Origin of the sequence: Paenibacillus sp. FSL R5-0378 (genome assembly GCF_038009285.1) — a bacterium.
GTDB classification, from domain to species: Bacteria; Bacillota; Bacilli; order Paenibacillales; family Paenibacillaceae; genus Paenibacillus_AQ; species Paenibacillus_AQ favisporus.
In genome coordinates this window covers 3,701,695-3,759,365 of sequence record NZ_JBBPAY010000001.1, presented here as the reverse complement: position 1 = coordinate 3,759,365, position 57,671 = coordinate 3,701,695, and the positions used below count along the sequence as shown (strand labels likewise).

Genomic DNA, 57,671 nt, shown 5'->3' with positions numbered 1-57,671 from the left:
GACTCGTCCGATGCCAGGAATACCACCAGATTCGCTACTTCCTCCACCGTGCCGAAACGGCCCATCGGCGCTACCTTTTTACCCAGTTCGGCTTCGGACATTTGGCTCACCTCGGACGCGTAAGCGCCCATGGCGGTGTTGATGTAGGCCGGATGGATCGAGTTCACCCGAACGCCTGCGGCTGCGTATTCGATCGCGGCGTCCTTGGTCATCGTCCGGACCGCACCTTTCGAAGCTCCGTAAGCGATATGGCCGGATGCGCCCGTCAGTCCCGCAATGGAGGATGCATTAATAACGGAACCACCCTTTTGTTTGGCCATGAGCGGCATCACGTGTTTCATCCCAAGGAAAACGCCGGTCACGTTGATCGCCATCATCCGGTTCCATTCTGCCAGTTCGATGTCGGCCAGCGGCTTGATGAAATAAATGCCGGCATTGTTGAACAAAATATCGATGCGGCCAAACTGCTGAACCGCGGCATTCGCAATTTCTTTCCATTCGTCCTCATTGCTGACATCATGACGGAATGCTGCAGCTTCGCCGCCGGCTTGCGTGATTTCACCAGCCGTCTGCTTGGCGCTGTCGAGATTAATATCGGTAACGACGACTTTGGCGCCTTCTTCCGCAAAGCGGAGAGCCGTCGTTTTGCCGATCCCGGCGCCGGCGCCTGTAATCAGTGCAGCTTTTCCTTCGAGTCTCATCATGAATCCCTTCCTTTCGTATCTCACATCATTATGTTAACATGTCTTGAGATTCAGCAAAATTTAAACCTATTGAATTTTGCTTAAGAAAAACTTAAAGATCAAAGGACGATGCTTCATGAATACGGAAAAGCTGGAGTACTTGGTGGAGGTGGCCCGGGCCGGTTCGATTTCCAAAGCGGCCGAGCAGCTTCATGTGACGATTTCAGCGGTCAGCCAAGCCATCACCAGTCTGGAATCGGAGTGGGGGATCAGCATTTTTACCAGGTCCAAATCCGGAGTCACCCTGACTCCCGAAGGCAAAATCATTATCAAAAAAGCATATGAAACGCTGGAGAAATATGAAGATCTGCTGGAGGCCGCCCGCGGATTATCGGGTACGGTCAAGGGCCGGCTGCGGGTGGCGACCATACCAAGCCCTATGTCTCTTCTTGAGCGTGTCGTGATCGAATTTAAAAAGAAGTTTCCGGACGTGAAGCTGGAGATCGTGGAAAAAGGCTCGCAGGACATCATTGACGATGTGAACCAGGACAAAAGCGATCTCGGACTCATCATATTGTTCAAAAACCGGTTGATCGAACGCACCGGCCTGGCCTTCGAACGGCTGCTCCCCGTGCACATGGTCGCCGGCATCAGCAGCGCGTCGCCGCTCGCCCTGAAGCCCACGGTCGGTCCTGAAGAATTAAGGCAGCAGACCGTCGTCCTCTATAACGACGATTATGTGAAGTGGTATATGGACGACTTTCAGTCACTTTATGGCCCGGTAGACGTGCTCTTCACCACCAATAACCGGGATCTGATCTTCAGGGCGTGCATGAATCACGGCGCCGTGACCATCGGGCTCAACTTCTCGTTCATGAACGAGCCGGCCTTCCGCAAGGACAATATCGCGATCCTTGACTTCGATCTGCCGGATCACGGCCCTGTCTACCTCGGCGTCATCCAGCGCAAGGAAAAGACCCATTCGCAGGTCTCCCGCCGTTTTATGGAGTGGTTAAAACATGACTTGGAAGAATTAGGGGCATCCATGCAGTCTTAAAAGGGGTTCAACTTGAAGCAAAAGAAAAAACATCACGGCATCGCGATGTTTTTTTGCAGTTCATATGAGGGATTCATATCGCTCATTCCGATGAATCTCGCCCCTGGATATCCCGCAGGTATTCATCCAGGCGGTCCAAACGGTCATCCCACATCGATCGGAAAGACTCAAGCCAGTGGTCCAGCTCTTGAAATGGTTCGGTACGCAGCTTAATGATTCGCCGGTTGGCTGCAGGCTGCACTTCAACGAGGCCGGCCTCGTGAAGAACGCGGACGTGCTTGGATGTCTGGGGCTGGTTGAGTTCAAGCCGATTCGCGATATCTCCAATGGTCAGGGGGCCACGGTCGCGAATGAGCTCGATAATATGCAGCCGGTTAGGCTCGGCAAGCGCAGTCAAAGTTGTCGTGTTCATCTTCATGCCTCCTGACCAAATACTACCACAAAGAAATATTTAGAGAAAACGAAAATAAAAACAGCCACAGCAAAGAAATTCCTGCTATGACTGTTTGGATTCCAAACAATCTATACAATGGTAAGGGATTGTCTCACCTTATTTCAGCGGCGTTTAGCGAGACCGATTCTCCGGCTTCATAAGTGCTTCCTCCGGGGAGGACGCTGCGAACCGGTCCACCCATTCGAAAGGAAGGTGATCGGTAATCAGCTTTCCGTAATATGCGGTCCTTATGATCCCCTCTTCATCGATCAGAAACTCTGCCGGAATGCGGTGGAAATTGGCCCCATCTTCAGGCGTAAGCGGAAAACCGGCCGCCGCCGCTTCATCTGCCAGTTCATGAACATTCGGCAGCGCTAATGTAGCTTCCGTCTTGGATTCCGACGATTCGACTCCGTACAGGCTATAGATGTCGGCATTCGGATCGGCAATGAGCGAGAAAGGCGCCTGCTGCGCGCCTACATACTTGTGCAGGTTCGCATCCGGCGATTCAAAAAATGCGATGACTTGAAGCCCCTGGCGACGCCAGTCGGGGTACCTCTGGATCATTTGATGAACGCGTAAATTGCACATAGCGCATGCCGCATTACGAAAGAACGACAGCAGCACCTTGCCGCCGCGGAATTGGTCCAGCGAAACCGGATCGCCGTGCTGGTCGATCGATTGGAAGAGCGGAGCTTTGTCCCCGGTTATCAGCAGGTTGGTCATGGATATTCCTCCTCATGGATCTTCTATGCATGAGATGCATGAACCCACTTTAGCAGGAAGCTCCGGATTCCTCTGTGACCAGGTCACCAAACTCCTCTTCCAGCAGCTTTCGCTGCAAAATGCGGACCGTTCCCCGGCTGGTCTCGATCCACCCTTTCCGCTGAAACCGGGCAAGAGCCCTTGTCACGACTTCGCGAACCGACCCGACCTCTTCGGCCAGCTCCTGATGGGTGATCCGCACCGTCGGCGCTTCCCCGGCCGTCATTCGCAGCAGCGCTCCGGCAAGGCGGTTGTCAAGCGGGAGGGTCTGGCGCTGCTGCGTCCGTTCCACCATGCGAAGCATGCCGTCAAGCAGCCCGCCGAACACCGTGGCGCGAATAGACTCGTACTCCTGTACCCAACGCATAAAGCTGCTTTTCCGCACAAACAGTACTTCTACTTCGGTCTCGGCAGTCAGTTCACCGGGATACTCGCGCCCGCTTAGACCGCTCAGCACCAAAAGTGAGCAAATTTCTCCCGCCGTCAGCAGGTTGATGACGGATTCGGAGCCATTTTCGCCGATCACCGTGATCCTCGCGGTTCCACTGAGAAGGAACATACCGTATGCCGCTGCATCATCCCGGTGGAATATTCGCGATTTAGCGCTAAATCGACGGATAAACGGCCCGGACTCCCGCCACTCTTCAGACGAAACCGCCGTCAGACACGGAAATACCTGGACGGGCTTGTCACTCGATTCATGTGATATGCTCATGCGCTTTGTTCCTCCCAAATAGGTCAACCCGTGATGACTATAGTATAGAAGATATTCGTCAGCAGCAAAAGCATAACTCAGCAGCATTCGCAGGGTTAGCGTGGCTCAGCGTCGGCTGGTGGTCTAAATATAAAAAAACAGCCAAAGCTGAAATGCGATGGCTGGTTGAATAGATAAAACATGTAGGTTGCGTGTTTATAGATCACATCGGCCTGTTGGCCAATTTTTTTCCTTTAAGCATCGATCTGAAGATCAGCCTGAGCAGCGGCGGTACGGCGAAAAAGATAAACAGGGTTCGGAACAGCTGGTAGCAGGTGACGACCGACAGGTCCCCGTTCACTTCCTTGGCGATCAGCGCCATCTGATCCATACCGCCTGGCGAAAGGCTGAGAAATGACGTAACTTCCGTAATCGCGTGAAACTTGGTCAGCAGCACGCTGAGCCCGAGGGAGCATGCGATCAGCACGACACCGCTCAATATGGCGAGCAAAATGATTTTCACTTTGTGCTTCAAATTTTCCGGTTTAAGCAGCAATCCGATATACCCGCCCATCATCAGCTGCGACAGGCTCAGGACCACCGGCGGGAGCGAATGTCCCTCATATCCCGATAAATTGAGCAGGATGGTGCCGATCATCGGCCCCAGCAGAAAGGCTGTCGGAAATTTGATCCGTTTGCCCACCAAGGCAAATACGACGCATACCACCGCGAAAAGCCAAATATGCGGAAACAAGGCGGACCAATTGGTAGATAGCGCCGCTGATGCGGCTCCTGATGCATGCGATCCCGAGGGATGGAACAGCGGGCTGAAGATCAAAAGAGGCACACAGAAAATAATCATGATCAGCCGTGACACCTGAAGGAAGGTCACGACCGTCAAATCGATTCCCTCCACTTCCTCCGCCAGCGTGATCATTTGGCTCAGCCCCCCGGGAATGCTGCCCATCAGCACCGTAGGAAATGGGATTCCCGACAGAAAAGCGATCATAAAGGCGATCGCCGCAGCAACGACCAGCAGCAGCGCCGTAAACAGGACCATCGTCGGCAGCTGATGCCCGATCTGCTTCAGCGTGGACAAGGTGAAAGACAATCCCATCGTATAACCGATGATGATCATCCCCGTATTGCGCACCTGCCCCGGCCAAAAGAAAGAAACGCCTTTAAACAGCTTGGAGCCGATCATGACAAAAACCATGGAGCCCAGCAGCCATGGTATCGGCATATGGATCCATTGGAAGATGAATCCGCCGATGACGGCAAACACGCAGGTCACCAAAAACCGCAGCCATTTGTTGTTCCTCAAACTGCTGTTGTTCAAGCTTGCGGTGTCTGTCATTACAGGCTCTCAGTCAGTTCAGCGATTCGCGCCCCGGCATCCCCTTGGTACAGACCGCCATGATAGCAGATGACGTTTTCGATCGGATAGGCTTTGAATTTGGTGATCGACTGCATCGCTTCGTCCATATTCGGCGTCACCGGCGGATTCGGTCCCTGCAGCTCGCCGTTGTTAACGACCATAGCGTCACCGGTAATCAATGTTTTGCTCGGCTCATGATACAAGCTGATATGCCCTGGAGTATGGCCCGGTGTATAAATGACGGTCAGTCCCCCGCCGAAAGGCAGCTTCTCTCCGTCGGCAAGAAGGCGGGTCACATTGGTCACCTTTCCGGAAAAGGTCGCCTCAAAGGCTTCAGCTAATTGGGTCGGCAGCGACTCCAGCAGCCCCTTTTTACGGTCAGCACTAAATTTAATCATTGGTTTGAGTCCGTCGATGTAAGGCTGGTCTTCCGCATGTGCATATACCTCCACGCCCTCGCCCTTAAATTGAGGCAGGCTGCCCACATGGTCGATATCCTGGTGGGTAAGAATAATGGAATGAGGGGCGGCAGGGTCGATCCCAGCCTGAGACATGAGCTCCACGATTTTTCCGTAGCAGCCCGGCATCCCCGTGTCTACCAATACATAGGAATCCTTATCACGGATGACCACAGGATGAATCACCATCTCCCGATCGCCCATGGAAAGGGACAGTTCCAGCATTTCGATCTGATCCGAAATTTTCATACTTCACGCCAAAGCATCTCGCTTTGGCTCACCTCCTGTCAACTTCAATATCCGCATAAAACTCGCTAGTTCATTATATGACTTCTGAGTTTTTTGTGTCAATTCCTTTGTTGACCCTTAGCGGACATCATGTCAAAATGTGTAGGGGTGGTAAGGATGGAGCAAATCAAAAAGCAGCAGATCATCAATACGGCAATGCGTATTTTTAAAGAAAAAGGATATTTCGCCGCCTCCATGCAGGACATTGCGGAAGCATGCGGCATGGCCAAGGGCAGCATTTATAAAGTGTTTCCTTCGAAAGAGGACCTGTTTACCGGCGTTTTCACCTTCGTACACCGGACGATGTTCGAGCAAGCCCGGGAGCTGGATCGCTCGCTGCGGCTGGCGGGGGACCCGCCGAAGGAAATTTTGCGGCGCAAGATCGAGTTTCAGCTTCAATACATGCTGGAAAACCACTTTTTTACGAGCGAGTTCAAAGAGCTGCCAATCACCGCTAACGAAAACTTCCAGGTGGAATGGAAAAAAAAGCGCGCCGCGTTTCTGACGTGGCACCGCGACTGCTTCTACGAAGCATACGGCGATTCCATCTCCCCTTATCTTGGGGATATCGTGGCGATCTACCGCGGCATGTCGCGGGAATATTTATCCCATGCCGTCCAAACGGCCATCGCCTGCCCGATGGCGGAACTGGCCCGGTTTTGCGTAGACCGGATGGACGCGGTCATCCGCGACATGATCGATAAGGAGCCGGTCCCGATTCTCAAGGTGTCGAGCGCCTATTTTAACGACATCAATCCGGTGGACCTTCCGACCCGTCGGGCGAACCTGGGTGAGTTTCTGCAGTATTTTGCCCAAAAGGTCCAAGAGCTGCCCCAGCCGGAGCGGATTCAGAAAGAGCTGCTGGAAGTGATCGACCTGCTTCGACGGGAGCTGCAACAGGATAAACCGAACCCGACTTTGGTCCGGGTGTATACGAACTTTCTGGATTCCGTCGACGAGCTGAGACCTTACGTGAGGCAGCTGGGCCTCATGCTGAATCATGCGGCGGAACCGCAAAAAGACAGTCCGGATCAGGCATAAAGGCCTGACGGACTGTCTTTTTTGGTTGTATTGATGACAGGGTCATACTCCTGCAGGCTTGACTCCAATGCCTTCCGCTTCCAGGCGTACCCGAAGCTCCCTGGCAAAGGTGATGGCATGCTCGCCGTCACCATGAAGGCAGACCGTGTCGGCCTGAATGGTCACCTCCGCTCCGTCCGCGGAAGTTACCGTGCCTTCCTTCACCATGCGGATCACCTGCCGAACCGCCTGATCGGTGTCCGTGATGAGCGCGTGGGGCAGCCTGCGGGGCGTCAGCGTGCCGTCGGGCTGATACGTACGGTCGGCGAATACTTCGCTGGCCGTTGTGAGCCCGTACCTTGCCCCCGCAGCCAGCAGCTCGCTGCCTGCCAGGCCGTAGAGAATCAGGGACTCGTCCGTACGGCAGACAGCTTCGGCGATTGCATCCGCCAGAGGAGCGGAGACCGCAGCCATGTTGTACAGGGCGCCGTGCGGTTTGACATGATGAAGGCGCCCGCCTTCCTGTTTGGCAATCGCCTGCAGTGCGCCGATTTGGTACGTCACCAAATCCATGGCCTCCTCCGGCGAAATATCCATGTTTCTTCTCCCGAAGCCGGCCAGATCCGGCAAACCGGGATGCGCGCCGATGGCGACCCCGCTGCTTAAAGCCAGCTTCACCGTTTTCCGCATGACCGAAGGATCGCCGGCGTGGTATCCGCAGGCGATGTTGGCGGACGTAATTTCCCCCATCAGCTCTTCGTCGGCCCCGAGCCGGTATACGCCGAATCCTTCCCCCATATCGCAGTTCAAGTCAATCCAACCCATTAAGCCATCCGTCCTCCTTTAATTTAAGGGCAATCATCCGGGCAAGCCGCCTTAACCGTATGCCCTGATCCATCCATAATTGTTCCGCTTCCGTCTGACTGATCTCCCTAAAGCGGAGGGTTGAACCGGGCGGTGTCTGCGCAACCACCGGCAGGTCCGCACCGGCAACCTGGGCGATCTTCGGATAGCCGCCGAGCGTCTGGCGGTCAGCCATCAGAATGATCGGCTGCCCATCGGACGGTACCTGCACGGTCCCCATCGTCACGCCTTCCGATATGTATTCCTGCGGGCGGTGAAGCTGCAGCCGCGGACCTTCCAGCCGGTACCCCATCCGGTCCGATTGGGGCGTAACCCGGAAATCATGATCAAGCAGCGCGCGCCGGCTCATATCGTCGAAATCGCCGAATTGCGGTCCGCGGACGATCCGGACGTAAGGATGCTCGCTGTAAGCGGGCCTTTCCGAGGCCGGAACCGCCCACCTCACCGCATCAAAAGGCTGCGTTCCCTTTGTGGATGGATGCCGTAACCGGCCTTTGCCGGTCCCGACTGGAATGATGTCCCCTGCCTTCAGCACCCTTCCCTTCATGCCGCCGATCCCGGCACGGATATACGTGCTGCGGCTGCCAAGAACCTCAGGCACATCGATGCCTCCTGCAACAGCCAAATACGTCCGGCAGCCTGCCCTCGGCCCAGTGAACGTGAGTGTACTGCCCTTTCGGACAAAGACGGGTCTCCACATCGGAACCGGGACACCGTCCATCTGAGGCGAAAAATCCCCTCCGGTCAGGGCTACCCACATCTCCCGCTCCATGCGGACGGACATCCCCGACCAGGTCACCTCGATGAGGGCGTCGCTCTCATCGTTGCCCACCAGCCAATTGGCCGTCCGGTGCGCAAATCGGTCCATAGAGCCGGAGACGATGACCCCATACTTGCCGTAGCCTGATCTTCCCAAGTCCTGGATCGTCGCCATCAGACCGGGTTTTATGACCGTTATGCTCATCACTGTGCCCCCTTGATCCGCTCGTATTCCGCCGCGTCAATCTGACGGAACCGGATATATTCCCCTCCCCGCAGCAGCGCGGGCGGATCTTGATCCGGCCTGAACAGGGGAAGCGGCGTACGTCCGATGATCTGCCAGCCGCCCGGGGTTTCCACCGGGTAGATTCCCGTCTGTGTCCCCGCGATTCCGACCGACCCGGCCGGAATGGCAAGCCGTGGCGACGGTTTACGCGGCGCGGCGATCCGTTCGTCGAGCCCGCCCAAATAAGGGAACCCGGGAGCAAACCCCACCGCATAGACCAAATAGGTCTGAGCTGTATGGATGCGGACCACATCCTGAGTGGTCAGGTTGTTGATGGAGGCGACTTCTTCTAAGTCCGGGCCAAACCCGCCTCCATAGCATACCGGGATGTCGATCACCACCGGCTCCGCTTCGGGCGTTCCCTGGATGTCCGCCATATAAGTTTCCAGAAGGGACTGCACATAATCCATCCGGCCGGTCTCGTGCAGCGGTAAATCTAGCTCGAACGGATCATAAAACACGGTCACGCTCGTAAACGCCGGAACACATTCGACAAACCCCGGAAAGGGATTTGCCTCAATGCGGCGGGTCAGCGCCTGAACCTCACGGTGCAAATCTTCGCTGACCGTGTCGCCAAGGTGCACCACAACCGCCGATTCCCCTAAGGGTACGACCCTGCACGCTTCGTTTCGGTTCAAGGAATCCCCTCCTTCTGTATGTATACATCCTCATCATTTATATGATAGCAGAGTCCGTGCGGTATGCATTCGATTTTTTCTACACGCTGGCACTTCTAACTGAAGACTGAAGACCGACCCTTCAATGCAAAAAAGGCGCCTCAGGATCCCTGAGGCGACCTTGTTGTATCTGAATGCAGGACTGCATCTTGCAATAACCGTCTTGACCGGGCTACTCAGCTACAACTTCGCCCAGCTTATCCAGCATAATCCTGGTCCCGTGCTCGCGCATCGAGACTGTATCCAACCCGTCGAGAAACGCACCGTGCTCGGTATAAATCAATCTTGTTCCCTGCCCCGACGCCTGGAACTGCACCGACACGACCGAAATGGACATGCGGCTGCCGCCCTGATCCAACGTATACGTATAGACGATCCGCTCGTTTTCAGCGATCTCCTGGTAGACGGCATCAAAGGTAAACACTGGCCCATCCGGAGGCCCGCCGGCATTGACTTCGCGCCCCCCCACCTTAAACTCGAAGCTGTCCGCTTTCGGAAACCAGGCTGACTTCAGTTCGGGATCGGACCAGGCCGAAAATACCTTCGCCGGCGCTGCTTGATACTTGCGTTCAATAACAAATGTTTCGTGAATGACAGATCGTTCGTTATTCATGGTCATGACCTCCCTGGATTGTTCCTATTCATTGGATCCGGCTCGTTTTCCCCAAGCGCCTCCCCGAGCCGGTCGAGGCTGCGCTCCATGCTTGTCCGTTTTTCCAAAAAGAACTTTTCCTTGCTCTTCTTCATCACTTCAAGCAGTGCGGTAAACTCGTTGACCGTCAACGTTTGGTCATGCTGCAGAAGAGCCGATACGTTTTCCAGCTCCTGCAGGAGCCGCTGCTGCAGCCGGATGGTACTTCTCAGGCGGTCCATCTGGATCCGGACAATGTCGAGCGGGCTGAATTCGTTCCCCTCTACGATTTCCTTGACCTCATCGAGAGATAATCCCAGCTCTTTCAGAGACAATATTTGCTGCAATTTGGCCAAATCATGCCCGTTATAGATCCGGTGACCGGATTCGGTATGCCCGGACGGAGAAAACAAACCGATTTGATCGTAGTACCTTAACGTTCGGATCGTCAGTCCCGTCATGGCTGCCAACTCCCCGACCTTCCACTGCGTGTTCATAATCATCCCCTTGCTTCGCGAAGACTTGTACCGGTAGCTCTAATATAAAACATTACGCAGCGTAAGGTTCAAGGGATTGCAAAAAAAAAAATCGAACGGCATCATGTCGTTCGATTTCAATATTCAGCAAACATGGAAAAGGATGAGTGGTATGACTAGGAATGCTAATATGGCTGGAAATATCATTTGCCGAAAGAGCCCGCAAAGTTCCGCAAATCCCCTTAGTATTGCTTATTTCCCGCAGTTTGTTGTTCCTTATCGTCCTGCCGCTATTAGGTGCTATTGTCTTTCTACTATTGTTACTTATGATCATTCGGCGGAGCTGAGTCAAGCTTTTGCTTCTTGACAATGATTTTGCTTTTATCCATGCAATTGCCGGGTCGGCTCTTCCTCTACCCTTTTGCTCATTCTAAAAGCTGGCTCTTGCTGATGAATTACTCGTGTATTGCTCGGTGAATTGCTCGTGTCTTGCTAGTGTATTGCTGTTAAAATTGCTGGTGAATTGATTGTCGCGCTATATGATACGAGATCTCGCTATTGTCTGCTATGTCCTGCGGTCGCAGATTGCACAATACCATGCCCACCCTGCCTTGCACAACTCGAGCTTCTCATACGGCTCCGGCTATTTTATTCGCTTTCGTCCGTTTCTGTCTTCTAACACAATCTAACCTTTTTCTTTCCTTGCCCGTTCATGACCATCCGCTTACCGGAGTGCGGCCCAAGGGTTTATCCGAGTGATAACAATTCTCCCGACTATTCGGGCTGCTCAAAATACTCTACCTTGACGGCATGAGCGATCAGCTTGCGGAAATAAGCCTCATCCGGCTGAGCACACTGGACCCCGGTCCCCTCGAGGTACTCGAGCGTCTGCGGGCATGCGTAGCGGTAATTGGAGTTTTTCGCGCCGTCCCCCTCCAGCTGCGCCATGGCCAGCTCCAGGCCCGCCTGGTCCTTGGCCTGCTTCGGATCGAGAAGCCACTGCTCGTATTCCTTCCAATTGGTCAAGTCGATCGTATAACCGTATGCCTGGAAGAACCGCACCATGTCTCGATAAGATACCGTGACCGGGTTGCAGATATGAAACATCCTTCCGACGGTCGCGTCCTGAAGCGCCAAGGCGGTAATCGCTTCTCCCGCATAATTAATCGGCGTCATATCGACTTCCCAGCGAACATCCGGCGCTTTTTTAAGCAGCAGCATCGCCTTAAGCATGCGGTAAAACGCATTGTTGTCGATGTTATTCTGGAATAAGCCGTTATCCGACCGGCAGGACAAATTGCCTACGCGATACACGGAAGCAGCAAGGCCTTCCCGGCCGGCTTGCACGACGAGTTTCTCGGCAGCCAGCTTGCTGTTGGTGTAGACGTTCTCGACGTAAGCTTCGTCATAACCGGAGCCGGCCATGATCGAAGCCCATTGGCCGTTCAGCGCCAAATCTTCCGGAATGCCGAGCGTCGAAATAAAATGGAACCGAACGCCCGGTTTGGACTTAGCCAATGCCAGCAGACGGTTCGTGCTGTCCACGTTGACCCTGGCAAAATAGTCCGCTTCCCCGAAATGCTTGACTTCCGCACCGCAATGGAGAATGGAGTCCAGACGATCTGCCAGCATGTCTCGAACTTCCCCGCTCAATCCTAAATGCTCCTGTTCGAGATCGCCCTGCACGGCGATGACCCGATTGTCCATCATACGTTTGACTTCATTTCCGAAGTATCCGACCATCGTCTGTTCCAGCCGGGCGTAAGGCTCCTGCACGCCGGATGGCCGAACGAGACAATAAATCGAAGCTTTCGATTGGCGAAGCAGCTCGTACAGCAGGTGAGAGCCAAGGTAGCCGGTCGCGCCGGTCAGCAAAATATTCTCCTGCGTGTATACCCGCCCTTCGGCAGAATCTTGAGGGTAAAAGCTCAGCGGAAACTCCGCCAAATCCTGCAGCGGAACGTCCTCACCGAATGCCTCCTCGGCTGTGGACGCTTCATGGGCCAGCACTTCGATCCGGCCGGCCAATGCGGCAATCGTCGGGTAGACGAAGAAATCGTTGATCTTCAACTGCGGATAATTCGGCTTGAGCAGCACCAGGATCTCCAATATTTTCAAAGAGTAGCCGCCGATTTCAAAGAAATCGTCGTGGATGCCGATTCTCGTCTGGCCAAGCGCTTTCTCCCAGGCAGCGGCCACTTCCTTTTGAATGGCCGTGACCGGGGCTTCATACGGCGAATCGTCCTCTTCCGGCACGATCTCGAAAGCCGCCAGCTTTTTACGGTCGATTTTCCCTGTCGGTGACAGCGGCATTTGATCCACGAAGCACATATATTTGGGAACCATATAGCCGGGCACCTTTTGGCCTAAAAATTGGGCGAGGTCCTTGGAAGCAACCGGCTGCCCGTCATTTGACGTATAAAAGGCAGCGAGCACTTTGGTTCCGTCCGCTTCGGTTCTTGGAATGACAGCGATATCCTTGACGGACTCATGCTTTGCCAGATTGTCCTCAATCTCTCCGATCTCGATCCGGAAGCCCCTGATTTTTACCTGGGCATCCTTTCTCCCCCGATACTCCACCAGTCCGCTCGGAAGAAGACGGACCATATCGCCCGAACGGTAAAATTTCTTGCCCGACTCCGGCGTAATCGGATCGGTGATGAAGGCTTCCTTCGTTTTTTCGGGCTGGTTCAAATACCCCTTGCCCACGCCGACGGAGCTGATCAGGAGCTCGCCGGTAACTCCGATCGGGCACAGCTCGTCGTGCTCGCTGACAATGTACAATTCATAATTGCTCAGCGGCTTTCCGATACATACTGTCGTCAAATCGTCCGGAACCGGATAATCGACGATATGGGAGGTTGCCACCGCCGTAATCTCGGTAGGACCGTAAAGATTGACGATCGGAACCTGCAGCTTTTTCTGCAGCATGCGTACGGCTTCTCCCGACAACGCCTCGCCACCGACGATGATGCTCTTGATGTTCGCGTATTTGGGCGCATCCTCTTCAGGCAAATGGGCGGCAAGCTGGTTGAAGAAAACGGTCGGCAGAATGGCGACGCGCGTCGCCTGCTGCTCCACCACCGCCGCGGTGAAGGCGTCGATGGAGAAACGCTCCTCATCGGTGAGCAGGTGCAGCCGGCTGCCGCAGGCCAGCGATCCGAAAATATCATAGACCGACGCGTCAAAGCTGAACGTGGAGTACTGAAGAATCACGTCCTCCTCGGTCAGATCCATCTCCCTGCGCGTGGACTCCGCCAAGTTGACGACGCCTTGATGAGCGATCAGGGCTCCTTTCGGCTTGCCTGTGGAACCGGACGTATAAATGATATAGGCCAGATCATCCGGCTCAATGGCAACCGGGGATGCTGCTTCCGGGTAGGAGTCCGCTTGTTCTCCCAATGGGAGAATTTCCGGCTTCCTGTCAAAACCGGCAAGCAGCGTTTCCAGACGGTCCACATATTCAGCATGTGTCAGGATCATCCCGGTTTGCGTGTCAGCAATAATGTAGGCGTTTCTTTCGTCCGGATGGGAAGGATCCAGCGGAATGTAAGCCCCGCCTGCCTTAATAACGCCAAGCATGCAAACAATCGTTTCGAGGCTCCGTTTCATGAAAATAGGCACGAACTGCCCTTTTTGCAGCCCTTTGGACAGCAGCATGTTCGCAATCCGGTTGGACTGCCGGTCAAGCTGCTTGTAGGTTAACTGCTGCCCATCTTGAGTGACGGCGATCCGGTCCGGATACTTCGCTACAGTGGAAGCCATCATCCGGACGATCGTCGGCTGTTCCGGAAGGTCCATCTGCGTATCATTCAAAGCAGTATAAGCGGCCCGATCCTCCTCCAGCAGAAAAGGCAGGCGGCTGATTTCCAGATCCGCGTTCCGCAGCGCACCGCGAACGATTTGAGCGTAATGCCTGCTGAACTTGCGCACGGTCTGTTCCCGGAACAGCTGGCGCGCATAGGCGATGCTCATCGTCCAACGACCGGATTTCGCCTGAACGTTCCAGCCCAGCCAAGCAGGGCGGCTTCCATGAACCTCGCCGTACACCGCTTGATAGCCGAGGGGCTGCCCTATCATTTCTTCAAGCTCCTGCAGACTCAAATCCGCAGCGTCCAGCTCTACCAGCTTGGCTTCGATCCGCGCATAGACCTGCCGGAACGTATCCTGTCCGCTGATCGCTGCGCGAAGCGGCAGCAGTTCTCCTTGCCGGCTCACCACGCCAAGCAGCAAATCCTGATCGGCGCTCATCCTGTACAGGAACACCGCGTAACCAGCCAGCCACCAGGCACGAGGGTTGCCCAGCCGGCTCAGTTCAGCAGCCTCTTCCGGTCCCAAGTCCAGTGTTTCCGTGATCCGCAGCAAATCGGGCTGAATTTCCCGCACCGGCTCATCCGTGTAGAGATTGAGTCCGGGCAGAGGAAGCTCGAGTTCCTGGGACCAGTATGCCTTGCTGCGCTCGCTTATCGATGTTGTGTTCAAAATGTTCAGCTCCTTCATGATTACACCCGCAATTTATCGACTAAGGTTTCCAATTGGTCAGCGACCTGGTTCATCTGATTGGCGGAATCATAAATTCTGTCAAAGGAAGCCTGCTGCTCCTGGGCGCTCGTCTTGATCTCGCTGGAAACGGCCGAGTTTTTCTCCGCCAGCTCTGCAAGCTGTTTGATGGAAGCCGTGATTTGCTCGGTTTCGGCAACCATCTGCTGCGTCGCTGCAGAAACCTCCTGAATTTGGCTCGTAACCGAATCGGTCGCGATCATCATGCCTTTAAACAGGGAGCCGGTTTCCTTAACGACCTCAATCCCTTTGGCGACGTTCTGCTCGCCTTCGCTGATGGCCTCGACGGCCAGTGCGGTCTCATCCTGAATGAAGCGGATCAGCTCGATAATTTGCGTGGCGGATCTTCTGGACTCTTCGGACAATTTTTTGACCTCATCGGCTACCACGGCAAATCCCCGGCCTTCCTCGCCGGCCCGCGCCGCTTCGATGCTTGCGTTCAGGGACAGCAGATTGGTCTGGGAAGCAATCTCCGTAATGACCTGGACAATTTGGCCGATTTCCTGGGAACGGACTTGCAGTTTCTCAATAATGTCCACGGAATTTTTAACCGAGTGGTTGATCGAATTCATCTGCTCGATAACCTGCTCAACGTTCTCGTTCCCTTTTTCCGATTGATCCTTCATCTGCATCGAAATGTCCGACAGCTCGGACGTATTGCCGGCAATCGTGTTGACGCCTGACGAAATTTCCTCCAGCGAAACGACGCTCTCCGTGATGGACGTGCTCTGCAGTGCAACCCGCTCAGACATTTGTTCAATATTTTTCGTAATGGCCAACGAGTTTTTGTTATTGTTCTCCACAGCCGAGAACAGGAACTTCGACTGCTCCGCCGACTGCTCCGATACTTTTTTAATCGTTCCTACCAGCTCGTTGATTTGGTTCACCATCGTGTTGAATTTGGCGTTAACCTGCCCAAGCTCATCGTCGCCAGCCTTCAGCTGTACGGTAAAATCGCCTTTACTGAGCTTGTCCAGCGCCGTCATTAGCGTTTTGATCGGGGCAAACGTCCGTCTGTTTGTGTAGTACTGCAGCGCCAGTACGATCACCAGCGTAATCAGCAGGGCGAACAGCGTGTTGCGCAGCAGATCATTCTGACCGGTAGAGACCAGGCTGGCATCCACGTCGATGCCCATGTAGGCGAAGATGTTGCCGCCTGCATCCTGGAACGGATACAGGACCGTGATCCATGTACCATAGTTATCTGTGTATGCTTTGGTAAACACCAGCTTTTTCGTTTTCAGCATTTCGCGGACGGCATCGGCATGAATTTTAGGCTGCTCGTACAGGTCGCCCAGATGCAAATTATCTTTGGCGAACATTTCCAGCACAGCCGACGGCATCGAAATAATCGAGGTTTGATTGCCTCCTTCGAGCTCCGGCCCGAAAATATACCCTTGGGCAATATTCGGATGCGTACGGGACAGCTCGTCAAAGATACCCGTCAGCTTTTGCTGGACAGCGGCGTTGGGATCCTTTACATTCTTGGCCTGCTCGACATCTTGTACCGATACGCTCTTCACCAGGGTATCCATCGTTTTACCGGAATCCGACTGCAGCTGCTTGGTCAGGACGGTGCCCTGAATATAAAAGCTTGCCCCAATGACGACAGCCCCGGTGATGAAAATATAAAGACTGGTCAGCAGCATACTTCTGCTTACAATACTTAAATTTCTAAACCGCCACTTCTTGAAAAATTGCTGAAACTTGCTCATTCTCGTTTCTCTCCTTTGGTCTATCTCTATTATGTAATCTTGCTGGCAACGATCCATCTGGCCATACTAGAAACGATCTTGGTTTTGTACGAATCACACCTCCCCGTGGCGAAAACAGCATGTTCAGGGCAAAAAAATAGCAACCTATGGGAATGTAAACCACAGCTCACCAATTCATTTGCAACTGGCTGACATATCCCGTTTCGGAAGTAGTCCCTATAGCTTTGCGTCACTGCTTTTCAGCAGTTTTGCCTATGGATTTTACATGTACATTTTTATAGAAACTAATGAATAATTAGTAACTATAAATTGTTCATTTAGCAAACCTAGTCTACCATAATTTTCATGGATATTTCCATTCATTTCAGAAATTAACCTGCAAACATCTTCATATCCAAGAGTTGATCCATTTCCGGCGTATAAATTTCGATCGGCCCCTTTGCTTTCGTACAGACCGCGAGCTTATATGGTCCTTCCATAGGGATCAGCATAAACTGATAATTGCGCGCTTCAATGTCGGGACCGCTGTAATCAATTTTTCCGTCGGGACGAACCGTGATCGTAAATGAGCCCAGCGGCTGACTTAATCCTCTGCCGATGCACTTGGTATAGCTTTCTTTGAGCGTCCAGATGTCATAAAACCGGTTCAGTCGCTCTTCTTCGGTCAAGTGTTGAAGCGGTTCGAGTTCAGCGGGTGAAAAACATGATTCAGCCATTCCCGGGTTCACAGGGAGCACCTGCTCGACATCCACTCCAAGTTCACACGGGCCGAGGGCGGCTACCACCCAATCTCCGGAATGGGAAAGATTAAAGTGAATATCCGGTTCGTCTGCAAAGGCCGGTTTGCCAAACTCGCTGCGTGTCCATGGCTTGGAAAAGGCAGCAGCAGGCTTTACTTGGTTCACCGCCCAGCGCACCATGACCTCGCCGAACAGGCTTCTTACAGCATCCCTCCTGTTTCTGATTCGTCGTACTTGTCTGATTCGTTCGGGAGAGACCCGTTTCATAAAATGATCGAAATGCGCCGCAGAAACGTTCTTGATCCCAAGCATATACAGTCTGATCATCAAACCCTCCTGAGCACGCAGCTCCATTCGTAATTACCAGGTCCGCTTACAGCAGCTTTTGCTACTAAAATGAAAGGTGCGAATTCTAGTACATTTTCCCCAATTCATCGATTTGTTTAGGATGAACCTCCTACGAAAAACGAACATCCATTATTACTATTCGGCCAATTTTTCCTATTTTTTAATAGCTTCTAGCATTTGTACACAAATTGATCAACAAATTAGGTACAAACGTCTACACGCGACGCCTCTGGGGACAAGCCTCGCATCCCCTTCAGGCATAAAAAAGCCGGATCCTCGGAAACCAAGAATCCCGCCTTTACCCATACATCACCGCTGACCTGGGGCAGCTGCATGGGAATAGCTCTCCTACGAACGAGCCTTTCAACGAAAAAACCGCCCGGCAGCAGCCGGACGGTTGTACTTGATTGTAGCGTATTGTTTTTGGCAGGGCTGAACTTATCCTTCAGCCGTGACAAGCTGATCGTCGAAATATACCGTTTTGCCGGTACGGGCCGACTCGTAAATGGCCTCCAGAACTTCCGTTACGACCAGCGCCTGTTCCGGTTTGACCATCGGCTCGGTATCGTTCAGAATGCTCTCGATCCAGAGACGGCATTCTCTGCCGGCTTGGCTCTCGGAATTGCCTGCGAAGTAGGCAACCCCGCCTGTCTTCAGCTCCGGCTTCTTCGTATACAGCACGCCGAGGTCCTCACCGTTGATGCGCAGGCCGTCCTTCATGTCCGCGCCGCCTTCCGTACCGGACAGGGAAGCCTGAGCTTCGCCCACGTCAAGCGTATTGAGCGCCCAGCTCGCTTCCAGAATGACGGTTGCGCCGTTCTCCATCGTAATAAAGCCAAACGCGGAGTCTTCCACATTAAATTCTTCCGGGTTCCATGGACCAAAAGCGTTGGCAGGGCTTTCCTTGTCGCCAAGCTTGTAGTACACGTTGCCTTTGACACTCTTTACTTTATAGTTGTTCATCAGCCAGAGCGTCAGGTCCAGTGCGTGCGTACCGATATCGATCAGCGGTCCGCCTCCCTGCTCATCCTCGTTCAGGAACACGCCCCATGTCGGCACGGCGCGTCTGCGGATCGCATGCGCTTTCGCAAAGTAAATGTCGCCGAGGTCGCCTCTTTCGCAAATTTGCTTGAGGGTCAGGGAATCCGGACGATAGCGGTTGTCATAGCCGATAGTGAGCTTCTTGCCGGTCCGCTTGGCGGTTTCGACCATCGCTCTTGCCTCTTTGGCTGTCTTGGCCATCGGCTTCTCACACATCACGTGTTTGCCTGCTTCGAGGGCGTCGATCGTAATAAAGGAGTGCGATTTGTTCGGTGTGCACACATGCACAACGTCAATGCTCTCATCCTTCAGCAGTTCTTTGTAGTCGGTGTAAATTTTGATCGTATCCTCTTTGCCGATTTTGCGGGCGGACTCGATGGCACGCTCTTCGATGATGTCACAAAACGCCACCAGCTCTACGTTTTTCTGGTTAACCAGGTTCGGGATGTGCTTGCCGTTGGCGATGCCTCCACAACCAACGATTGCTACCTTCAATACTCTATCGGTATTTTGCGCCATGACTCATTCTCCTTTTCATATATAAAATGGAATTGTACCCGAATTACAAAATTTCCCGTAAGTACTTCAGACTCTGACCGATGCTGTCCAGCTGCGGAATTTCATATTCCTCCTGCTCGACCGTAAACCAGTTGACGCCGTACTGCTTGCCTGCAGCCGTAATGGCACGGAAATCCATGATGCCGGAACCGATTTCCGTATTCCGCTTGTCCTCCAGGCTCTTCATATCCTTAATGTGCAGAATGGCGCAGCGCTCTTTGTATTTGTTGATAAAGTCCACCGAGCGCAGTCCGGCGTGCTCCGCCCAATATGTATCCAGCTCGATGAACAGATGCTCAGGATCCGTATTGTTCACCAGCAGGTCCAGCCCGTATTCGCCATCGAATTTCTCAAATTCAATGCCGTGATTGTGGTAACCGAAGCGGATACCGCTCTGCTTGCAGCGTTCGCCGATGCGGTTGAACAGCTCTGCAGTACGCTTGTAGCTGTCAGCGCTGTTTCTCATTTCCTCCGGAAGACCGGGACAGATGATGTAAGCGCTATTAATTTCCTGCGAATACTCGATCGTCCGATCCAGGTGATCCGTCAGCTCGGATACGCCGATATGGCTGCCGGCCGCCTGCAGGCCATACTCGTCCAGCGCTTTCTTCAGATCCGAGGCGGAAGTATTGAAATAACCGGCGAATTCAACGCCATCGTAGCCGATCTCCGCAACCTTCCGGAGCGTCCCGAGAAAATCGGTTCCTGTCAGTTCCTTGATTGAATATAACTGCAATGCCACCTTTTCCATCCTTTGCACCCCTTCCGTTGATACAAAGTAACGATACCAAAATCCCTCGATAAGTTATACAATGAACCTATTCTAATATATTAAATATTTGTCATTGTATAACGGGAGCGTGCGAAAATGACCGAGCCTTATTTTGAGTCGAACCGCCCATCCATCGGGACGATCCACTATCCGTACGAATGCATGATCCATCAAAGCGCCGGCAGCCGTTGGATCGTTCACGCCCACTGGCACATGTATATCGAGATTCTTTATTTTCTCACGGGAAAAGCCAAAGTGTTCCTGGGAGGAGAATCCCATACCCTGAGCAAGGGCGATCTGATCGTGATCCACTCGCATGAAACCCACTCCATCTATGCGCTGGATGGGGAGCCGGTCTCTTATATCGTCATTAAATTCGATCCTGAAATTTTGTACTCGACATCCAGAACCGTATTCGAATCGAAGTACGTGCTGCCGTTTACGATGGCGGAATCGAACAATCAGCGGATGTTCGCCGAGTCCGAAATCAAGGATACGGTCGTCCCGGGCCTGGTTCGCGAAATTTATGACGAATTCACGACCCGGTCTTACGGCTTCGAGCTCGCGGTCCGGACGCTGATCTGCAGGCTCTTCCTGTGGTTTTTGCGCGAATCGAAAAACCTCGGCCTCCATTGGGATGTTGCCCACTCCCTAAAGGAGATGGACATCCAGATGCTGCAGAAAGTGTTCGAATACATTGACGACAACTACCGCTTTGACATCAACGCCCAGGCCGCCGCGCGGATCTGCAACCTGAGCTACAGCTATTTTTCGCGCCGCTTCAAAGCGATCATGGGCAAAACGTTTACCAATTATTTGAACTATATTCGGATTACCGAGGCGGAGAAGCTGCTCCTGACCACCGAGATGACCATGACGGAAATCGCCCAGGAGACGGGATTTTCGAGCTCAAGCTACTTTATCCAGCAGTTCAAGCAGTACAAGAACATTTCGCCGAGCCAGTTCCGTAAAAAGGTCAGCAGTGAGAATGTTGAAATCCAAAACTCCCTCATCCGCAAAGATATGATATAATAGTCCGGCGCAGCACCCTGCGCTTAATTGAAGAAAATCCGCGCGTTACTGCGCGGGAGAGGTTCGCGAACTCCCTCTATAAAAAACTAAGACTGCCCTCTTTGGCCATAAAGACCGGGCTTGTTTTTTTACGGATCAGTTCAAGAATCCTCTCTCTTCTGCCGGAGTCAGGTGTTTTCCAGCCCTGCCTACCGGACCAAATCATGAAGGAGAGGTTTTTTTATGCTCAAAAACGAAAAAGCGGTCGTCGTGTTCAGCGGCGGCCAAGACAGTACGACCTGCCTGTTCTGGGCGCTCCGGCAGTTCAAGGAAGTCGAAACGGTTACGTTCGACTACGGTCAGCGCCACCGGCTTGAAATCGAATGCGCGCAGTCGATCGCCGCGGAGCTCGGCGTGAAGAACACCGTGCTGGACATGAGCCTGCTCAATCAGCTCGCCCCGAACGCACTGACGCGAAGCGACATTGAAATCACGCAGGAGGAAGGCGAGCTTCCCAGCACGTTCGTGGATGGCCGGAACCATCTGTTCCTGAGCTTCGCCGCCGTGCTGGGCAAGCAATCCGGCGCCAGACATCTGGTCACCGGCGTATGCGAAACGGACTTCAGCGGTTACCCCGACTGCCGGGATGCTTTCGTCAAGTCCCTGAACGTGACGCTGAACCTCGCCATGGACTACGACTTTGTCATCCATACGCCGCTGATGTGGCTCGACAAAGCGGAAACCTGGAAGCTTGCCGACGATCTGGGCGCCTTCCCGTTTGTACGCGAACGCACGCTGACCTGCTATAACGGCATCATCGGCGACGGGTGCGGCGAATGCCCTGCCTGCCGGCTGCGCAAGGCTGGTCTTGACAAGTACCTTCAATCCAAAGCGGAGGCGCTGCAGCCATGACCAAGACTCCCGGCGAATTCCGCATCGTGGACCGGCTGCAAAAGCTGGGGGAAGACATCCAGCCATCCGACCTGCGCTATCATCATAAGAGGGTGCTTGTCAGCAAAGAGTTTACCTTCGACGCCGCGCATCACCTGCATGCCTATGAGGGCAAATGCAAAAACTTGCACGGCCATACGTATAAAGCCGTTTTTGGTATCAGCGCCTTTCTGGACGAAGTCGGCATTACCGCCGATTTCGGTCTGATCAAGCAAATCTGGAAGGAGCGGATCGAACCCTCCTTGGACCACCGCTATTTAAACGAAACGCTGCCCCCGATGAACACGACTGCCGAGAATATAGTCGTTTGGCTGTTTGAGCGGATGGAAGAGGCGCTTAACTGCGGGGATTACCGAATCGAAGGCGGCCGGACCGAATTCGTCCGTCTGTACGAAACGCCGACGAGTTATGCCGAGGCGAGACGGGAGTGGATGTACGAATGAACATTCCCGTGCTTGAAATTTTCGGCCCGACGGTTCAGGGCGAAGGCATGGTCATCGGCCAGAAGACGATGTTCGTGCGCACGGCGGGCTGCGATTACCACTGCTCCTGGTGCGACTCCGCATTTACATGGGACGGCAGTGCCAAGGCGGACATCCGCCAAATGAGCGCCGGCGACATCTGGGAGGAGCTTCAGCGGATCGGCGGCGAGCGCTTCTCCCACGTCACCCTGTCCGGCGGTAATCCGGCTCTGCTGCCCCAGCTTGGCTCTCTTGTGAGCCTGCTGGAAAGCCACGGGATCCGGATAGCCGTCGAAACCCAGGGCTCCCGCTGGCAGGACTGGCTTGACGACATTCACGAAGTCACACTGTCGCCGAAGCCGCCGAGTTCCGGCATGGAGACTGACTGGGAGATGCTGGACAGCATCGTGACCCGGCTTGCGGCCAGACCGGCCGCTTACGCGTACAGCTTGAAAGTCGTCGTCTTTGACGATGCCGATCTGGCCTATGCGACCAAAGTCCATGCCCGGTATCCGCAGGCGCCGATGTATCTTCAGGTCGGCAACACCGACCTGAAACGGATGGATATCGCGGGCCATGCCGCCGACCTGCTCGCCCGCTATGAGCGGCTCATCGACGCGGTGGTCGCTTCCCCCGAGCTGAACGCGGTCCGCGTGCTGCCCCAGCTTCACGCGCTGGTGTGGGGAAATAAGCGCGGCGTTTGACCAAATCTGCAGCAGCCTCAAGCTCGCAGATTTGGGCGGATGCCGGCTGAAAACATTTTCCTATTGAACAAATTAGAAACGATCCAGGAGGAATTACGATATGTCTGGAAGACAGCCGCACGAAATGAAGGATTTGACGCTTCTCGGCAACCAGGGGACCAAGTATGTGTTCCAATATGACCCTGAGCTGCTCGAGAGCTTTGATAACAAGCATGCCTACCGCGATTATTTCGTTAAATTTAATTTTCCCGAGTTTACCAGCCTGTGCCCGATCACGGGACAACCCGATTTCGCCACGCTTCATATCAGCTACATTCCCGACCAGAAAATGGTCGAGAGCAAGTCGCTGAAGCTGTACCTGTTCAGCTTCCGGAACCATGGAGACTTCCATGAAGACTGCATGAACATTATTATGAACGATCTGATCAAGCTGATGGATCCGCGCTATATTGAGGTATGGGGGAAATTCACGCCGCGGGGCGGCATTTCCATCGATCCGTACTGCAATTACGGACGCCCGGGCACCAAGTATGAGCAGTGGGCGGAGCAGCGCATGATCAACCACGATCTGTATCCGGAGAAAATCGACAACCGTTAAGACGATAAGCCGACATACGCAGCAGCCGCGGGATTTCCTGCGGCTGCTTTGCGTACACCTGAGCGTTTTCTTTACGCCTCCTCCTTCGGCCAGGCAGCCTCCAGCTGGATCCCGTTGTTATCAAGAAAGATGAAATTGCGAATGAGGCCCTGATCATAAATGTCCGTCATGACAACCTCGAGCTCTTGCAGCCTTTTCCGCAGCTTCATCCCGTCGGTCTCCGAATGCAGGCTAAAGGCTACATGCTGCAGCGCTCCTGGAAGAAACCGGTTCAAGCTGGACGAATTTCGGTCGGCCGCGAGCTGCTTGATCTCTTCGGAGCTCTGGCTGATGACAGCCTCCTCGTATTCAAAGAAATGAATACCCCAAGACCGGGTATCCCCCGGCTTAATGAAGCAGTGACGTCCTCTTTTCCCGGCAGCAGAGAAAACAGGACCAGCCTCCATGCCAAGCGTGTGGACGTAAAATGCGATCGTTGCGTCAAGATCGGGTGTCACCAATGCCGTATGGTGAAATCCTTGCCAGCGGACATCAGGCGCCGACGATTGAGTTTGAATGTTACCCATCTGATCCATCTCCTTTAACACTTTAATTAGAATTCTAACTATATGAACAAAAAAAGAGGACTCGCTTCCTCTCTTCTATTAGCGGTCCATGCGCTGTACCACTCTGATCAGCAGACTCCTAAGGGATTCATACTCCTCCGTGGTGAACTCCTGTCTGACCGCATGATCGATCCGCTGCGTCAAATGCCGGGTCCGGGCGGCAAGCTCCTTGCCGGGCTCCGTCAGGTAGATTTGCTTGGAGCGCGCGTCTTCCGGATGGTCGCGGCGGTAGACCAGCCCCCGCTTTACCAGCCCGTTGATCAGACTTGTTACGCTGGGACGCTCGATCATCAGGATCGGCTCCATTTCGGACGGTGTAATACCGGGATAATGGTCGATAATTCCGAGGGCACTCCACTGCGTGTGTGTGATGCCGTATGGCTTCAACAGCCCTTCGAGCTCCCTTCTCATCGCGATATAAGCCGTCTTGACCAGGCGTCCTAGCGGGCCTGTGTCCCATTCCCAAACGTTCCCATTTCCTTGCTCGCCACTGACCATGACCAAACCTCCATTTAGTTAGAATTCTAACTACAACTCTAAATCACGCGCATGGATTTGTCAATTTCCCAGTGTCACTTGGGCCATTGTTACATACGCTATGTTAACGACGGATTTGGGAAAGGAGCCCGCCATGCTCGTCTTCATTCTGCCTTCCCTCCACCTGCGCCACGCACAATCAACCGCCTGTTCCGTTCAGCAGGAGCTCCCTGATTCGAATGTCGTCGTGCTGGAACATGGCAGCCTCGGTTCCCGGATGAACCAGGAGCTTGCCTCGTACCAGGAGCCCTACTTTCTGACGCTGCACGCGGGGGAGCGGCTGCTTCCGGGCATGGATGCCTTCCTGCGCACAGAGCTTTGCCATCTTCCCGAAGCGTCGGCCGGCTGCCTCTTCAGCCCCACAACCCCAGATGAGGGCGGACGCGAACGATTCCAGCCGCCCAGAGGCCCGCTGATCTGGCGAACGGACGCTGTCATGGCACCGCCTTCACCAGGTTTCACGGAAACAGCGCTGCTGCCTTTCGAATCCTACATCCTGTTAGACAAACAATACCAGCTCAACGCCGCTTTTACCTGGACTTCTACCCGCAATTGTCCGTTGGTTCCGGCTGTCTCCTCCCCGTTACCCTGGCAAAAAAAGCGTGAGGAGTGGGAGCTGCTGCGTCCGCTGCTCGCTGCACCGATCCAGGTTGAGCCGGGGACGGACGCGTCACATAAAGTGCCGCTGGTAACCGTCCTGTTATGTACTTATAATGATGCCGATTATATTCCTTGGGCTGTCCGTTCGGTCATGGCGCAAACGCTGCCCGATTGGGAACTCTTAATCATCGATGACGGGTCGACCGATCATACGGAGCATATCTTGGATTCGCTGTATCCGGACCACCGCATCCGAACCTACCGGCTGAAGCGCAATTCGGGCAAGGCCCATGCTCTGAATTCGGGATTGTCCATGGCAAAAGGCAGCTGGCTGCTAGAGCTCGATGCCGACGACTGGCTGTCCCCCGACTGCCTGGAACAGTTATACAGCAAAGCTAGCCTGCACAGGCAGGCAGGCGTTATATATGCCGATCACGTTCAATGGGAGGAACGGAAAAACAAGCAGCTGATCTATCAGGGCGTACGTACCGCGATTCATCCTTTCTCTACTGCCCGTGTAATCAAAGCCGGCATTCCCATTGCCCCGCGGATGTTCAATACAGCCAAGCTTGGATCGTTGTCCGGCTGGAACACGGATTCACCGTTCGGCGGCCGTCTGTACGAAGATATCGAAATCCTCGCCAGAATGTCGGGGTCCGCCGAATTTTTGTATGTCGATAGGGCGCTGTACCACCGGCGTATCCGGCTGCACAGCATTACGCACCGCCATGCAGATCATTACTCGGAATGGCTGAGCTGGATGAACGCCGGAGACAATGGGACGGCACCGGAAATATGAATGATTACAGAGGCAGGATGCGGACCAGCGCCACGCTGTTCGTGGATATATTTACGCGCTGCGCCGTCGGGATGTAATTGGTACTGACTGTATCCACGGCCAGGATCCCCCCAGAAGAAGATGCCAGGGTGCCCTGGATAAACTGGTTGGTCTGCTGCACTTCGACATGTCTGCCAACAAAAACGGCAAGTGCTTCCTCAAAATTCATATGCTTTCCCTCCTGAAGTCACAAAGGTTATGAAACGGCCAACAAGCTGCGGAACGGTATCAATACGTTGCTTCCATCCGGTTCAAGAACCTGGACATAGTCTTCGCCTATCAGAATCAAGGTGCCGAAAATGGTTCCTACTGGCGTTTCCAGTGTGATTCGCGTATTGATCCGCGGTGTGAGCAAGGCCACGATGCCTGATGGCCCATTACCCGGCGCTGGTTCTGGTCCTGGGGCTGGTCCTGGTCCTGGTGCAGGTCCGGGCCCTGGTGCTGGTCCTGGTGCTGGGCCTGGCGCTGGTCCTGGTGTCGGGCCTGGTGCCGGTCCTGGACCGATGCCCAAGCGGCTGTTCAGCGTGGCGACCTGCTGTTCCAGCTTGCTCACCCGGGCTGAAAGCTCCGCCACAGTACCTGCCACGCTCTCAAATTGCTGCTTCAGTTTTAACAGCCGGTGCTTGATATCATGGATCACTTTCAGAAGAGTACCCGTTTTTTTCTTATGATGATGCCGCTTCTTTTTGTGATGGACATGTGTTCCGTAATCCTTCGTGTGTTTATTCATGAATACCAATTTCACTTGACCTACCTCCTTTATAGTCATTGGTACAATATGTAGGTAGATAACGATAGGGACCAGGCCAAGTGGAAGTTGATCAAAATGCCCAGCGGTAAGCCTTTACCCGGGCAATTTCCCTAAAAATGATCCCCTAGTATGGTGTTATACCCAAACGTAAATCTGACCCGGTACATATTTTGTACATAGACAAATGTTTAGGGAGGAGTATAGCGCTTGAATAAACCGAGGAATCGATCCAGAAAGACACCCCGTCCATTGTCTGCTTCCATGGTCCATCGATCAAAAAGCATTCATTCCGCAAAGCCAAACCGTGCCCTCGACCTCAAATTAACTGCACTTGCTTCACCGCGCAATTCTCTGCCGATGGAGCCTTTTCCAGGGCAGCGCCCTGGGGCGTATTCGCCCCCTCGCTTTCCAAACACCGCTCCTCCTGCAATGGAGCCCATGCAGGATCTTCGAACAGCAAAACCCAGCCCGGATTCGGCGGTACCCTATGACATTATCCGGTTTCCCGTTATCGACTGGGACTTCCGCTGGCAGCGTCCGCAGCAGTTGTCCCGGCAGTTCGCCGCACGAGGTCACCGCGTTTTTTATATAACGACGGACGTCGTCTGCATCTCAAAGGAGCATGCCGCCAGGGATGAAATCTGTCGGTATGTCAAATTTAAAAAGGTAGACCGGAACGTATGGCTGGTGACCCTCTGTGCCCATAGACGTCTAAACTTGTATCAGGACCAAATGGACGATCTGGATATCCTCTACTTGAAATGGTCACTGGAGCATGTCCTTGCCAAATTTGCGGTCACCTCGTATGTATCCATCGTCGACCTTCCGTTTTGGACTCCGCTTGTCACGGCGATGAACCGGCACAACATCATGTATGACTGCATGGACGATCATGCCGGGTTTTCGACCAATCATGCCGATGTTATTCATCAGGAAGACCTGCTGATCCAAAAAGCAAATGTGGTAATCACTTCCTCACAAGTGCTTCATCAGCGCGTCCGCGAGCTGAATCCCTCATCGATTCTGGTGCGCAACGCTGCCGATGTCAGCCATTTCGCCGGCTGGGCGGGCAGCGCTCCCGCAGAACTCAGCAGCATTACCGGCCCGGTGATCGGTTATTACGGCGCGATCTCGGATTGGTTTGATATCGGTTTGATTGAAACGATGGCCCGGAGCAGGCCGGAATGGACCTTTGCCTTAATCGGCCATACGTTCGGCTGCAACACCTCCGGGGTGGAACAGCTGCCGAACGTCCTGCTGCTCGGGGAGAAGCCCTATGAGGAGCTTCCCGGCTATCTTCACCGTTTTGACTGCGCGATCATTCCGTTCGTCCAGAACAACTTGACCCAGGCGACAAACCCCGTCAAGCTCTATGAATATTTGGCGGCGGGCAAGCCGGTCGTTTCCACCCCTTTGCCCGAGCTGACCGAAATCGCCGCGGACATGGTGGAGATCGCGGATTCCCCTGCGGCGTTCGAGGCGGCGGTGGAGCGGGCGCTCAGCATCGAGGCTGCTCAGCCGGAAGCCGCGAGAATCCGGCGTAAATTTGCCATGTGCAATACGTGGGGGCATCGATACGAAACGCTGCATCGGGCCATTGTGCAGCATATTTTTCCGAAGGTCAGCATCGTCATCGTGACCCATAACAACTGGTCGTTCACCCGGCAGTGTCTGAACAGCCTGCTTCGGAAAGACGCCTATCCGAACATGGAGATCATTGTAGTCGATAACGGCTCCACCGATCAGACCCGTGTTCAGCTTGCGGCGTTGGCGCAGAAACCGGTGCAGACGGTCTTTTCACCCATCAATCTGGGGTTTGCCGAGGGGAACTCATTGGGAGCAAGCTGTGCCACCGGCGAATATCTGATTCTCCTTAATAACGATACGATCTTCCCCGACTCGACCTGGGTTCCCAAGCTGATCCGGCCGATGCAGGAACACAGCGATATCGCCATGACCGGACCGATGTCCAACCACGTAGGGAATGATCAGGCGCTTGACTTTTTTATCGGTGACCCCGTACAGGGAGCGGATCCCGGCTGGCTGCGGGAGTTTTATGAAAATTACCGCGGACACACCCGCGAAACCGGACTGCTCGGATTTTTCTGTGTGGCCATCCGGCGCAGCGCATTTGAAGAGATCGGGCCGCTGGACCGTCATTACGGCATCGGTATGTTTGAAGACGACGATTACTGTGAACGGGTCAAGCAAGCGGGTTACCGGATGGTGATCGTTGAAGACGCCTTTGTGTACCATCACGGCAGCGCAACGATCAAGAAGCTGAAAAGCCAGGAATATCAATCGCTGTGGGAACGAAACAAGCATTATTATGAAGCAAAGTGGACCAAGTCGTGGCAGCTGCCCAAAGGTCCGTTGAACCCTTTTAACTTGTCCGCAACCCCGGAAGAAGTCCGGGAACAGGCCGATGCTCTCCATCCTGGAGAAAAGCGGGTGCTGCTGCTTGGTGAATTGTCCTGGAGTGACGAACCTGCAAGATGGCAGCAGCTGGTAAAGGAGTTCGCCCAAAGGGACGACTGCACCGTGATTGTCTACACGCTGACATATCTTCAGCATCCTGTCGTCGGTATCCGCAAGGCCGGCCCCCGGTTGTACTTGACCAACCGGATCGATTTGTTCAGCCAGGTCAGCTTCGATTTAGCCGTTTATTGCGGGTCGCAGCAGGTGTTCGAAGAGATTCATGCCGATCGTTATGCGGTGGACAGAAAATGCTACCAGGCTAGTCAATTCGAGCCGCTGGCCGCCAAATTACCGGAAGTTCAGCTGTACGATGAGCCTGAAGCGTCCCGGATCGTTCAGCAGTCACTTGTATGATAGGCCTTTACGTCGATGGCTGAATCATTCGTTTTGAGGCAAAGAGATGTCACGATAAAGCCCTCACCCGAATCCCGGATTATTCCCGGTTCGGCAGTGAGGGCTTCAGTTCTTTTCATGCTTCAAAGGTTTGGAGTGCTCTTACCATTGCCATTCAGCTGCTCCAAATAGCGCCGAATGACGGCCGGATGCTCTCCTTGAAATGGGGCCGTGGCAATTTGGTACTCATTATGGCTGTAATTCCAATCCGGTTCCCCTACATTGTTCAGCAGATTGACATCTCCTCTGCGGTTGTCGTTATATTTGATCCGCTTGCCAATCGCATAGTGGTAATGGTATACGTTAACGTCGGCCCGTACGCGCGGAAGGCTCCAAATGCTGGCTCCGCCGGCCGCTTCCAAAGTGCAGTGATGCTTCTCGTCCCGGTAACGGATGCCTTTGCCGGCCCGCCACATCCGGGTGATGTCATTGGACCAGCGCTCATCCCCTGGACTGTTGACCCGAATCGTGTTCGGATCCCTCCAAAAGTTCACAAACGGAAATTGATAGACATCAACGGCGGTGTTTGCCATCAGCTCAGGCAGCAAATCCCGGAACCTGTCGTCCATCATTTCATCGATATCGAGGTTCATAATCCAGTCTCCGGTAGCCTGACCGATCAAAAAGTTCCGTACTTCCGATTCGTTCCAGTCCTCGGTATAGGGAAGACCTGTCTGCGGCATCGTAAACAGCTTGATCGGATACTTTGTCTCCAGCCGGGCAATATGCTCCAGGCTTCCGTCCGTGCTTCCCCCATCCACGATAATGATTTCATCGGCAAAGGCTGCCACGCTCTCCAGATACAAAGGAACAAAGGTCTCTTCGTTCAGGATCGGGACAATGACCGATAATGTCATAGATTCTGCTCCTTCCTTTCCTGTTCATCCCATGCTGCCCTTGTTACGAGGGAACGCCTCACAGTCAGGGCTTACCCGCCTGCTTTTTCCCGAATCAGCTCGTTCATCGACTCCCTGTCTCCGCGAGCAGCTCTGTATCGTTGAAAAAGCCTGTAATTATGCTCATAATTGGGGTTGCCCTGCGGGCCAACGAAAGGATGCCAGAAATGGTACATCAGTCCGTCAAGACGGATATGCTCGCCCACCAGTGTATCCATCGTATAAGCAAAAGCCTCGTCCTCCCCGCCCCAGCCGATGAAACGCTCATCGTAACCGCCAATCCGCTCAAATGCGCCCCGGCCGACAATATTTAAGCCCCCGACGAAAAAGGCGGCATGTTCCTCCCTGGTATCCGGTTCGGTTTCCAGGGGCCAGATAGCTTCTCCCTCTATGACCAACCTGGAGATGCGCTGCGTCAGCCGGTTGATCCGGCTGAACGGAATGACCCACCGCCCCTGCTCGATCCAGCGGACCGAATCAGCCACCAGCTGTGGGTCGTAAACGATATCGCCGTCGGCAATGATGAAGATGCTGCCGCTTGCCCGGGACGCCGCCCGGTTAATCGCCCTGGATCTGCTGAAAGGTTCATCCGCGCCGATCTCCCCGATGCAAATGTCCGCCTTGGGCAAAATGTGCTTGTAAAACCGAAGGACAAAGGACAGCGCCTCATCCCTCGGCCCGCCGTCGGGCTGGTATGGAATCAAAACGGACAAATCGTCATGCATCCACATTTCACCTCCGCCTCTGATAGATTAACTGGCTGCCGGTCTATGCTTTTCGAAAAACACCGAGCTCCCGGTATTTCCCCGTGCCGAACGTATCCGCCAGCTTTTCATAATGCTTAAAACCGGTATTCTCCATCAGCATCTTCTTCTCCGTTTCCATGGCATCTCCGGATTCCCAGAAGAGCAAACTGCAGACGCTCCGGTCCAGCTGGGCAAGAAACCGCCTGCAGGCTTCCGGATCTTTCATGATGTGATAAAAAACGGTCAGCAATAGTCCGATATCGTATTGCTGCACGGCATCAGATTCTTCAAATCGCTCCGTGATGACGGAAAATGCCGTCCGCTCCATCGCGTTCAGCTTGTGAAGGAGGGAATGGTGGTCCGGATCCGGTTCCACCCCGGTGACGTCCGCCCCTTCCCTGACAAAATGCCTGGAATAGTATCCAATGTTGCAGCCGATGTCCAGGACGCTCCGCCCTATCAGCTTCCCTGGCCCCAAAAACCGGGCAATGTAATCCAGCCTCGTTGGATACGTCTCGTCCCGCTCACTGTGCATACCATAAAACTGTGGATGCAGGATCGGCGTGTAAATCAGCCTTCGCTGCTGGTCCTTCATCGTTTGCTCGACGTCAGCCACTGCCGCGGAGTGAAGCCAGACCGTATAATCCTGCAGCGGGATTCGGACCGGAATCCTCCGAAAGCCAAGGCAGTACAAAAAACAAGCCCTGTGATGTCCGTCCAATACGTTGAAATATCCGGCCGGATTCCATTTCGCTTTGACCGGATGATCGAAAAAAAAGCCCGATCCGCTGCTGAGCTCAGACTGCATATTTTCGTATTCCATCCGTCTTTGAATCAACAGCCCTTTGCGGGACATTGGAGGGGTTATTCCCCGAGTTGCATGAATCTGCTCATACCAATCCAGGTAAGCATCCGGCGCAGCCCCCGGCTCCCCGGCAAAGTAACGGTACAATTCCCGGTGCGGAACGAGCCGCATGATGGAGATGTCGGCATACTGAAGATGGTGTTCGTACCAACGGTCAGTAAACGATTTAATCAGATGGTCGGTACGGGCCGATCGAACATCCAATTCGGTGAACAGCAGCTCAACAGGGATTTCAGTAACTACGTAATCTCTGCCGGCACCATGCCCTGTCATATGGCGCTTCCCCCATTCGGTGTTGATTTTGACCAAAGCCTCTGACCCTTAACCGTGCGGCTGTGCGCCCTGGAACAAATAAGTGGCAAAGTCACGCTGAATATAATCCTTGAACATGCGCTTGGAAGCGGTCGGATACCGGTCCAGCTCCTCCTCCGTCCAAACGCTGCGATGGGTTTCGTATTCGTTGCCGTATTCGGCGCCCTGCGGCCAATCAGGCCCAATCGGAACGTTCAAGAGCAGGCTGCGGCATTGCTTCAGACAGGCTTCAAGCAGCCAGATCCCGCGCTCCTTCTCAAAATGCTCAAGGACATCGCCCAGAATGATCAGATCATAGGCTCCAAGCTGCCGTTACATCATCAGTTCATAGGCATCCCCAATATATATATGGTTGTAAAAGTATGGATGATAGTCGTCCACATTTTTCGGAAAAACTTCGACCCCCTCAATCCTCGTCTGCCATTGCTCACGAAAGACGCGCCCCTGCCAGACATCGAGAAATTCCCTGCAGAGCATGCCCCACCGGCCGAACCCGATCCCGATGTCAAGAACGCTGGACGGGGCCGCCTGCCGGATGACTTCCACGCAATAACACAGGTTCTGCCAGTTGGATGTGCCCATGTGAGTCGTCACCTCCTAAATTCCGAACAAGACGTCAAGCCAGCGTTTCACGCCCGCTTCGATGGTCCAGTGCGCTTCGATTTCCGCTCTGCACAGACGCCCGATTGCCCTTAAACGCGATTTTTCCTGCAGGCAGCCGTCAATGGCCTGGATAAATGCCCCGGGATCGTCACGGTCCAAAATTAAATGATGCCCGCTGGGATGGGCCGCTTCCTTTACGTATCCGACGTTGGTGGACAGCACCGGTTTGCCGCTGGCAAAAGCCTCAAGCGCCGTCGCTCCGCCCCCTTCATTCGCCGACGTGATCAGAAGCAGGTCAATATCCCGATAGAAGCGCGGCATCTCTTCGTGCGCATATGCTCCTGCCGTTTCAACGAAGCGCACTTCCGGCCGGCCGGCAAAATGACTTTTGATCGGCTCGTACAGAGCCGCATAACGTTTGGATGCCTTTCCCGGATCTCCCGCCCACCCGATGACGAGCGGCCGGCCTTCCTGCTCCAAGGGCTCCCCGTCCGCAGGATCGGGATGGAACAGTGTATGGTCGACAAAGTGTCCGATATGGCGGACGGAAGCAGCCGGTGCCATCGCTGCGAGGCACTCGGTCAGCTTCAGATTCATCGCCCCGATCGAGCCGATGCGGGGAATCACCAGGCGTAAAAAATCGGGATCGGGTTCCGGCTTGTCAGCCCATTCACGGAACGTGTCGTAATTTTTGCTGAAATAATAATAGGAGACCGCAGCGGATGAATCGATCCGGATATGCTTAAAGATAGCAAATGCCGCCAGGCCCAGGCACATGGCGGAGATGCCGGAATATTCCCGGTTCAGCGCCTCGCTGCCCCTGCTCCCGATGCTCTCCTCCAGTTGTTTGGCGGACATGATATCCAGGCAGGGATGATGCTGTTGAATGATCTTGGCCGTCTTGCCCAGGATCCACCAGTCGACATCGTAAATAAGCAGATGCTTTTCGACCGTCCTCGCCTCCTGTCAGGCTTCTGGCCGGAATACAGCCCGCCAGCCGCCGCAACTGAATTACGTCCTATACGATCATATTCCAGCGCAGAGCCGCGAGTTACGGGAGGGGGCAAAATATGGGACCGACTCCGCAAAAAAAGGCAGAAACCGCATGGGTTTCTGCCTTTTGCTCATTATTGAAGCAGCTGTTTCATTCTCTGTATGGTCTCGTCATTGTAGGGCAGGTTCACCGTGGCACGAAGATCATAAGAATCCTCCACCTGGAACGTAATATGGCTGAATTCAAGCAGCCCCACGCGCGGATGGTAGATTTTTTTCCGGCCTTCCTTGACGTTCAGCACATCATGCTGGGGCCACCATGCCCTGAATTCCTCGCTTTCCTTGTTCAAATCTTCAATCATCCCGCTCCACCATGGATCCTCAACATTGAGTCCGTATCCCGCACGAAACTGGGCGAGCCGAAGCCGGGCGTTTTTCTCCCAGCCCTCGCCCAGAAGCTCCTTCGTATAGGGAGAAACGAACATTCTCCAAACCGAGTTCCGCTCCCTCACCGTCATCTGCTCATAATCGCCGAACACGAGCCGTGCCGCCCTGTTCCAGCCGACGATATCCCAGCGGGAATTGGCCACAAACGCCGGGTGTTCCCCCTGTTCGTCCAGGAACGTCTGCAGGAGCGGACTGATCGCCATTTCCGGCTGCTGATAGTGAAACGGCAGAAGTCTTGAAGCCAGCAGAAACAGATGCTTCGTTTCATTCTCATCCAGCTGCAGCGCCCTGGCGATGCTCTCGAGCACCTGAGTGGACACAGAGATGTCCCTTCCCTGTTCAAGCCACGTGTACCAATCGACACTCACGCCAGCAAGCAGCGCCACTTCCGCCCGCCGAAGGCCGGGCGTTCTTCGTCTCCCTCCGCCGGGGAGACCTGCCTGTTCCGGAGTCAGACGGGCCCGCCGGGTCTGCAAAAATTCGGCAAGCTGGCTCGTACGCTGATGCGTTGTCTCCATGTAAAGACCCTCCATTTCTATCCGAAGTGGGCAAGATGACCGATACCTAGGAGCACCACTCCTAGGATAAACCGCTCTCTTCATCCCCGTTTCTTCTGAATATACACTATACAACACATCGATGGGTTTGAAAAAGATCATTGGAGGGGTTTATGGAATGAATGGAACATCCATCACGGCCGGGACCAAGCCGGCCAACCAAAAAAACCGGTCTTCCTGGCTGCTTGCTGGGCTGTCCCTCGGCTACTTCATCGTGCTGCTGGACACGACGGTCGTCACGGTCGCACTTCCTGCCATCCGGGATACGCTGGGCGGCGGACTCAGCGGAATGAGCTGGGTGACGGGCGCGTATACGATGGTATTTGCCAGCATGCTGCTGGGCATGGGTTCGCTAGCCGATCGATTGGGGGCAGCCCGTGTTTTCTTGGGCGGGATTGTCTTGTTTATGCTGGCTTCGGTCCTTTGCGCCGTTTCGCCTGCCATCGGCTGGCTGATCGGCTTCCGGGCGCTGCTCGGCGTCGGCGGAGCGGCACTGCTGCCGTCTTCCCTGACGATCATTGCGGAGACCTTTACGGACGCCGCCAGCCGGACCAAGGCGCTCGGCATCTGGGCGGCGGTGTCGGGCTTGGCGCTTGCCGCCGGTCCGATCATCGGCGGCATTCTGGTCGACACCCTGGGGTGGCAGAGCATTTTTCTCCTGAATATCCCCGTAGGCATCCTCAGCTGGCTGTGGACGCGGGCGAACGCGGACTTTTCGGCCCGGAAACCCGCGTCGTCCGGCATGGATCCGGCCGGTCAGCTGGCCGGCCTGCTGGGTGTGGCGGCACTGACGAGTGCTTTTATGGAAAGCGAAGACCTCGGGTGGGGATCACCCGTCATTCTTGTTCTGTTTGCCGCCGCCGCTCTGCTGATCGGCCTATTCGTCTGGATCGAAAAACGAAGCCATTCGCCGATGCTGCCCCTGTCCTTGTTCAAAAGCCGTGTGCTCGTAACCGGATTAACGGCCGGATTGCTTATTAATTTCGGCCTTTCCGGCGTACTGTTTGTCATGACGCTGTATTTCCAGCAGCTTCATCGTTATTCAGCTATGGGGACGGGCCTTGCATTTCTTGCGCTGACGCTCCCCATGGCGGTGAATCCCATGCTGATGAGCAGGCTGATCAGCCGGTATGGAGCTGCACGCACCATTGGTACAGGATTTCTCCTGGCATGCACCGGAATGCTGATCCAGGCTCTCCTTCCTGCAGATCCAGGGTATATTCCCACCGGAATTTCGCTGCTGCTGATCGGCTGCGGCATCTCATTCATCCTGCCGCCGCTCGTCTCCGTCGTGATGAGTGCAGCGCCGCAGGGCAAGACGGGAACGGCTTCCGGCGCGCTGAATGCCTTCCGTCAGCTCGGCGCTACGCTGGGAGTGGCGCTGCCCGGCGTCCTCATGGCCGCAGCCCCCGATTTGTCCCATGGCGTCATGAGTTCCTTGCTGCTAACAGGCATTTTGTGCCTGGCTGGAAGCGTGCTCGTTTTCCGCTATATCGGGGGCACATCAACCAGTTCGTCTCGAAACCGCTAATCGTCAAAAAGCGTGCCAGGAATTTTATTCCGTTGGCACGTTTTTTTGCTTGCGGGCCGACGCGGATTGACTTCCTCCATTTCGATATTACAAGCTTGATGAGGAGGAGGAAGATCCTCTGCTGCAGACATTGGGGACTATCCTGCGTGAGGATCCTGGAGCAGGGCGTTTTCGGGGACTTTCACCTTTCCGTCATGTCCAACATGATTCAAGGCGCGATCGGGGAATATATGCTGAACCCGGCGGTCATCGGTAGGGTCGACCTGGAGACCTGCAGCAGCGAACTTGTCCGTATCATTCATCGGGCCGTCCGGGCGTAAGCAGGCAGGCTCTTATTCCTCCCATACGTCTTCCAGGGGAAGCCCTTTCTCCTCTCTGGCCGCATCGACGACCGATTGAATAAATGCCGTTTTGGCCCGCGTGTAAGCATTCATCGATTCAGCGCTTCGGGCCGCCTGCATTTTAATGGCTCCGTACTCCTCTACGAGTTCCGGATGGCGGCGCAAATAATCGCGGAGCAGAATTTCATTGCGGGTATGGAATTGTTCATCATAAGGCATCAGATGAACATTGTGCGTCCAGATTCCCTCTGTCGATTTGGCAAATAAATGCCTTCCGCGCATTCCGGTCTCAACATAAGAATAGCTGGCCGGATCCAGCAGGTCTATGTAATAAGCAGCCGGACGAAACGGATTCACGCCGACGAACATATCGACTACTGGCTTGGCCTGCTGGCCGGGAATGGCCGTGCTGCCGACATGCTCGAACACGACCGCATCCAAGCCCGCTAATCCGGACAGCCGTTCTTTCTCCAGGGCAAACACGTCCGCCCATTCCGGCATATAATCCACGATTTCGATTACGCTATCCATCACACACACCTCTTTCGAATGTTTTGCCCCAACGGCCGGACCTACGCCGCGGCCGCTTCCGTGCTTTATTATCATACACACCCTAACCGGCAGTTCCAACCCTGTTTTTCCCAGGCAATATAGAATGAACTAAAGAAATGAATGATACTGCCCCCAATTGGCCGTTACATTAGGAAGTTCAATACAAAACTTTAGTTCAATCTACATAACTGCACAAAAAAAAAGCCGCGCATGCGCGCGGCTCGGGCTTATTTGCCCGTTGTTAGGTTCACCGTATTGGAGGCTCCGTCCCACACGACCGAGTAACCGGATATTTCCGACATGTTGCGAAGCGGAAGCATCAGCGAATTCCCCTGGAGTCGGGAGGCGGTGATGTTTACCGTTTTGCCGTTCACGACAGCCTTGCCGGAGAGCGCCTTATGGGTAATCTTGCGATTTCCCGTGTAGACCGTCACCGTTTGAGTACTGGCGTTCCATTCAACCGTCCCGCCCAGCAGTTCGAAGCAGGCGCGAAGCGGAATGTAGATGCGGGAATCGACCATCATCAAATCCTGCTTCAGCTGAGCTTCCCTTCCATTCACTACCAGCTTACCGTCAAACGACTGCACGCCCACTGCATAGCCGTGATTTTGGGCGATCGTTTCAAAACTTTGGCTGGAGGTTGTTATTATAGCCATCGTATGCAGGGGCACCTGCTCGAACAGCCAGTGGATCTCGTCATTGTACATGCGGATGCATCCCGCGCTGACGTACTTTCCGATCGAGTTTTTGTTGCTGTTGCCGTGGATGGCGTACGTCGTCCCCATCGTCCCATTGACATTGAGGCCGATCCAACGGTCACCGAGCGGATTGCGGGGATCGCCTCCCGGGATCTTTTCCTTGTAATAGGGACGGTTTTTAATCTTGTTGACGATTTCAAACGTTCCTTCCGGCGTCAGCTCTGGCGACTTGCCCGTCGCCACCCTGAACTCCTTAACCAACTTTCCGCTGCTAAAATATGCCAGTTTATTCGTCTTTTTATTGACGATAATGAGGTCTTGCGAGGCAATTTTTGCCTCGGCCCCGGCCGGAAACATCCAGCAAAAGGATAGAACTAGAACGAGTGCTGCCGCGGCATAACGGCGATAAAGACTGCGGACTGACAGTGGCGAACTCCCTCCCTTCAGATGATAAACCCATATTCAATATATGGCGCGGGGGCGATGTCCTACGACCGTCTTATTTCAAGCAAGCGGTTCCAAAATGTTTTGTAAGCGTTTATAATGTTCGTAGAACGGACACATTTTAGGGATTTAAAGGAGTGATGATGCTGCTGCAGTACCATATAGCCGCGATGGGAGGCCGAAAACGATGGCAAAATACCGAATCTTATTAACGTGTTTATTGCTTGTTGCTTTCATGGTTAGCGGATGTTCTAGCGGGTCTTCATCTAATAGCAAAGTGAAAACGCTTACTCTTTGGTACTGGAACCGGAGTCTGGACGATAATTTGATCAACGCGGTCCAGAAGCAGTTTCCGGGAATTCGCATCAACGCCCAAAAAATCGGGGGCGACTTCAAATCCAAGCTGAAAACGACGCTCGCTGCTGGCAGCGGCGGTCCGGATATCGTGGCCTTTAACGACTGGGTCACCGAGCTGTTCCCAAGCGCCGACCGCTTCTACAACCTGTATGATCTCGGAGCGAAGGACATCGAAGGGGACTACCTGGACTGGAAATGGCAGCTCGGGGTTACACCGAAGGGTGAAATGATCGCCATGCCGATCGACACGGGCCCGACCGCATTATTTTACCGTGCGGACCTGTTCGAGCAAGCGGGTCTCCCGACCGACCCGGAAGAGGTTCATCAGATGATGGGCACCTGGGAGGACTATTTCGCCGCAGGCGAGAAGCTGCAGAAGGCGCTCGGCGGCAAGGTGAAGCTGCTCGACAACATCGGCCAAGTCTACAGCCAGGTCAACGCGCAGTCGGATAAAATTTATTTTGATAAAAATGAAAATTTCATCGGTGAGGATCCTTCCTCCTCCATGAAGAAGGCATGGGACCTGGCGGTCAAAGCCTCTCAAATGGGGCTGCTCGCCAATGCCAGCACGTTCTCCTCCGAGTGGAACGCCGCGATGAACAACGGCAAGATCGCTTCCTTCGTGAGCGCGGTATGGGCGAAGCAAATCCTGATGGACGCGGCCCCGGATACGAAGGGCAAGTGGCGCGTCGCAAGAGCTCCGGGCGGAGACGGCAACAATGGCGGCTCCTTCCTCGCCATTATGAAAACGAGCAAATACCCGAAAGAATCCTTCGAGGTGATGAGCTGGCTCCTGAATCCCGAAAACCAGGTAACCAGCTTCAAGGAACTCAACCTGTTCCCTTCCGCCACCAAGGCGCTCGATTCGGACGTCATGAAGCAGAAAGAGGACTTTTTCGGCGGCCAGGCTACCGGTGAAATTTTTACGGAGTCTGCGCGCAACGTGAAGCCCGCCTATTTCGGCACGAAATACGCCAACCTGAACGGCATCGTGAGCCGCGAGCTGTCATCGGTCGCCCTTCAAGGCAAAAACCCGGATAAAGCATGGGAAGATGCACTATCCAGAGTGAAAAAGGAGCTGCTGCGTTAAACGGTCATACCATCCCGACAATGGAGGTAGAGTCTTATGGGTCAACCATTACAGAAGCGAACTCAATTCGATCCCGGCAGCTCCATGCAGGTGCCGGAGCGGAAGCGGGGATTGGGGTCTGAAATATGGAAGCACCGGAAAGAATACCTGGCCATCTCCCCTTTCTATATTTTGTTTGCCGTCTTCGGCTTGTTCCCGATCCTGTTCTCGATGTATCTTTCTTTCCAGAAGTGGGACGGCATCGGCGTCATGACCTTTAACGGTCTGAACAATTATCAGTTCATGGTCACCGATCCGGAATTTTGGAAGGCGGTCGGCAACACACTTTTGATCTGGATTTATTCGACCATTCCGATGCTGTTCTTCGCGCTCATCATTGCGTTTTTGCTGAATGCATCGTTCGTGCGGTTCCGTACCTTTTTCCGGATCGGTTACTTTCTGCCGAACGTCACTTCACTCGTTGCGGTGGCGATTGTGTTCAGTACCGTGTTCTCCAACAACTATGGACTTTTGAATTATCTCCTGTCCCTGTTCGGGATTTCCCCCGTGGAATGGCTGAACAAAACCTGGGGCATCCAGCTGGCCGTTTCCATCATGGTCATCTGGCGCTGGGTCGGTTACAATGCGATCATTTATTTGGCGGGACTCCAGAGCATACCTACGGTCCTCTATGAGGCCGCCAAAATTGACGGAGCCACCGGCATCCAGTCCTTCTTCCGCATCACGATCCCGAATTTACGGCCGATTATTCTTTTTACCGTCATTACTTCAACCATCGGAGGCATGCAGATCTTTACCGAATCGCAGGTGCTCGTCGGCAACGACGGCGGCGTCAGCGGCGGAGGTCTGACGATCGTTCTCTACCTGTACCGCGAGGCATTCGTGAACAATTACTTCGGTTACGGCTCGGCCGTCGGCTGGGGCATGTTCATATTGATTGCCCTCATCTCGATCTTCAACTGGCGGGTAGTTCAGGGCGGCGGTGCCAAAGATGAATAAACGGGGTGATACGCATGGTTAAAAGGAAGTCTTCTATCCTGCTGTATTTCGGATTGATCGTCGGACTCATCGTTTCCATCTTTCCTTTTTACTGGCTGGCCGTTATGGCCACGCGTACGACTGCGGAAATCTACAGCTTCCCGCCCAAGTTCTGGTTCGGGACGCAGTTTATCAGCAATGTGACGCGGGTGTTTCAGAACATCGATTTCTTCGGCGCGTTTCTCAACACGCTGTTTGTGGCCGGCTGCAGTACTTTGCTGGTCCTGTTCTTTGATTCCCTTGCAGGCTTTACGTTTGCGAAATTCAAATTTCCCGGCAAAAAGTGGCTGTTCGTCCTGCTGCTCGCCACGATGATGGCGCCGTCGCAGCTCTCGCTCGTTCCTTCCTTCGTCATCATGGCGAAGTTCGGGTGGGTAGGCTCCTTCAAGGCGCTGATCATTCCTGGAATGGCCAACGCCTTCGGCATTTTCTGGATCCGCCAGTACGCGGAGGAATCCGTTCCATCCGAACTGCTGGATGCCGGCCGCATCGACGGCTGCGGCTTCTTCCGGCTCTATTGGAACGTCGCGATTCCAATCCTTCGCCCGGCGCTGTCATTTCTGGGAGCGTTCACCTTCATCGGTTCCTGGAACGATTACCTCTGGCCGCTGATCATTCTAAACGACGAGCGTAAATTTACGCTGCAGGTGGCGCTTTCCTCCCTGAACGGAATTTATGTGACTGATTATGCGATGGTCATCGCGGGCACGCTGCTCGCGGTCATTCCGCTCATCATTTTGTTCCTGTTCGTCAGCAAGCAGTTTATTTCCGATATCGCTGCCGGGGCGATCAAAAGCTGACAGGCCTGCCAGTACTTATGGAAAAGGAAGTCATATGCCGGTCCTGATAAACTGAGGAACGCTGTCAAAAGAACCCTTGGCAAATGGAAAAAGGAAAACCCGCCCATCCGGGCGGGTTTTCACGCTTTTTATAAGCAGGCATATCACGGGGCCATCATCGCTTGAACACGACGTCAACAGCGATTGGCCGGTGGTCTGAAGCTTCCGTCCTGATTACCCGTTGATTCGAATGCTGAACTTCAGGGGACGTTACGATGTAATCGATTGTTTCGGACGGCTGGTCGGCCGGAAACGTATAGGCATCTTCGATTCCTTGAAAGCTGTTGACGAATAAACCGCTGGCTAACAGAGCTTCAACCTCCGAACTGCCAGGTTCCGCATTAAAATCCCCCATGAGAAGCTTGGGTCCCTTAACCGTGGAAGCCAGGTTAACGATTTCCTGTACCTGCGCCTTCCGGCTTTCGGCATCGAGTCCTAGATGCGTATTATACACATCCACATGAACTCCCCGTAAATTGACCACCGCATGCAGAACGCCCCGCTGCTCATCGCCGAAGCTGCTGAGCAGCACATTGTCAAAGCGGAGGATCGGATACTTGCTCAGGATGGCGGTCCCATATTGGCGGTTGTTCGCCTGGCCATCCGCCGGTTCCAAATCCAGATTGGCACCATACGCGTAGTGATAGCCGAGCAAGCCTGCTAATTCCTTGGCTTGGTCCTGAAAGTCGCTCCGCTCTCCGAAAAACCGGTCCACTTCCTGAAGACCAACGATCTCCGCGCCGGAATCCCGGATCACATCCGCAATTCGTTTCAGGCTAAGCTGTTCATCCAAACCGACGCCATGATGTATGTTGTACGACATCACGGTAGTGCGAATTTCCTTGCCATTCCCGTGACCAGCCGCCATGGCGCTCGTTGAAAACAAGGATACGATCAGCAGACTGACGATCGATGTGATGAAGTGTTTTTTCATGATTAACTCTCCCTTCAAAGGTTAGATAACGACTTCTATTCATGAAGAAGCGATTCCGCATCGCGAAGCAGGTACTCCGCAGCGTCGGCAGATACATGTTTTCCCTTTTGAGCGTTGACTTCATGAATAAAACTGCTTACATGTTGATTCTGCAGCTTTTTCAGCAAGCTATTCGCAATCCCTTTGTTGTCAATCCAGCCGGCTTCTGCGAAACGCTGAACCAACTCCTCAAGAGCCGCGTTGCTTGTTTTCACATCAAAGTCAACGGACTTTGCGCTGGTATTCCCCGCCAAATCACTGGCTTTCACGGTGAACGTATGCGCTCCTAGCGCCAGCTTATACATTGGCGTGTCGCTTAAATCCGTCAGAACTTTTCCGTCCAGCAAGACTTCCGTTTTCGCATAGTCAACGCCGGTCCATCGATCCGTTATTTCAAATCTCGGCTGGAATGTACCTGAGGTGAATTCAGATGTAGTCACAGGGCCGAGCCTGATTTCGGGGGCTGTCCAATCGACGGTTATTTGGCTGGCAGCCTGAAAACTTCCGTCTTCCGTCGTGGCCGTAATGACGGCTTTGCCCTCCCCTATTGCCTTCACCCGCCCTTCCGCGTCTACCTCAACCACCTGATCATCATCGGTGCTCCATTTGACTTTTTTATTGGTCGCGTTGCTGGGACTAACGGCAGCCTGCAGTGCTGCACTGCGATCGGAAGAAGCATTAAAAACGATCTCCGGTCGGTCGATCGAAATACCAGTGACGGGTACATGTTCAGGGGTATGCTCAACGATAAGCTCATTCAGCGCGATATTGCCCCATACCCGGTTCGCATCATTCACTTTCAGCCGCAGTTTATAAGCATGCACAGTCGGAAAGGTGACGGTTTGGCTTTCTTTGGTGCTGTCGTTAAGCTTCCATTCGACCGATGCACCAGGCAATGCGGTTAGCCAGCCGCTGCCGTCGTAATACTCCACGTCAAACTTGGTAATCCCTTGACCTATGCCGAAAAAGGTAACCAACGTAACCTTGTTGACAGGTACCGGATCATGCCCGTAATCGAGCGTGATATAGCCCGGAAAAGATACGTTAACGTCGCTTCCCCATGCCGAGTTCAAATTGTTGTCGATAATGTTTGTGATCGTGCCCGCTCCCGTTGGGAAGGACGTGGTGACCATGTCTTTGGATAAATCCGGATTGTTATATAGTTCTAGTTCGTTCAGCGTGATCCTGCCGGACAGCGCATTTCCTCCATGCACCTTCAATCGGATTTTGGAAAACCGGGTGAGCGGAAACTCTACGGATTTGATCTCATTGGCGCCGGTATTCAAATCCCATGACAGATGAATATTCGTCCGGATAGGCACCCATCCTGAACCGTTGTCGTATTCCAGATCGAAGTCCGTTATCCCCGATTCCTGCCCGAATCTCGTATTGAGCTTCAATTGATTGGCAGAAATGGTTTGACCGCCAAAGTCAAGCGTGATATATCCCGGAAAAGAAGGCGAAACCTCGGTAGTCCATGCGGTATCATAAAACTTATCGTTTATGTTTTCAATCGGCTGTGAAGATGACGAACGAAATGTCGTGCTTGCGGCAGCCTGTGGAGCCAAGTCATCGACAGGCGTGCTGACCGGCCGGATCTGAACGACGTCGATGGGATCAGGCATAGAACCGGCTGGAGGCACGCTGCCTTCGTATTCGTGTGCGCCGATATCCGGAGCCTCATTGTATAACGGATTACCGAAGTAGTCCCTGCCTCCGTTTTCATTGATGCGAATGCCTGCACCGATCAAAGGAGAATCGGCCAGCAGCTTATAACCGTCGACGGTATTCATCCCTTCCGCTCCGCTGCCGGGGTTCGCAAATTTCGGATCGCCGGTTACCCCATGGGCATCGGCCTGAACGAGCGTGTTCCCCCCGTAATAAGCGTTGTAGTCGAACGTTTGCCCTCTCAAATCCCAGCCTTTATCCCCGAGACTGTAATAGACATTGTTGTAATTTTTAATGTTGCGCGGAGCGCCGGAAGCCTTGGTGAAATAATCGCTCATAACCGGGTTCCCGGATGATTTGCCGACGTACACCGTATTATTGTAGTTATACACGTTGTCGATCGATCCGCTGTACCGGAAAATGCTTTTCCGGTCATTCTGGCTGATGTTATACCTTACGACCGTATTGATCGTGTCATACGTATCGTTTACGAACAGCATAAACCCGCCAGCGTTATCATGGCTGTAGTTGTACTGGACGAGCGAACCGATGTTTCCTGCGTCCACGTCAAAGCCGTGACCGTCTTCAGCGCCGTTGACGCTGGCAAAAGATTCGTTGAATTGGACAAGATTGTTGTCCGAATACGCCCACCAAATGGAAGCATTCGTTGCCAGATATGTAGCCTGCCCCACCGTATTGCGCTCGACAACCGCTCCATCGGTTACGTTCCAGGCAATTCCTCCCGTTGCAGCTCTGAGGACGGTGTTGTTGGATATTTTCACACGAGTCGAAGGCGTCCAAGGCCCGTAAGGCTTCGGCACCCACGGCCATAAATCTCCCATTCCGTTACGCAGGATGCAGTTGGAACCGATGTAAATGCCATAGGCATCCACGTCCGTCAGCATATTACCGTCAATCAGGACGTCGTCAAAAGCGCTGGGCGTCGTTGACCCGACCGAGTCGACAATAATTCCGCCGGATCGAGTCGTATAAGAACCGTCTACATCATGAATGTTTAAATTTTTGATATGAATATGGTGCAGCAGTCCCGCTTCTTCGTTTAAGATGTAGACGCCCCGCCGTTGTCCGCGCGGGTTTTCCCAGTCTCTGTCAAATGGCAGTGGGGAGCTGTTCGTCACTTCCAGGTTGCTGATCTCCCAATACTGCTGATTTTTCAACAAGACCGCTTCCAGTTCTGACGTCACGCCGGCGATTAACGGCTTGCTGCCTTCCCCATACTTATCAATGATGATGGGATTTCCCTGTTCGCCTGAGCCTTTGGGCCACAGCCTGCCATTCCAGCTTTCCCCGGCTTTAAACAAAATTTTGTCACCCGGGGAAAAGGTAGTTGCATTGACTTTGTCCAATGTCTTCCAGGCAGAACCTTCGCTTGTTCCGTTATTCCCGTCGTCCCCTCCTGTACTGTCTACGTAATAAGTCGTTCCGGATGCCATCGCGGCCTGCGGCAAAGCGGTGAAGAAAGAACAAACCATGGAGACAATCAAAGTCATGCAGAACACTTTACCTCCCCATTTCCTCAAAAAGCATCATCCTTTCGTTTTATCATGTATGTAAAGCCCATTAGGCGTTACATCGTTACATTTGAAACGAATCGTATGGTCCCTGGTTCACGACGACCTTTGCTTCGGAGATGCGTTCGCGGACATAGCCCGCGTATTTATAGTCGATGTAGTCTTTGACTACTTGGTCTTTGACAGCGTCAAATGACTGATCCTTCGTTTCCGCGCTTTTTCGAGACTCGTAAAACAGTTTCAGCTGCTGTTCATCGGGCTTCCAATCGTGTTCCATCAGATGGTTTTTGACGGATACGATTGCGTTTGTCATGACGTATTCAAAATAAGCATCCTCACTGTAGGAGACGGGTCCGAAAACAACCTGATGATCGCGGATCGCTTTTTGCCTTCTCTTGTTTTCACGCTGGAGGGATTGTACAAAACTGTCCTCATCAATATCCCGCAGCACTCCCTGCTCCTGCGCAATGATTTGCTGAATTTTAATGTTCACACTTGTTTCCAGCGCTCTTTTTTTGATCATCTCTACCGGAAATTCTCCTCCGTAAGCCGTGGTCCAAAACGCAGGCGACGGCTCTGCGCCATATTTCTCATAAAAATAGCTGATGACTCCAGCTTTATTTGCAGTGATGGCTCTGCGGAATTCGTTGATATGAACGGGTACACCGTTAACCGTCGCGATCACCTCAGCGTGATGCTTCGTCTTTGAAAACCCGGACCCTGCAGTGAATATAACGATCACAGAACCTAAGACCAACAATCCGGCAATCACCAGCCATTTAGGACTGCCAAAATGATGAATGATTTTAACCATATGCATCCCTCGCCAGCCTATTTTTTGATCATGCTGTAATCAATATCGCCTTTAATCTTTGACGTGTTATATCATTATAAAGCCCGAAAGAAAGCGCATCCATTTCTCGATCTTTACAAACCTTTCACTTTCTTTACCTCATGAATCCGGTAGTGGATACATCATCAGGAGATCTCTTAAACTTTGGATTCAACACTAAGGCCGGCTCAACGCAAAAAAACTCTAAGCCTGATCAATGATCAAGCTTAGAGTTACAAGAGCCTGGTTTAAGTTCCGCAAAGCGGCTATCCTAAATCCGGCTGCTCACCAAATTCAATTTCCGGCAGCTCCGTACCGTACAATTCGAAAACGACGATCTCGTTGGCCCCCTCGCGCAAAAGCGGGCCCGGCACATACAGCGTTTTTTGCGGCCCGATGTTCCAATACCGGCCAAGGTTGAAGCCATTGATAAGTACGACGCCTTTGGTCCAGCCGTTCAAGCTCAGAAAGGTGTCTGCCCGTTCGTGAACCTGCAGCTCCCCACGGTAAAAGGCAGGGCCTTGCTGCGGCTGCAGCGAGTGAAATTCGAGGCCGGACAAGTCGGTTAACGGCAGCGGGTACGTCGTCCAGTCCGATAAAAACTGCCTTCCGTGCCGCACGCCCTCGGTGATCCCCTTCCTGTCTTTCATGTACGGGCCATAATTGATCCGGCCCATATTCTCCACGAGCAGCGTAAGCTGGACGCCGCCCGGCGGAACCGCGAACTCGATTTTCGTATCGGGCTCGCTGCGGTCCAATGTCCCGGCAAGTTCCCCGTTCAGATAGACCAGAGCGCGGTCGCGCAGGTCCTGAATGAACAGCTCCTCCTTAGGCCTCGGGCCGGGGATCAACGTGCTGTACTGAATAAAACCGTAGTTCTGGCCGAGCTTCTCCATCGGTTCGGGATAGGGAGAGCGCACCGCCGCCGAAATCCGGTCCAGATTGCCGGCCAAGGGAGCAAGCTCCGTCATTGCCACTTTACCGTATGCTTTCTTGGCGATGGGGTCCGGCAGCCCGTCCGCTGCAAGCGGCTTATACTTTGCGATGATGTCACGAACGGCAAAATATTTGTCCGTCGGCTCACCGTTTTCGTTTAACAGCGCATCATAATCGTAGCTGGTGACCGTTGGCTCATAGCTGTCTTCCGTATGGCCGTTGGCTCCGCTCCAGAAGCCGAAGTTTGTTCCCCCATGGAACATATAAAAGTTAACGGAGGCTCCCAGGCTCAGCATTTCATCCAGAACAAAAGCGGCATCCTCCGCCGGACGGGTATGATGCTCCTCACGCCAGTGGTCAAACCAGCCGTCCCAGAATTCCATGCACATGACCGGTGCATCCGGCTGATACTCCCGCAGCTTCTCGAAGGATTCCCGGGCACGGGAGCCGAAATTGACCGTTGCCAGGACGTCTTCCACCATCCCGCCCTGGAGCATGGCGTCTTCCGGACCATCCGAAGTAAACAGAAGAACGTCCATCCCCCGGCTGATCATCGCATTTTTCAAATAGTTCAGGTACGGCTTGTCGTTGCCGTAACTCCCGTATTCGTTTTCGATTTGCAGCGCGATCACCGGGCCTCCCTGGGTACAGAGCAGAGGCTTCAGCTTAGGAAGAAGCACATCATAATAATCATCGACATGGTCGAGGAACGGCTGATGGTAACAGCGCAGGCGCATATCCGAATCCGCCAGCAGCCAGGAAGGCAGCCCCCCGAATTCCCATTCCGCGCAGATGTACGGTGATGGCCGAACGATAACATAAAGTCCGAGGCTGCCAGCCAATTCGATAAACTTCACCAAATCAGCGATGCCCTCAAACTGGAATTCCCCTTTCTGCGGTTCATGCAAATTCCACGGCACATACGTTTCCACGGTGTTCAAACCGCAGGCTTTCAGTTTGATGAGCCGGTCCTCCCAATACTCCGGTACGACACGGAAGTAGTGAATCGCTCCCGACAAAATTTGAACCGGCTCATCATTCATATAAAAAGCAGATCCCGAATATCGAAACGTAGACATAAGTTCCTCCTGTGGATTAGGTTGAAGGTATCGTATTAAACTGATGGCTCGCGGACGGCGTAACGCTGTTCGAACTCCTTCAAACGGATGATCTCGCCCGCAATTCTGGACTCTTCAGCGGCGAACGCCATCAGATGGCTCTGGACGGAATGGTCTGCAGAGGTAAGGCCTTGAGCCTTGGTGTCCGCCCGTACCAGCTTGAGGAAATCGCTCATCAGCTTCATATCGCCGCCGCCATGGCCCACATGGCCGCCCATGTCCCCGAACGTAATCCGTTCGACTTTGCCGCTGCCGAAGTGAATGATTTCGATTTCGTTTTTCTCCATCGCTCCGCGGATTTCCCCGGTCGTGCCCATCAGCTTGATCGTGCGGCTGACGTCTCTTGTAAATGCGCTCATCGTAAACGCAGCCGTGATACCGCCCTCAAACTCGAGATTCACGACCTGATGGTCGACGACGTCGTTATCGCAGTGATATACGCATCTGCCGTATGGCCCTTCCTGCAGCGCTTTGTAACGGGCTTCGTAGCTCATGTCGTCACTGATGGCCGAAGTCGGCCAGTTCGTATTATCGGTTAAATATTGATCGGGCGCATAATAGAGGCATTCATCCGCGACCGGACAGCCGTCCAGACAGCGGAGCGGAGCTCCTTCAGGCGCTTCGGATGCCGTAAAATGGCTGAGCGTGCCGAAGGAAGATACTTTGACGCAGTCCGCACCGGCAAGCCACAGCAGAATATCCAGGTCATGGCAGGACTTGGCCAGAATCATCGGACTGGAGTCCTCCTTGCGGCGCCAATTCCCTCTGACAAAGCTGTGCGCTTGATGCCAGTACCCCACATTCTCATTATGCTGGATCGACATCAGCCGCCCGATCGCACCTTCTGCCAGCAAGCTTTTCAGCGTCTGGAAAAACGGCGTATACCGGAGGACATGACAGATGGAAAACACAAGTCCGGCTTGCGAAGCCATCTCCCCCATCCGGATGCATTCCCCGGGATCGGGTGACATCGGTTTTTCCAGCAGCACGTGATAGCCTGCCTGCAGCGCCTGCATGGTCGGCTCGAAATGCTGTTGATCCTGGGTACAGATCAGCACGGCGTCGGCCATCTTCGGAGCTTGGAACAGATCGTCCCAATGCTCAAAGCACATCGAATCCTCCAGCCCGTGCCTCGCCTGAAAGCTTTCCCTCCGTTCCTTGACCGGCTCCGCCACGGCAACTACCTCAAGCTCATGCGGATGCGACAGCGCATATTCCAGGTAATTGATGCCGCGCAGGCCCGCTCCGATCAAGGCGACTTTTACTTTTTTCACGTCTTCTTTCCCCTTTCGTTATTCCTTGACGCTTCCGACGGTCATCCCTTTGACGAAGTATTTTTGCAGGAACGGATATACGACCATGATCGGCAGCGCCCCCATAAATATCTGCGCCGTCTGCAGCGTTTTCTCGCTCAAATTTTCCATCGCTTTGATTTGTTCAATGGAGACGGACGTCATTTGAGAATTGATCGACATAATGAGCGTGGACAAATAGGTTTGCAGCGGATATTTCTCCGGTGAATTCAGGTATAAGATGCCGTCGAACCAGGAATTCCAGTGGCCAACGATCGTAAACAGGCCGATGGTCGCGATCGAAGGTAAAGAGACCGGCAAATAGATCCGCCATAAAATTCTCCAGTGTCCCGCACCGTCGATCGTGGCCGCCTCGTCCAGCTCCCGCGGAATGGTGCGGAAGAAATTCAGCATCAGCACCATGTTCCATACGTTCAGCGCGCCCGGCAAAATCAGCGCCCAGATGGAATCGATCAAACCTGTATTTTTCACGATGATATACGTGGGAATAAGACCTCCGCCGAAAAACATCGTAATCGCAAAGAACCAGACATAGACCGTCCGATACTTAAACTGGTCGACCGACTTGGATAGCGGATAAGCCGAAATAAAGCACAGGAACATGTTGACCGCCGTGCCGAGCGCTACCCGCTCAATCGAAACCCCAAACGAACGGAAAAACTCTACCTTTTGCCCCAGGTACCGGTATGCGTCAAAGTTGAAGCCGACCGGCCACAGTTTGACCTCGCCGGCCATTGCCGCCGTATTCGAGCTGAGGGACACGGACAGAAGGTGGATAAACGGAATAATGCCAAGAAGCGTAATCGCCGTCAGCAGCGCCGAATTGAAAATGACGAACATTTTTCTGCTCAAAGTTGGTTTGTGCATCTCTCTGCCTCCAGCTTAAAAAATGCGATAATTGTTGTATTTGTAAGCCGCGTAATAAGTTAGCGACACCAAAACCAAAGATATCGCGGATTTAAACAGTCCGACGGCGGCGGCAGGTCCGAATTGCTGACTGAACATACCAAGCCGGTATACGAACGTATCGATGATATCCGCTCCCTCATACACGGTCGGGTTATACATGATCAGGATTTGCTCAAATCCGGCATTCAAAATCCCGCCAAGGCTGAGCACTCCGAGTAATATCAATATCGGTGCCATGCCCGGCAGCGTAATGTGAATCATCTGCTTCCATCTTCCCGCACCGTCAACCTCGGCCGCTTCGTACAGCGTGGCATTGATTCCGGTGATGGCGGCGAGCATAACGATCATGTTATAGCCCATCCCTTTCCAGACGTCGGACCCGATCACGATGCCGCGGAACCACTCGTTATCCAGCATGAACATGATCGGCTTCAGCCCCATTCCCGTCAACAGTCCGTTTACGGGTCCACTCAGGGAAAACAGCTCGATAATGACACCGCCTAGAACGGTCCATGATAGAAAAAAGGGCAGAAATACGGCCGATTGGATAAAGCGGGAAAACCACCGCTTGGTGACTTCATTCAGCAGCAATGCCAGAATGAGCGGAACTAACAGGAACAACACCATTTTAATAACCGCGATCACGATCGTATTCCACAGCACCTGCTTGAAATCAGGCATGGCAAATACATATTTGAAATTGTCAAAACCAACGAACTTCGAATGAAAAAAGCCGGACAGCGGCTCAAACTGCTGGAAAGCCATGACGAGACCGGCCATGGGGCCGTAGGCATAAATCAGCGTCACGATAACGCCGGGCAGCAGCATGAGATGAAGGATATATTCCTTTTTCAGCGTTCTCACAGATGGACCTCCCCGTTCAATCGTAAACAGGAGGAATCGCCAGGACTAAAGCAGGCTCCTCCTCCCGTTTCACTTTATTTCAGGATTGCTAGCGGCAATCGCGAATCGAATTATTTCGCAGCCTGCTGACTGTACCAGTCGTTAACCTCTTTGGTAATTTGATCGCCGCCAAGGGATTTCCAGCTCTGAACGAACTTGTCGAAATCGTCCAGGGACCCGCCCAAAATGATCTTCGTAAACGCTTCCTGCATCAGCTTATCGAGCTGGGCGCCCTTTTCGACCTGCGTTTCCGTCGGCAATCCGAAGAACTCGTTGTTCACGAAAGCTCCGCTCTCCTTGATCTTCCGGGTCATCCCCCAACCGCCGTCTTTCGCCGCGCGGCTGAAGTATTGGCCCCAGTTTACGCCTTTGGAAGCGTTAGCCGTGTTGCCTGCAAGGTAATCCTGAGCTGCTTTGAACACATCGGCCACATTTTTGTAGTTCTCGTCATCCAGCGTAATTTCGGTCTGCTTCGCATCGAGTGCCTTGTTGACTTCCGTGTAGATCGTATCGATCTGGGCCGGGTTATAGATCCGCGGATTAAACCAGTTATAGACGTATCCGTTTTCCGCTTTGTTTTGTTCCATGTATTTCTTTTTGCCTTTTTCGATGTAGAAGTTGATCATTTTGATGGCAGCTTCCGGATTTTTCATTTTCTTGTTGACGGCATACACTTTTCCGCTCCGGATTTTAGGCACCAGCGATTTGCCCGGACCGTCCAGACCTGGAATTTGAATGGCGATCCACTCTGCCTTCGGATCCTTGTCCACGTTCAGGTTCAGCGGATAGTTCGGATACCACCATTCCCCGTACACGATGCCGACTTTGCCTGCCGTAATGTCTTCGACAGCCTTGTTTTCGTCCTTCAAAGCGAACTCTTTGTCCAAAATGCCGTCTTTGTACCAGGATTGCAGCTTGCCAAGCGCATTCTTCACTTCCGGTTGAATCAAGCCGGGAATCAGCTTGCCGCTGCTGTCCTTGATCCAGGCGGATTGATTGTCGCCAATCGACGGATACGCCCCGAAGCCATTAAAGAAGCCTCGCAGATCATAAGCCCAGAAGAACAGATTTTTTTGCAGCGATACGCCGTACGTATCGTTTTGTCTGTTTTGGTCCGGGTCGTTCTCAACAAATGCCTTCGCGACCTTATCCAGGTCATCCATCGTCGCAGGCGGCTGCAGTTTCAGGTTGTCGAGCCAGTCTTTACGAAGCCATAGCAGCTGCGTCGACAGGAACGGGTCCTCGAATGCAGGGATACCGAGCAGCTTACCGTCTTCGGAGAACGTCTTCATCGCAAAGCCGCCGTCGGACTCCATGTATTTCTTCAATTCCGGCGAAGCGTAATCGTTGTAAGCTGCGGTCAAATCAGCAAGCATGCCCTGCTTCTTCAGCTTTTCGAAGTTTTTCTGGTCCAGCTCCATAATGTCCGGCAGGTCGGCCGAAGCCATCGCGAGCGAGAATTTTTGCTCGAATTGGCTGGATGGAACGGTCCACTTGTACTTGACCTCGATGTTTAACATGTCTTTCAGATCTTTGAGGTAAGCATTTTGGTCAGGCGTAATGCCTTTCGGTGTCCGCGGGTCCTCTGGCGGGTTATAACCGAGCACCTCCGTTACGGTTACCGTTTCAGGGTATTTGCCAAGCGGCTCGGGCGGTGCGTCTGTGCTCTTGGTTTCTTCCTTGGATGCCGGTTCTGCGGCGGAGTTTGCCGCCGAATCGTTCCCCTGGCTCGAGCATGCCGTGAATAACGAAAGAGAAATCGTGGCGAGCAAAAGCAATTTCCATGGCTTGTGTAATTTCATATTGATGGCCTTCCCCCTTTGTATGCTGTCATCTTGTCATCGCTTCACGTCATCATTATAGATTCCGAAGGAAAGCGCTATCAATTTTGAGTTTTTTACTTTGCTTTCACTTTTTTTACTTATTTGGAGTTCCGGTATTCCTGGGGAGAAACCCCCATCTTTTTCTTGAAAAAGGTCGTGAAATAGGAATGCGAATCGAAGCCGACCCGGGCGGCGATTTCGATTAACTTCAGATTGGTGTGCTGCATCAGATGCAGCGCGCATTCCAGTTTTTTCGACTGGATGTAATCCTGCAAATTTTGTCCGGTCATCTGTTTGTAGTAGCGCGACAAGTAAGACGGATTGAAATGGACATGCTCCGCAATCGCGGTCAGGGACACATCACCGGACAGATGGTGCTGGATGAAGCTCTGAATCTGGTTGATCACCCAGGATTTCATGTCTTCCTGCTTCATTTGCCCGGATTCCGGCGAAAATTCTTGATGGGCCTGCTCAATATCAATCACGATCATCTTGTGGCCGAACGAGACCCGGGACTCCAGTGCACCGAGCAGCGCGCTGTATTGGTCGCGGATCGTCTCCCAGCCCTTGCTCAAATCGCCGGAAACGCCGAATGACACGGATGCGCCAAGCAGGCCTTCGCATTCATTTTGCACCAGTTCCAGGATCCCCTTCATATACGCTATGAATCCTTTCCAAGCCGGTGCCTCCGGATCAGGGTGAAGGAAACGGCCGAGCAGTTCCGCCTGCGGCTGAAGCAGCCACACAACGATATGTTCATCCGATATGGAGGACTCACAGGTGATCGAGTCAGGTAGGTTATTATGAAACGCTCTTTGCACGGATTCCAGCGCTTCCTGCGGTTTCAAATCCTCCGGGTTGTCGATCCTGCCGATGACTACAAATGCCGGTTCTTCCGCGTTCAGCCGGAAATCCAGCTCCTCGTACCGGGGATCGGCCAGAAGCGAAGCTGCAGGTTCCCCCTTCAGCATCCTTCTGATGCGTTCATTTTTCAAGACGGGAGCGGCGATTTGAAAATGCATGCTGGCCTTTTCTTCGCGGATTCTGCGGCTGTTCTCCTCGTCAAGCTTATGGCAGGCTTCCCCAACGGCCCGAAAAATCGGGTCGATACCCTCGGTTTTTAATATGTAATTGTCCGCACTCTTCCGCAGCGCAGCCTGCACGTAATCGAATTCGCTGTAACCGGTCAGAAAAATGATTCTGCAGTGCGGCCAATAATAAGCAATTTCGTCGACCAGCTGCAGTCCGGTTTTTTGGGGCATCCGGATATCGCTGACCAAAATGTCGAGCTTCATCTTCTTGGCGATGCTCAGCGCCTGAGCGGCTGAATAGGCTTTACATACATCGAGTTCGAATTCGGTATTTTCCTGAAAAAGCTGAATCAGCCCGTTTACGATAACCGGCTCGTCATCCACGATCAACAATCGGTACATGATGCTGCCTCCTTTTATGCCTCTGGTATAATGGTCAAGTTGATTTTTAAGCCGCCATGCATGCTTCTTGACGCCGTTAAGCCGCTCTCCGGCCCGTACTTGAGCTTGAGGCGATTATTGACGTTGATCAAACCCGTGTTCTCGATCGATTTTGAATCCCTGGCGAGCTTGGTGTTCAACTGTTCAATCATGGCATCGGTAGCCAAATTCCCGTTATCTTCGACCGTCACGCACAGTTTCCCTTCCCGGTATTCCGTCCGGATGTAGACCTTTCCCTCCATCATGCCGTCTTCAAAGGCGTGCTCAAACACATTTTCCACGATCGGCTGAATGATCAGCCGCGGCACCGTGATGGTAGCGGGGACTTCCGTCTGCTCCTCGTATTCGAAATGTACCCGATTGGAAAAACGGATGCATTGAATATCGCAATAATCGAGCGCGTGACGGTATTCTTTATCGAAAGGCACCTCGTCCGCACCGCTTCTCGTAATGTACTGGTAATAGCTGCCGAGACGCTGGGAGAGCTCAGCAGCGCTGTCCGAATCGCCTACTTTGCACATCATGTAAATATTAAAAAAGCTGTTGTACAGAAAATGCGGATTGATCTGGGACTGAAGCTGCTTCAGCTGGGAGCGCTGCAGCGCTATTTTTTGCTCATAGTTATCTTCGATCGAATTTTTGAGCTTGCGTGCCATATTGTTAAAGCTGTTGAAGACGTAATGGAACTCATCCTTCGTTTTGGATTCGATCATAATGTTCAGATTGTCGGTCTCGATCATATGAAACGCCTTGACCAGCTTGGATAAGGGCCTGTGGATCATTAGATTGACGGAAAAAGAGTACAGGATCATCACGATGATCGCGATGATGAACAGGGTGTAGAACCATGTAATAAATTGGCTCAACGGGCGCGTGATCTCATTTTGATTCACATACATGATAAGCGATAAATGCAGCGAACTGACGTCATTGGGTGTAATAAAATAGTTCACGCCGTGCATCTTCCGCATCCCAGGCATACTCGAATTATGCAGGCTTTCATCATCAAAAAGCCCCAAAACCGCAGCGGACTCCCCCTGCTCCTGCGCTGTCGTCAGAACGGTTCCCGCCTCTTTATCCCCGAGCAGCACTTCGGATTGCGGATACAAATTGGCGATTTCCCTCAAAGCCTCCAGCAGCTTGGGTCTGGAAATTTCGATATAAGACCAGACCGCGCCGTTATTTTCCGTTTCGATGAAAAAAATCCGGCTTCCGCTCCTATAGAACGATGGTTTGGGCGTAACGGCCATGAGCGACGAGATCAGCTTCAGTTCCTCATTGGGCGTATTGGTCACACCCGAGTCCGTAGAAATCGTTTTGCCGATGGCTTCGACGTACACGCCCGCATTCACGACATATTCGCTGGAAACGGTCAGTGTCGCAAGCCGGTCCCGGACCTGATCGATCAGCTCCACCTCTTCATAATTTTCCAGCATGCTGCCCCGGAAGCTGAGCTTCTGCAGATCTTTGTCATTTAACAGCTGGAGCTGCAGGTTTCGGATAAAGTACATTTCTTTATCGAGCTGCTTGCTGTAGAAGGACGCACCTGCCAAAGATGAGTTCAAAATCGCATCCTTGGTGATGGACATCCCCTTATAGTTAAGCCAGATATTCATCGAAATGAGTGGAAGCAAAAATAAAATAAAGACGATGACGATTTTCTGATACACGTACCACCGTGATGCTTTTCCCGCAGATTGCAGCTTCATGCTCTACCCCCGTTAGTCCAATGTCGCCGATAAGCATGCCATCA

53 protein-coding genes and 2 riboswitches (1 of these 55 running past the window's edge) are annotated in these 57,671 nt (G+C 53.3%); of the genes, 14 read left to right on the top strand and 39 right to left on the bottom strand.

Annotated features, from left to right (window positions below; translation table 11 throughout):
- Positions 1-701, bottom strand: partial view of an SDR family NAD(P)-dependent oxidoreductase gene (locus MKY74_RS17605; RefSeq protein WP_208629271.1) — the 5' portion only. It extends 55 nt beyond the left edge of the window; only the first 701 of its 756 coding nucleotides appear in the window; it begins with the start codon at positions 699-701; the stop codon falls past the left edge of the window.
- 118 nt (positions 702-819) lie between these two features.
- Here MKY74_RS17605 and MKY74_RS17600 point away from each other — a divergent pair, with 118 nt between their 5' ends.
- Complete coding sequence (locus tag MKY74_RS17600) at positions 820-1,740, top strand: LysR family transcriptional regulator (RefSeq protein ID WP_076167213.1); 921 nt, start codon at positions 820-822, stop codon at positions 1,738-1,740.
- An 82-nt stretch (positions 1,741-1,822) separates the two neighbouring features.
- Here the strand turns inward: MKY74_RS17600 and MKY74_RS17595 are convergent, their stop codons facing one another.
- From MKY74_RS17595 to MKY74_RS17575, 5 genes are all read right to left on the bottom strand, one after another.
- Positions 1,823-2,152, bottom strand: coding sequence for an ArsR/SmtB family transcription factor (locus tag MKY74_RS17595; protein ID WP_076167219.1), 330 nt, complete (start codon positions 2,150-2,152; stop codon positions 1,823-1,825).
- Positions 2,153-2,305: 153 nt separating this feature from the next.
- Entirely contained in the window at positions 2,306-2,899 is a 594-nt protein-coding gene (locus MKY74_RS17590) for a redoxin domain-containing protein (RefSeq protein WP_076167221.1), read from the bottom strand.
- Positions 2,900-2,948: 49 nt separating this feature from the next.
- Positions 2,949-3,653: a Crp/Fnr family transcriptional regulator gene (locus MKY74_RS17585; RefSeq protein WP_076167223.1), complete on the bottom strand. Its 705-nt coding sequence runs from the start codon at positions 3,651-3,653 to the stop codon at positions 2,949-2,951.
- 202 nt (positions 3,654-3,855) lie between these two features.
- Positions 3,856-4,989, bottom strand: a complete 1,134-nt coding sequence (locus MKY74_RS17580; RefSeq protein ID WP_076167226.1) for an AbrB family transcriptional regulator — start codon at positions 4,987-4,989, stop codon at positions 3,856-3,858.
- Positions 4,989-5,717 carry an MBL fold metallo-hydrolase gene (locus MKY74_RS17575; RefSeq protein WP_076167229.1) on the bottom strand — a complete coding sequence of 243 codons (729 nt, stop codon included), beginning with the start codon at positions 5,715-5,717 and terminating at the stop codon, positions 4,989-4,991. Before MKY74_RS17575 ends, MKY74_RS17580 begins: the two co-directional genes overlap by 1 nt.
- A gap of 156 nt (positions 5,718-5,873) precedes the next feature.
- On the opposite strand from MKY74_RS17575, the gene MKY74_RS17570 reads away from it, so the two are divergent.
- Positions 5,874-6,797: a TetR/AcrR family transcriptional regulator gene (locus MKY74_RS17570; RefSeq protein ID WP_076167232.1), complete on the top strand. Its 924-nt coding sequence runs from the start codon at positions 5,874-5,876 to the stop codon at positions 6,795-6,797.
- Positions 6,798-6,839: 42 nt separating this feature from the next.
- Here MKY74_RS17570 and MKY74_RS17565 read toward each other — a convergent pair whose 3' ends face one another.
- From MKY74_RS17565 to MKY74_RS17520, 10 genes are all read right to left on the bottom strand, one after another.
- Positions 6,840-7,601: a LamB/YcsF family protein gene (locus MKY74_RS17565; RefSeq protein WP_076167234.1), complete on the bottom strand. Its 762-nt coding sequence runs from the start codon at positions 7,599-7,601 to the stop codon at positions 6,840-6,842.
- Positions 7,588-8,604, bottom strand: coding sequence for a 5-oxoprolinase subunit C family protein (locus tag MKY74_RS17560; RefSeq protein WP_076167236.1), 1,017 nt, complete (start codon positions 8,602-8,604; stop codon positions 7,588-7,590). The genes MKY74_RS17565 and MKY74_RS17560 overlap by 14 nt, the downstream gene beginning before the upstream one ends.
- A complete protein-coding gene (gene pxpB, locus MKY74_RS17555; RefSeq protein WP_076167239.1) occupies positions 8,604-9,323 on the bottom strand; it encodes a 5-oxoprolinase subunit PxpB in 720 nt (239 codons plus the stop codon). The genes MKY74_RS17560 and pxpB overlap by 1 nt, the downstream gene beginning before the upstream one ends.
- Positions 9,324-9,534: 211 nt before the next feature.
- The gene (locus MKY74_RS17550; protein ID WP_076167242.1) at positions 9,535-9,975 is read right to left on the bottom strand and encodes an SRPBCC family protein; all 441 of its coding nucleotides are present in this window, start codon (positions 9,973-9,975) and stop codon (positions 9,535-9,537) included.
- Between the two features lie 2 nt (positions 9,976-9,977).
- Positions 9,978-10,490 (bottom strand): MerR family transcriptional regulator, encoded by a 513-nt coding sequence (locus tag MKY74_RS17545; protein WP_076167245.1) that lies wholly within the window; start codon positions 10,488-10,490, stop codon positions 9,978-9,980.
- A gap of 753 nt (positions 10,491-11,243) precedes the next feature.
- Positions 11,244-14,951, bottom strand: coding sequence for a non-ribosomal peptide synthetase family protein (locus MKY74_RS17540; RefSeq protein WP_084203840.1), 3,708 nt, complete (start codon positions 14,949-14,951; stop codon positions 11,244-11,246).
- Positions 14,952-14,971: 20 nt separating this feature from the next.
- Complete coding sequence (locus MKY74_RS17535) at positions 14,972-16,744, bottom strand: methyl-accepting chemotaxis protein (RefSeq protein ID WP_076167250.1); 1,773 nt, start codon at positions 16,742-16,744, stop codon at positions 14,972-14,974.
- Positions 16,745-16,920: 176 nt separating this feature from the next.
- Positions 16,921-17,007: riboswitch (cyclic di-GMP riboswitch) on the bottom strand.
- 108 nt (positions 17,008-17,115) lie between these two features.
- Entirely contained in the window at positions 17,116-17,838 is a 723-nt protein-coding gene (locus tag MKY74_RS17530; protein ID WP_084203731.1) for a 4'-phosphopantetheinyl transferase family protein, read from the bottom strand.
- A gap of 432 nt (positions 17,839-18,270) precedes the next feature.
- Positions 18,271-19,392 (bottom strand): Gfo/Idh/MocA family protein, encoded by a 1,122-nt coding sequence (locus MKY74_RS17525; RefSeq protein ID WP_076167255.1) that lies wholly within the window; start codon positions 19,390-19,392, stop codon positions 18,271-18,273.
- Between the two features lie 43 nt (positions 19,393-19,435).
- Positions 19,436-20,173, bottom strand: a complete 738-nt coding sequence (locus MKY74_RS17520) for a sugar phosphate isomerase/epimerase family protein (RefSeq protein ID WP_167372834.1) — start codon at positions 20,171-20,173, stop codon at positions 19,436-19,438.
- A 126-nt stretch (positions 20,174-20,299) separates the two neighbouring features.
- Here MKY74_RS17520 and MKY74_RS17515 point away from each other — a divergent pair, with 126 nt between their 5' ends.
- The 5 genes from MKY74_RS17515 to queF all read left to right on the top strand — a co-directional run bounded on the left by MKY74_RS17515 (position 20,300) and on the right by queF (position 23,928).
- Complete coding sequence (locus MKY74_RS17515) at positions 20,300-21,235, top strand: AraC family transcriptional regulator (protein ID WP_076167260.1); 936 nt, start codon at positions 20,300-20,302, stop codon at positions 21,233-21,235.
- A gap of 52 nt (positions 21,236-21,287) precedes the next feature.
- A riboswitch (PreQ1 riboswitch) is annotated at positions 21,288-21,331 on the top strand.
- Positions 21,332-21,457: 126 nt separating this feature from the next.
- Positions 21,458-22,126 carry a 7-cyano-7-deazaguanine synthase QueC gene (queC, locus tag MKY74_RS17510; protein WP_076167263.1) on the top strand — a complete coding sequence of 223 codons (669 nt, stop codon included), beginning with the start codon at positions 21,458-21,460 and terminating at the stop codon, positions 22,124-22,126.
- Complete coding sequence (gene queD / locus MKY74_RS17505; RefSeq protein WP_076167265.1) at positions 22,123-22,608, top strand: 6-carboxytetrahydropterin synthase QueD; 486 nt, start codon at positions 22,123-22,125, stop codon at positions 22,606-22,608. Before queC ends, queD begins: the two co-directional genes overlap by 4 nt.
- The gene (queE, locus tag MKY74_RS17500) at positions 22,605-23,330 is read left to right on the top strand and encodes a 7-carboxy-7-deazaguanine synthase QueE (RefSeq protein ID WP_084203732.1); all 726 of its coding nucleotides are present in this window, start codon (positions 22,605-22,607) and stop codon (positions 23,328-23,330) included. The genes queD and queE overlap by 4 nt, the downstream gene beginning before the upstream one ends.
- A gap of 100 nt (positions 23,331-23,430) precedes the next feature.
- Positions 23,431-23,928 (top strand): preQ(1) synthase, encoded by a 498-nt coding sequence (gene queF / locus MKY74_RS17495; protein WP_076167270.1) that lies wholly within the window; start codon positions 23,431-23,433, stop codon positions 23,926-23,928.
- A gap of 71 nt (positions 23,929-23,999) precedes the next feature.
- Here the strand turns inward: queF and MKY74_RS17490 are convergent, their stop codons facing one another.
- Together MKY74_RS17490 and MKY74_RS17485 are read right to left on the bottom strand one after the other, a co-directional pair.
- Complete coding sequence (locus MKY74_RS17490; protein ID WP_076167272.1) at positions 24,000-24,494, bottom strand: VOC family protein; 495 nt, start codon at positions 24,492-24,494, stop codon at positions 24,000-24,002.
- Positions 24,495-24,572: 78 nt separating this feature from the next.
- Positions 24,573-25,031: a MarR family winged helix-turn-helix transcriptional regulator gene (locus tag MKY74_RS17485; RefSeq protein WP_084203733.1), complete on the bottom strand. Its 459-nt coding sequence runs from the start codon at positions 25,029-25,031 to the stop codon at positions 24,573-24,575.
- Between the two features lie 133 nt (positions 25,032-25,164).
- On the opposite strand from MKY74_RS17485, the gene MKY74_RS17480 reads away from it, so the two are divergent.
- On the top strand, positions 25,165-26,469 hold the full coding sequence (locus tag MKY74_RS17480; RefSeq protein WP_167372835.1) for a glycosyltransferase family 2 protein: 1,305 nt from the start codon (positions 25,165-25,167) through the stop codon (positions 26,467-26,469).
- 4 nt (positions 26,470-26,473) lie between these two features.
- Here the strand turns inward: MKY74_RS17480 and MKY74_RS17475 are convergent, their stop codons facing one another.
- Both MKY74_RS17475 and MKY74_RS17470 read right to left on the bottom strand, forming a co-directional pair.
- Positions 26,474-26,677, bottom strand: coding sequence for a hypothetical protein (locus MKY74_RS17475; protein ID WP_076167275.1), 204 nt, complete (start codon positions 26,675-26,677; stop codon positions 26,474-26,476).
- 27 nt (positions 26,678-26,704) lie between these two features.
- Entirely contained in the window at positions 26,705-27,253 is a 549-nt protein-coding gene (locus MKY74_RS17470) for a hypothetical protein (protein WP_076167277.1), read from the bottom strand.
- A 444-nt stretch (positions 27,254-27,697) separates the two neighbouring features.
- Between MKY74_RS17470 and MKY74_RS17465 the strand changes: the two genes are divergently transcribed.
- Positions 27,698-30,091, top strand: coding sequence for a glycosyltransferase (locus MKY74_RS17465; protein ID WP_244169179.1), 2,394 nt, complete (start codon positions 27,698-27,700; stop codon positions 30,089-30,091).
- 122 nt (positions 30,092-30,213) lie between these two features.
- On the opposite strand, the gene MKY74_RS17460 is transcribed toward MKY74_RS17465, so the two are convergent.
- From MKY74_RS17460 to MKY74_RS17430, 7 genes are all read right to left on the bottom strand, one after another.
- A complete protein-coding gene (locus MKY74_RS17460) occupies positions 30,214-30,987 on the bottom strand; it encodes a glycosyltransferase (RefSeq protein WP_076167282.1) in 774 nt (257 codons plus the stop codon).
- A gap of 71 nt (positions 30,988-31,058) precedes the next feature.
- Complete coding sequence (locus MKY74_RS17455; protein ID WP_244169180.1) at positions 31,059-31,757, bottom strand: galactosyltransferase-related protein; 699 nt, start codon at positions 31,755-31,757, stop codon at positions 31,059-31,061.
- Between the two features lie 37 nt (positions 31,758-31,794).
- The gene (locus MKY74_RS17450; RefSeq protein WP_076167284.1) at positions 31,795-32,910 is read right to left on the bottom strand and encodes a class I SAM-dependent methyltransferase; all 1,116 of its coding nucleotides are present in this window, start codon (positions 32,908-32,910) and stop codon (positions 31,795-31,797) included.
- Positions 32,911-32,958: 48 nt separating this feature from the next.
- Complete coding sequence (locus tag MKY74_RS17445; RefSeq protein WP_244169181.1) at positions 32,959-33,147, bottom strand: hypothetical protein; 189 nt, start codon at positions 33,145-33,147, stop codon at positions 32,959-32,961.
- 114 nt (positions 33,148-33,261) lie between these two features.
- Positions 33,262-33,531, bottom strand: coding sequence for a hypothetical protein (locus MKY74_RS17440; protein WP_244169182.1), 270 nt, complete (start codon positions 33,529-33,531; stop codon positions 33,262-33,264).
- Positions 33,532-33,546: 15 nt separating this feature from the next.
- Entirely contained in the window at positions 33,547-34,410 is an 864-nt protein-coding gene (locus MKY74_RS17435; protein ID WP_244169183.1) for a glycosyltransferase family 4 protein, read from the bottom strand.
- A gap of 269 nt (positions 34,411-34,679) precedes the next feature.
- Positions 34,680-35,510 (bottom strand): helix-turn-helix transcriptional regulator, encoded by an 831-nt coding sequence (locus tag MKY74_RS17430; protein WP_076167287.1) that lies wholly within the window; start codon positions 35,508-35,510, stop codon positions 34,680-34,682.
- A 157-nt stretch (positions 35,511-35,667) separates the two neighbouring features.
- Between MKY74_RS17430 and MKY74_RS17425 the strand changes: the two genes are divergently transcribed.
- Together MKY74_RS17425 and MKY74_RS17420 are read left to right on the top strand one after the other, a co-directional pair.
- Positions 35,668-37,080, top strand: coding sequence for an MFS transporter (locus tag MKY74_RS17425; RefSeq protein WP_076167290.1), 1,413 nt, complete (start codon positions 35,668-35,670; stop codon positions 37,078-37,080).
- Positions 37,081-37,226: 146 nt separating this feature from the next.
- Entirely contained in the window at positions 37,227-37,400 is a 174-nt protein-coding gene (locus MKY74_RS17420; RefSeq protein WP_167372836.1) for a hypothetical protein, read from the top strand.
- Positions 37,401-37,412: 12 nt separating this feature from the next.
- Here the strand turns inward: MKY74_RS17420 and MKY74_RS17415 are convergent, their stop codons facing one another.
- Entirely contained in the window at positions 37,413-37,952 is a 540-nt protein-coding gene (locus MKY74_RS17415; protein WP_076167298.1) for a GrpB family protein, read from the bottom strand.
- A 248-nt stretch (positions 37,953-38,200) separates the two neighbouring features.
- On the bottom strand, positions 38,201-39,097 hold the full coding sequence (locus MKY74_RS17410; protein WP_076167300.1) for a L,D-transpeptidase family protein: 897 nt from the start codon (positions 39,095-39,097) through the stop codon (positions 38,201-38,203).
- A 343-nt stretch (positions 39,098-39,440) separates the two neighbouring features.
- Here MKY74_RS17410 and MKY74_RS17405 point away from each other — a divergent pair, with 343 nt between their 5' ends.
- The 3 genes from MKY74_RS17405 to MKY74_RS17395 are packed head-to-tail and all read left to right on the top strand — an operon-like array spanning position 39,441 to position 42,400.
- Positions 39,441-40,562 (top strand): ABC transporter substrate-binding protein, encoded by a 1,122-nt coding sequence (locus MKY74_RS17405; protein WP_244169184.1) that lies wholly within the window; start codon positions 39,441-39,443, stop codon positions 40,560-40,562.
- Between the two features lie 36 nt (positions 40,563-40,598).
- On the top strand, positions 40,599-41,561 hold the full coding sequence (locus MKY74_RS17400) for a carbohydrate ABC transporter permease (RefSeq protein WP_373309549.1): 963 nt from the start codon (positions 40,599-40,601) through the stop codon (positions 41,559-41,561).
- Between the two features lie 14 nt (positions 41,562-41,575).
- Entirely contained in the window at positions 41,576-42,400 is an 825-nt protein-coding gene (locus tag MKY74_RS17395) for a carbohydrate ABC transporter permease (RefSeq protein ID WP_076167304.1), read from the top strand.
- A 154-nt stretch (positions 42,401-42,554) separates the two neighbouring features.
- On the opposite strand, the gene MKY74_RS17390 is transcribed toward MKY74_RS17395, so the two are convergent.
- From MKY74_RS17390 to MKY74_RS17345, 10 genes are all read right to left on the bottom strand, one after another.
- A complete protein-coding gene (locus tag MKY74_RS17390) occupies positions 42,555-43,373 on the bottom strand; it encodes an endonuclease/exonuclease/phosphatase family protein (protein ID WP_076167306.1) in 819 nt (272 codons plus the stop codon).
- Between the two features lie 35 nt (positions 43,374-43,408).
- A complete protein-coding gene (locus tag MKY74_RS17385) occupies positions 43,409-46,591 on the bottom strand; it encodes an Ig-like domain-containing protein (protein ID WP_076167309.1) in 3,183 nt (1,060 codons plus the stop codon).
- 85 nt (positions 46,592-46,676) lie between these two features.
- Positions 46,677-47,426, bottom strand: a complete 750-nt coding sequence (locus tag MKY74_RS17380; RefSeq protein WP_076167311.1) for a hypothetical protein — start codon at positions 47,424-47,426, stop codon at positions 46,677-46,679.
- A gap of 284 nt (positions 47,427-47,710) precedes the next feature.
- Positions 47,711-49,459, bottom strand: coding sequence for a glycoside hydrolase family 35 protein (locus MKY74_RS17375; RefSeq protein ID WP_076167314.1), 1,749 nt, complete (start codon positions 49,457-49,459; stop codon positions 47,711-47,713).
- A gap of 35 nt (positions 49,460-49,494) precedes the next feature.
- Positions 49,495-50,772: a Gfo/Idh/MocA family protein gene (locus MKY74_RS17370; RefSeq protein WP_076167316.1), complete on the bottom strand. Its 1,278-nt coding sequence runs from the start codon at positions 50,770-50,772 to the stop codon at positions 49,495-49,497.
- Between the two features lie 18 nt (positions 50,773-50,790).
- Complete coding sequence (locus MKY74_RS17365) at positions 50,791-51,678, bottom strand: carbohydrate ABC transporter permease (protein WP_076167318.1); 888 nt, start codon at positions 51,676-51,678, stop codon at positions 50,791-50,793.
- Positions 51,679-51,693: 15 nt separating this feature from the next.
- Positions 51,694-52,584, bottom strand: a complete 891-nt coding sequence (locus MKY74_RS17360; RefSeq protein ID WP_084203737.1) for an ABC transporter permease — start codon at positions 52,582-52,584, stop codon at positions 51,694-51,696.
- Positions 52,585-52,694: 110 nt separating this feature from the next.
- Positions 52,695-54,425, bottom strand: coding sequence for an extracellular solute-binding protein (locus tag MKY74_RS17355; protein ID WP_076167321.1), 1,731 nt, complete (start codon positions 54,423-54,425; stop codon positions 52,695-52,697).
- A 119-nt stretch (positions 54,426-54,544) separates the two neighbouring features.
- Positions 54,545-55,879 carry a response regulator transcription factor gene (locus MKY74_RS17350; protein ID WP_076167323.1) on the bottom strand — a complete coding sequence of 445 codons (1,335 nt, stop codon included), beginning with the start codon at positions 55,877-55,879 and terminating at the stop codon, positions 54,545-54,547.
- A gap of 14 nt (positions 55,880-55,893) precedes the next feature.
- Positions 55,894-57,627: a histidine kinase gene (locus tag MKY74_RS17345; RefSeq protein WP_076167326.1), complete on the bottom strand. Its 1,734-nt coding sequence runs from the start codon at positions 57,625-57,627 to the stop codon at positions 55,894-55,896.
- Positions 57,628-57,671: the final 44 nt, after the last annotated feature.

What these genes read in the sequence shown, in the direction of transcription:
- MKY74_RS17600 (WP_076167213.1), top strand. Translation starts at nt 820, where the DNA reads ATGAATACGGAAAAGCTGGAGTACTTGGTGGAGGTGGCCCGGGCCGGT.
- MKY74_RS17595 (WP_076167219.1), bottom strand. Translation starts at nt 2,152, where the DNA reads ATGAACACGACAACTTTGACTGCGCTTGCCGAGCCTAACCGGCTGCAT.
- MKY74_RS17590 (WP_076167221.1), bottom strand. Translation starts at nt 2,899, where the DNA reads ATGACCAACCTGCTGATAACCGGGGACAAAGCTCCGCTCTTCCAATCG.
- MKY74_RS17585 (WP_076167223.1), bottom strand. Translation starts at nt 3,653, where the DNA reads ATGAGCATATCACATGAATCGAGTGACAAGCCCGTCCAGGTATTTCCG.
- MKY74_RS17580 (WP_076167226.1), bottom strand. Translation starts at nt 4,989, where the DNA reads ATGACAGACACCGCAAGCTTGAACAACAGCAGTTTGAGGAACAACAAA.
- MKY74_RS17575 (WP_076167229.1), bottom strand. Translation starts at nt 5,717, where the DNA reads ATGAAAATTTCGGATCAGATCGAAATGCTGGAACTGTCCCTTTCCATG.
- MKY74_RS17570 (WP_076167232.1), top strand. Translation starts at nt 5,874, where the DNA reads ATGGAGCAAATCAAAAAGCAGCAGATCATCAATACGGCAATGCGTATT.
- MKY74_RS17565 (WP_076167234.1), bottom strand. Translation starts at nt 7,601, where the DNA reads ATGGGTTGGATTGACTTGAACTGCGATATGGGGGAAGGATTCGGCGTA.
- MKY74_RS17560 (WP_076167236.1), bottom strand. Translation starts at nt 8,604, where the DNA reads ATGAGCATAACGGTCATAAAACCCGGTCTGATGGCGACGATCCAGGAC.
- MKY74_RS17550 (WP_076167242.1), bottom strand. Translation starts at nt 9,975, where the DNA reads ATGAATAACGAACGATCTGTCATTCACGAAACATTTGTTATTGAACGC.
- MKY74_RS17545 (WP_076167245.1), bottom strand. Translation starts at nt 10,490, where the DNA reads ATGAACACGCAGTGGAAGGTCGGGGAGTTGGCAGCCATGACGGGACTG.
- MKY74_RS17535 (WP_076167250.1), bottom strand. Translation starts at nt 16,744, where the DNA reads ATGAGCAAGTTTCAGCAATTTTTCAAGAAGTGGCGGTTTAGAAATTTA.
- MKY74_RS17530 (WP_084203731.1), bottom strand. Translation starts at nt 17,838, where the DNA reads ATGGAGCTGCGTGCTCAGGAGGGTTTGATGATCAGACTGTATATGCTT.
- MKY74_RS17525 (WP_076167255.1), bottom strand. Translation starts at nt 19,392, where the DNA reads ATGGCGCAAAATACCGATAGAGTATTGAAGGTAGCAATCGTTGGTTGT.
- MKY74_RS17515 (WP_076167260.1), top strand. Translation starts at nt 20,300, where the DNA reads ATGACCGAGCCTTATTTTGAGTCGAACCGCCCATCCATCGGGACGATC.
- queC (WP_076167263.1), top strand. Translation starts at nt 21,458, where the DNA reads ATGCTCAAAAACGAAAAAGCGGTCGTCGTGTTCAGCGGCGGCCAAGAC.
- queD (WP_076167265.1), top strand. Translation starts at nt 22,123, where the DNA reads ATGACCAAGACTCCCGGCGAATTCCGCATCGTGGACCGGCTGCAAAAG.
- queE (WP_084203732.1), top strand. Translation starts at nt 22,605, where the DNA reads ATGAACATTCCCGTGCTTGAAATTTTCGGCCCGACGGTTCAGGGCGAA.
- queF (WP_076167270.1), top strand. Translation starts at nt 23,431, where the DNA reads ATGTCTGGAAGACAGCCGCACGAAATGAAGGATTTGACGCTTCTCGGC.
- MKY74_RS17490 (WP_076167272.1), bottom strand. Translation starts at nt 24,494, where the DNA reads ATGGGTAACATTCAAACTCAATCGTCGGCGCCTGATGTCCGCTGGCAA.
- MKY74_RS17485 (WP_084203733.1), bottom strand. Translation starts at nt 25,031, where the DNA reads ATGGTCAGTGGCGAGCAAGGAAATGGGAACGTTTGGGAATGGGACACA.
- MKY74_RS17480 (WP_167372835.1), top strand. Translation starts at nt 25,165, where the DNA reads ATGCTCGTCTTCATTCTGCCTTCCCTCCACCTGCGCCACGCACAATCA.
- MKY74_RS17475 (WP_076167275.1), bottom strand. Translation starts at nt 26,677, where the DNA reads ATGAATTTTGAGGAAGCACTTGCCGTTTTTGTTGGCAGACATGTCGAA.
- MKY74_RS17465 (WP_244169179.1), top strand. Translation starts at nt 27,698, where the DNA reads ATGCAGGATCTTCGAACAGCAAAACCCAGCCCGGATTCGGCGGTACCC.
- MKY74_RS17460 (WP_076167282.1), bottom strand. Translation starts at nt 30,987, where the DNA reads ATGACATTATCGGTCATTGTCCCGATCCTGAACGAAGAGACCTTTGTT.
- MKY74_RS17455 (WP_244169180.1), bottom strand. Translation starts at nt 31,757, where the DNA reads ATGTGGATGCATGACGATTTGTCCGTTTTGATTCCATACCAGCCCGAC.
- MKY74_RS17450 (WP_076167284.1), bottom strand. Translation starts at nt 32,910, where the DNA reads ATGACAGGGCATGGTGCCGGCAGAGATTACGTAGTTACTGAAATCCCT.
- MKY74_RS17440 (WP_244169182.1), bottom strand. Translation starts at nt 33,531, where the DNA reads ATGGGCACATCCAACTGGCAGAACCTGTGTTATTGCGTGGAAGTCATC.
- MKY74_RS17435 (WP_244169183.1), bottom strand. Translation starts at nt 34,410, where the DNA reads ATGTCCGCCAAACAACTGGAGGAGAGCATCGGGAGCAGGGGCAGCGAG.
- MKY74_RS17430 (WP_076167287.1), bottom strand. Translation starts at nt 35,510, where the DNA reads ATGGAGACAACGCATCAGCGTACGAGCCAGCTTGCCGAATTTTTGCAG.
- MKY74_RS17425 (WP_076167290.1), top strand. Translation starts at nt 35,668, where the DNA reads ATGAATGGAACATCCATCACGGCCGGGACCAAGCCGGCCAACCAAAAA.
- MKY74_RS17415 (WP_076167298.1), bottom strand. Translation starts at nt 37,952, where the DNA reads ATGGATAGCGTAATCGAAATCGTGGATTATATGCCGGAATGGGCGGAC.
- MKY74_RS17400 (WP_373309549.1), top strand. Translation starts at nt 40,599, where the DNA reads ATGGGTCAACCATTACAGAAGCGAACTCAATTCGATCCCGGCAGCTCC.
- MKY74_RS17395 (WP_076167304.1), top strand. Translation starts at nt 41,576, where the DNA reads ATGGTTAAAAGGAAGTCTTCTATCCTGCTGTATTTCGGATTGATCGTC.
- MKY74_RS17390 (WP_076167306.1), bottom strand. Translation starts at nt 43,373, where the DNA reads ATGAAAAAACACTTCATCACATCGATCGTCAGTCTGCTGATCGTATCC.
- MKY74_RS17385 (WP_076167309.1), bottom strand. Translation starts at nt 46,591, where the DNA reads ATGACTTTGATTGTCTCCATGGTTTGTTCTTTCTTCACCGCTTTGCCG.
- MKY74_RS17380 (WP_076167311.1), bottom strand. Translation starts at nt 47,426, where the DNA reads ATGGTTAAAATCATTCATCATTTTGGCAGTCCTAAATGGCTGGTGATT.
- MKY74_RS17375 (WP_076167314.1), bottom strand. Translation starts at nt 49,459, where the DNA reads ATGTCTACGTTTCGATATTCGGGATCTGCTTTTTATATGAATGATGAG.
- MKY74_RS17365 (WP_076167318.1), bottom strand. Translation starts at nt 51,678, where the DNA reads ATGCACAAACCAACTTTGAGCAGAAAAATGTTCGTCATTTTCAATTCG.
- MKY74_RS17355 (WP_076167321.1), bottom strand. Translation starts at nt 54,425, where the DNA reads ATGAAATTACACAAGCCATGGAAATTGCTTTTGCTCGCCACGATTTCT.
- MKY74_RS17350 (WP_076167323.1), bottom strand. Translation starts at nt 55,879, where the DNA reads ATGTACCGATTGTTGATCGTGGATGACGAGCCGGTTATCGTAAACGGG.
- MKY74_RS17345 (WP_076167326.1), bottom strand. Translation starts at nt 57,627, where the DNA reads ATGAAGCTGCAATCTGCGGGAAAAGCATCACGGTGGTACGTGTATCAG.